At 62.5% G+C, this 57,062-nt stretch carries 50 protein-coding genes and 2 pseudogenes (1 of these 52 running past the window's edge); 35 read left to right on the top strand and 17 right to left on the bottom strand.

Annotated features, from left to right (window positions below; genetic code table 11):
• The 5 genes from CRP40_RS16140 to CRP40_RS16120 form a co-directional block, all read left to right on the top strand.
• Positions 1-744, top strand: partial view of a sugar ABC transporter permease gene (locus tag CRP40_RS16140; protein WP_027913788.1) — the 3' portion only. The gene continues 165 nt to the left of window position 1, outside the view; 744 of the gene's 909 nt are visible here — the last part of the coding sequence; its start codon lies beyond the left edge, outside the window; it ends in the stop codon at positions 742-744.
• Positions 737-1,582, top strand: a complete 846-nt coding sequence (locus CRP40_RS16135) for a carbohydrate ABC transporter permease (protein WP_023533435.1) — start codon at positions 737-739, stop codon at positions 1,580-1,582. The genes CRP40_RS16140 and CRP40_RS16135 overlap by 8 nt, the downstream gene beginning before the upstream one ends.
• 3 nt (positions 1,583-1,585) lie before the next feature.
• Positions 1,586-2,740: a sn-glycerol-3-phosphate ABC transporter ATP-binding protein UgpC gene (gene ugpC, locus CRP40_RS16130; RefSeq protein WP_027913789.1), complete on the top strand. Its 1,155-nt coding sequence runs from the start codon at positions 1,586-1,588 to the stop codon at positions 2,738-2,740.
• A 100-nt stretch (positions 2,741-2,840) separates the two neighbouring features.
• Positions 2,841-4,133 carry a carbohydrate porin gene (locus tag CRP40_RS16125; protein ID WP_225806717.1) on the top strand — a complete coding sequence of 431 codons (1,293 nt, stop codon included), beginning with the start codon at positions 2,841-2,843 and terminating at the stop codon, positions 4,131-4,133.
• Between the two features lie 116 nt (positions 4,134-4,249).
• Positions 4,250-5,104 (top strand): D-hexose-6-phosphate mutarotase, encoded by an 855-nt coding sequence (locus CRP40_RS16120; protein WP_023533397.1) that lies wholly within the window; start codon positions 4,250-4,252, stop codon positions 5,102-5,104.
• On the opposite strand, the gene hexR is transcribed toward CRP40_RS16120, so the two are convergent.
• A complete protein-coding gene (hexR, locus tag CRP40_RS16115; RefSeq protein ID WP_173645906.1) occupies positions 5,097-5,960 on the bottom strand; it encodes a DNA-binding transcriptional regulator HexR in 864 nt (287 codons plus the stop codon). The genes CRP40_RS16120 and hexR overlap by 8 nt on opposite strands.
• A 211-nt stretch (positions 5,961-6,171) precedes the next feature.
• On the opposite strand from hexR, the gene zwf reads away from it, so the two are divergent.
• The 3 genes from zwf to CRP40_RS16100 are packed head-to-tail and all read left to right on the top strand — an operon-like array spanning position 6,172 to position 9,051.
• Entirely contained in the window at positions 6,172-7,641 is a 1,470-nt protein-coding gene (gene zwf / locus CRP40_RS16110) for a glucose-6-phosphate dehydrogenase (RefSeq protein ID WP_027913791.1), read from the top strand.
• Positions 7,613-8,353 (top strand): 6-phosphogluconolactonase, encoded by a 741-nt coding sequence (pgl, locus tag CRP40_RS16105; protein ID WP_027913792.1) that lies wholly within the window; start codon positions 7,613-7,615, stop codon positions 8,351-8,353. The genes zwf and pgl overlap by 29 nt, the downstream gene beginning before the upstream one ends.
• Positions 8,354-8,370: 17 nt before the next feature.
• Positions 8,371-9,051: a bifunctional 4-hydroxy-2-oxoglutarate aldolase/2-dehydro-3-deoxy-phosphogluconate aldolase gene (locus CRP40_RS16100; RefSeq protein ID WP_023533406.1), complete on the top strand. Its 681-nt coding sequence runs from the start codon at positions 8,371-8,373 to the stop codon at positions 9,049-9,051.
• A 196-nt stretch (positions 9,052-9,247) separates the two neighbouring features.
• On the opposite strand, the gene leuA is transcribed toward CRP40_RS16100, so the two are convergent.
• From leuA to CRP40_RS16075, 4 genes are all read right to left on the bottom strand, one after another.
• Entirely contained in the window at positions 9,248-10,921 is a 1,674-nt protein-coding gene (gene leuA, locus CRP40_RS16095; RefSeq protein ID WP_023533308.1) for a 2-isopropylmalate synthase, read from the bottom strand.
• A gap of 406 nt (positions 10,922-11,327) precedes the next feature.
• Positions 11,328-12,155 carry a M23 family metallopeptidase gene (locus tag CRP40_RS16085; protein ID WP_027913793.1) on the bottom strand — a complete coding sequence of 276 codons (828 nt, stop codon included), beginning with the start codon at positions 12,153-12,155 and terminating at the stop codon, positions 11,328-11,330.
• Between the two features lie 3 nt (positions 12,156-12,158).
• Positions 12,159-13,538: an exodeoxyribonuclease VII large subunit gene (gene xseA / locus CRP40_RS16080; RefSeq protein ID WP_023533297.1), complete on the bottom strand. Its 1,380-nt coding sequence runs from the start codon at positions 13,536-13,538 to the stop codon at positions 12,159-12,161.
• A gap of 75 nt (positions 13,539-13,613) precedes the next feature.
• Entirely contained in the window at positions 13,614-14,522 is a 909-nt protein-coding gene (locus CRP40_RS16075) for a LysR substrate-binding domain-containing protein (protein WP_049695560.1), read from the bottom strand.
• A gap of 100 nt (positions 14,523-14,622) precedes the next feature.
• Between CRP40_RS16075 and CRP40_RS16070 the strand changes: the two genes are divergently transcribed.
• From CRP40_RS16070 to CRP40_RS16050, 5 genes and pseudogenes are all read left to right on the top strand, one after another.
• Complete coding sequence (locus tag CRP40_RS16070) at positions 14,623-15,390, top strand: sulfite exporter TauE/SafE family protein (RefSeq protein ID WP_027913794.1); 768 nt, start codon at positions 14,623-14,625, stop codon at positions 15,388-15,390.
• Between the two features lie 48 nt (positions 15,391-15,438).
• Positions 15,439-15,990, top strand: coding sequence for a hypothetical protein (locus CRP40_RS16065; RefSeq protein ID WP_027913795.1), 552 nt, complete (start codon positions 15,439-15,441; stop codon positions 15,988-15,990).
• A 135-nt stretch (positions 15,991-16,125) separates the two neighbouring features.
• Positions 16,126-17,595: an IMP dehydrogenase gene (gene guaB, locus CRP40_RS16060; protein WP_023533362.1), complete on the top strand. Its 1,470-nt coding sequence runs from the start codon at positions 16,126-16,128 to the stop codon at positions 17,593-17,595.
• A 110-nt stretch (positions 17,596-17,705) separates the two neighbouring features.
• A complete protein-coding gene (gene guaA / locus CRP40_RS16055) occupies positions 17,706-19,283 on the top strand; it encodes a glutamine-hydrolyzing GMP synthase (protein ID WP_023533313.1) in 1,578 nt (525 codons plus the stop codon).
• A gap of 215 nt (positions 19,284-19,498) precedes the next feature.
• A pseudogene (locus tag CRP40_RS16050) lies at positions 19,499-19,769 on the top strand (IS630 family transposase); the annotation flags it as partial.
• Between the two features lie 135 nt (positions 19,770-19,904).
• On the opposite strand, the gene CRP40_RS16045 reads toward CRP40_RS16050, so the two are convergent.
• Entirely contained in the window at positions 19,905-20,399 is a 495-nt protein-coding gene (locus CRP40_RS16045; RefSeq protein WP_027913797.1) for a hypothetical protein, read from the bottom strand.
• Between the two features lie 308 nt (positions 20,400-20,707).
• On the opposite strand from CRP40_RS16045, the pseudogene CRP40_RS16040 reads away from it, so the two are divergent.
• Together CRP40_RS16040 and CRP40_RS16035 are read left to right on the top strand one after the other, a co-directional pair.
• A pseudogene (locus CRP40_RS16040) lies at positions 20,708-20,806 on the top strand (IS5/IS1182 family transposase); the annotation flags it as partial.
• A gap of 215 nt (positions 20,807-21,021) precedes the next feature.
• Positions 21,022-21,306: a hypothetical protein gene (locus tag CRP40_RS16035; RefSeq protein WP_141400912.1), complete on the top strand. Its 285-nt coding sequence runs from the start codon at positions 21,022-21,024 to the stop codon at positions 21,304-21,306.
• A gap of 481 nt (positions 21,307-21,787) precedes the next feature.
• Here CRP40_RS16035 and CRP40_RS16030 read toward each other — a convergent pair whose 3' ends face one another.
• Both CRP40_RS16030 and CRP40_RS16025 read right to left on the bottom strand, forming a co-directional pair.
• Positions 21,788-23,788 carry a methyl-accepting chemotaxis protein gene (locus CRP40_RS16030; protein ID WP_027913800.1) on the bottom strand — a complete coding sequence of 667 codons (2,001 nt, stop codon included), beginning with the start codon at positions 23,786-23,788 and terminating at the stop codon, positions 21,788-21,790.
• A 174-nt stretch (positions 23,789-23,962) separates the two neighbouring features.
• Positions 23,963-25,192, bottom strand: a complete 1,230-nt coding sequence (locus CRP40_RS16025; protein WP_027913801.1) for an FAD-dependent oxidoreductase — start codon at positions 25,190-25,192, stop codon at positions 23,963-23,965.
• Between the two features lie 138 nt (positions 25,193-25,330).
• Between CRP40_RS16025 and CRP40_RS16020 the strand changes: the two genes are divergently transcribed.
• Positions 25,331-26,266 (top strand): LysR family transcriptional regulator, encoded by a 936-nt coding sequence (locus CRP40_RS16020; RefSeq protein ID WP_027913802.1) that lies wholly within the window; start codon positions 25,331-25,333, stop codon positions 26,264-26,266.
• A 56-nt stretch (positions 26,267-26,322) separates the two neighbouring features.
• Here the strand turns inward: CRP40_RS16020 and CRP40_RS16015 are convergent, their stop codons facing one another.
• On the bottom strand, positions 26,323-28,269 hold the full coding sequence (locus CRP40_RS16015) for an EAL domain-containing protein (protein ID WP_033694923.1): 1,947 nt from the start codon (positions 28,267-28,269) through the stop codon (positions 26,323-26,325).
• 188 nt (positions 28,270-28,457) lie between these two features.
• A complete protein-coding gene (locus CRP40_RS16010; RefSeq protein ID WP_027913804.1) occupies positions 28,458-29,405 on the bottom strand; it encodes an AraC family transcriptional regulator in 948 nt (315 codons plus the stop codon).
• 176 nt (positions 29,406-29,581) lie between these two features.
• Here CRP40_RS16010 and CRP40_RS16005 point away from each other — a divergent pair, with 176 nt between their 5' ends.
• The 6 genes from CRP40_RS16005 to tadA all read left to right on the top strand — a co-directional run bounded on the left by CRP40_RS16005 (position 29,582) and on the right by tadA (position 34,807).
• Positions 29,582-30,016 carry a hypothetical protein gene (locus CRP40_RS16005; protein WP_027913805.1) on the top strand — a complete coding sequence of 145 codons (435 nt, stop codon included), beginning with the start codon at positions 29,582-29,584 and terminating at the stop codon, positions 30,014-30,016.
• A 16-nt stretch (positions 30,017-30,032) separates the two neighbouring features.
• A complete protein-coding gene (locus tag CRP40_RS16000; RefSeq protein ID WP_027913806.1) occupies positions 30,033-30,692 on the top strand; it encodes a hypothetical protein in 660 nt (219 codons plus the stop codon).
• Positions 30,685-31,362 carry a hypothetical protein gene (locus CRP40_RS15995; RefSeq protein WP_027913807.1) on the top strand — a complete coding sequence of 226 codons (678 nt, stop codon included), beginning with the start codon at positions 30,685-30,687 and terminating at the stop codon, positions 31,360-31,362. Before CRP40_RS16000 ends, CRP40_RS15995 begins: the two co-directional genes overlap by 8 nt.
• Positions 31,359-32,843 (top strand): M48 family metallopeptidase, encoded by a 1,485-nt coding sequence (locus tag CRP40_RS15990; protein ID WP_033694924.1) that lies wholly within the window; start codon positions 31,359-31,361, stop codon positions 32,841-32,843. Before CRP40_RS15995 ends, CRP40_RS15990 begins: the two co-directional genes overlap by 4 nt.
• 102 nt (positions 32,844-32,945) lie before the next feature.
• Positions 32,946-34,328 (top strand): multicopper oxidase family protein, encoded by a 1,383-nt coding sequence (locus tag CRP40_RS15985; RefSeq protein ID WP_027913809.1) that lies wholly within the window; start codon positions 32,946-32,948, stop codon positions 34,326-34,328.
• Complete coding sequence (tadA, locus tag CRP40_RS15980; RefSeq protein WP_023533384.1) at positions 34,328-34,807, top strand: tRNA adenosine(34) deaminase TadA; 480 nt, start codon at positions 34,328-34,330, stop codon at positions 34,805-34,807. The genes CRP40_RS15985 and tadA overlap by 1 nt, the downstream gene beginning before the upstream one ends.
• A gap of 9 nt (positions 34,808-34,816) precedes the next feature.
• On the opposite strand, the gene mltF is transcribed toward tadA, so the two are convergent.
• The gene (gene mltF, locus CRP40_RS15975; RefSeq protein WP_027913810.1) at positions 34,817-36,274 is read right to left on the bottom strand and encodes a membrane-bound lytic murein transglycosylase MltF; all 1,458 of its coding nucleotides are present in this window, start codon (positions 36,272-36,274) and stop codon (positions 34,817-34,819) included.
• A gap of 354 nt (positions 36,275-36,628) precedes the next feature.
• Between mltF and purL the strand changes: the two genes are divergently transcribed.
• Together purL and CRP40_RS15965 are read left to right on the top strand one after the other, a co-directional pair.
• Positions 36,629-40,528 carry a phosphoribosylformylglycinamidine synthase gene (gene purL / locus CRP40_RS15970; RefSeq protein ID WP_027913811.1) on the top strand — a complete coding sequence of 1,300 codons (3,900 nt, stop codon included), beginning with the start codon at positions 36,629-36,631 and terminating at the stop codon, positions 40,526-40,528.
• Between the two features lie 3 nt (positions 40,529-40,531).
• Positions 40,532-40,843 carry an NGG1p interacting factor 3 protein, NIF3 gene (locus CRP40_RS15965; protein ID WP_027913812.1) on the top strand — a complete coding sequence of 104 codons (312 nt, stop codon included), beginning with the start codon at positions 40,532-40,534 and terminating at the stop codon, positions 40,841-40,843.
• Between the two features lie 1,021 nt (positions 40,844-41,864).
• Here the strand turns inward: CRP40_RS15965 and CRP40_RS15960 are convergent.
• The 3 genes from CRP40_RS15960 to CRP40_RS15950 all read right to left on the bottom strand — a co-directional run bounded on the left by CRP40_RS15960 (position 41,865) and on the right by CRP40_RS15950 (position 45,590).
• On the bottom strand, positions 41,865-43,949 hold the full coding sequence (locus CRP40_RS15960; RefSeq protein WP_050587299.1) for a PhoX family phosphatase: 2,085 nt from the start codon (positions 43,947-43,949) through the stop codon (positions 41,865-41,867).
• Positions 43,950-44,398: 449 nt separating this feature from the next.
• Positions 44,399-44,953: a L,D-transpeptidase family protein gene (locus tag CRP40_RS15955; RefSeq protein ID WP_023533642.1), complete on the bottom strand. Its 555-nt coding sequence runs from the start codon at positions 44,951-44,953 to the stop codon at positions 44,399-44,401.
• A gap of 82 nt (positions 44,954-45,035) precedes the next feature.
• Positions 45,036-45,590, bottom strand: coding sequence for an NUDIX hydrolase (locus tag CRP40_RS15950; RefSeq protein ID WP_027913813.1), 555 nt, complete (start codon positions 45,588-45,590; stop codon positions 45,036-45,038).
• Positions 45,591-45,704: 114 nt separating this feature from the next.
• Between CRP40_RS15950 and CRP40_RS15945 the strand changes: the two genes are divergently transcribed.
• The 5 genes from CRP40_RS15945 (at position 45,705) to purT (ending at position 48,862) form a co-directional block, all read left to right on the top strand.
• Complete coding sequence (locus tag CRP40_RS15945) at positions 45,705-46,361, top strand: CoA pyrophosphatase (protein ID WP_225806658.1); 657 nt, start codon at positions 45,705-45,707, stop codon at positions 46,359-46,361.
• Positions 46,358-46,882, top strand: coding sequence for a gamma carbonic anhydrase family protein (locus CRP40_RS15940; RefSeq protein ID WP_023533654.1), 525 nt, complete (start codon positions 46,358-46,360; stop codon positions 46,880-46,882). The genes CRP40_RS15945 and CRP40_RS15940 overlap by 4 nt, the downstream gene beginning before the upstream one ends.
• Entirely contained in the window at positions 46,875-47,069 is a 195-nt protein-coding gene (locus CRP40_RS15935; RefSeq protein ID WP_027913814.1) for a DUF1289 domain-containing protein, read from the top strand. The genes CRP40_RS15940 and CRP40_RS15935 overlap by 8 nt, the downstream gene beginning before the upstream one ends.
• A gap of 67 nt (positions 47,070-47,136) precedes the next feature.
• The gene (locus CRP40_RS15930; RefSeq protein WP_027913815.1) at positions 47,137-47,604 is read left to right on the top strand and encodes a VUT family protein; all 468 of its coding nucleotides are present in this window, start codon (positions 47,137-47,139) and stop codon (positions 47,602-47,604) included.
• Positions 47,605-47,680: 76 nt separating this feature from the next.
• A complete protein-coding gene (gene purT / locus CRP40_RS15925; protein ID WP_027913816.1) occupies positions 47,681-48,862 on the top strand; it encodes a formate-dependent phosphoribosylglycinamide formyltransferase in 1,182 nt (393 codons plus the stop codon).
• A 61-nt stretch (positions 48,863-48,923) separates the two neighbouring features.
• Here purT and CRP40_RS15920 read toward each other — a convergent pair whose 3' ends face one another.
• The 3 genes from CRP40_RS15920 to CRP40_RS15910 form a co-directional block, all read right to left on the bottom strand.
• On the bottom strand, positions 48,924-50,222 hold the full coding sequence (locus tag CRP40_RS15920; RefSeq protein WP_027913817.1) for an MFS transporter: 1,299 nt from the start codon (positions 50,220-50,222) through the stop codon (positions 48,924-48,926).
• A gap of 280 nt (positions 50,223-50,502) precedes the next feature.
• On the bottom strand, positions 50,503-51,702 hold the full coding sequence (locus tag CRP40_RS15915; protein ID WP_027913818.1) for a transporter associated domain-containing protein: 1,200 nt from the start codon (positions 51,700-51,702) through the stop codon (positions 50,503-50,505).
• Positions 51,703-51,711: 9 nt separating this feature from the next.
• Positions 51,712-52,521, bottom strand: a complete 810-nt coding sequence (locus CRP40_RS15910) for an inner membrane protein YpjD (RefSeq protein WP_027913819.1) — start codon at positions 52,519-52,521, stop codon at positions 51,712-51,714.
• A 251-nt stretch (positions 52,522-52,772) separates the two neighbouring features.
• Between CRP40_RS15910 and ffh the strand changes: the two genes are divergently transcribed.
• The 6 genes from ffh (at position 52,773) to CRP40_RS15880 (ending at position 56,843) form a co-directional block, all read left to right on the top strand.
• The gene (gene ffh, locus CRP40_RS15905) at positions 52,773-54,149 is read left to right on the top strand and encodes a signal recognition particle protein (protein WP_023533651.1); all 1,377 of its coding nucleotides are present in this window, start codon (positions 52,773-52,775) and stop codon (positions 54,147-54,149) included.
• 239 nt (positions 54,150-54,388) lie between these two features.
• Positions 54,389-54,640, top strand: a complete 252-nt coding sequence (gene rpsP, locus CRP40_RS15900; protein ID WP_023533649.1) for a 30S ribosomal protein S16 — start codon at positions 54,389-54,391, stop codon at positions 54,638-54,640.
• 5 nt (positions 54,641-54,645) lie between these two features.
• Positions 54,646-55,182: a ribosome maturation factor RimM gene (gene rimM, locus CRP40_RS15895; RefSeq protein WP_027913820.1), complete on the top strand. Its 537-nt coding sequence runs from the start codon at positions 54,646-54,648 to the stop codon at positions 55,180-55,182.
• Between the two features lie 3 nt (positions 55,183-55,185).
• Positions 55,186-55,938: a tRNA (guanosine(37)-N1)-methyltransferase TrmD gene (gene trmD, locus CRP40_RS15890; protein WP_023533658.1), complete on the top strand. Its 753-nt coding sequence runs from the start codon at positions 55,186-55,188 to the stop codon at positions 55,936-55,938.
• A gap of 41 nt (positions 55,939-55,979) precedes the next feature.
• Positions 55,980-56,330 (top strand): 50S ribosomal protein L19, encoded by a 351-nt coding sequence (rplS, locus tag CRP40_RS15885; protein WP_023533640.1) that lies wholly within the window; start codon positions 55,980-55,982, stop codon positions 56,328-56,330.
• A 93-nt stretch (positions 56,331-56,423) separates the two neighbouring features.
• Positions 56,424-56,843 (top strand): acyl-CoA thioesterase, encoded by a 420-nt coding sequence (locus CRP40_RS15880; RefSeq protein ID WP_027913821.1) that lies wholly within the window; start codon positions 56,424-56,426, stop codon positions 56,841-56,843.
• Positions 56,844-57,062: the final 219 nt, after the last annotated feature.

The following is a 57,062-nucleotide window of genomic DNA, read 5'->3' as shown; positions in this document are numbered from 1 at the left end:
ACCTACAAGTGGGCAGGGCTGGCGCAGTACGTGCGTTTGTTCGACAACGACCGCTGGTGGGTGGCGAGCAAGAACCTGCTGGTGTTCGGCGGGCTGTTCATTACCATCAGCCTGGCGATTGGCGTGCTGCTGGCGGTGCTGCTGGACCAGCGCATTCGCCGCGAGGGGTTCATCCGCACCATTTACCTGTATCCCATGGCCCTGTCGATGATCGTTACCGGCACGGCCTGGAAGTGGTTGCTCAACCCTGGCATGGGGCTGGACAAGCTGCTGCGCGACTGGGGCTGGGAGGGCTTTCGCCTGGACTGGCTGCTGGACCCGGAGCGGGTGGTGTACTGCCTGGTGATCGCGGCCGTGTGGCAGGCCTCGGGTTTCATCATGGCGATGTTCCTCGCCGGCCTGCGGGGCGTTGATCCCTCGATCATCCGCGCCGCCCAGATCGACGGTGCCAGCCTGCCGCGCATCTATTGGCGCGTGGTGCTGCCCAGCTTGCGCCCGGTGTTCTTCAGCTCGGTGATGATCCTCTCGCACATCGCCATCAAGAGCTTCGACCTGGTTGCTGCGATGACGGCAGGCGGGCCCGGCTACTCGTCCGACCTGCCGGCGATGTTCATGTATGCCTTCACCTTCAGCCGCGGGCAGATGGGCATGGGCTCGGCCAGTGCCATCCTCATGCTGGGGGCGATCCTGGCCATCCTGGTGCCTTACCTGTATTCAGAGTTGCGGAGCAAACGCCATGCATAGCCCTGTCGACAAACCCGCGCTCAGCCCCAGCCGGCTCGCCATCCATGCCGTGCTGCTGATCGCCGTGGTGCTGTACCTGGTGCCACTGGTGGTGATGCTGCTGACCAGTTTCAAAACCCCCGAGGACATCAGTACCGGCAACCTGCTCAGCTGGCCGACAGCGATCACGGCCATTGGCTGGGTCAAGGCCTGGGGCACGGTCAGCGGCTATTTCTGGAACTCGATTTTGATCACCGTGCCCGCGGTGCTGATTTCCACCACCATTGGTGCGCTCAATGGCTATGTGCTGTCGATGTGGCGCTTCCGTGGCTCGCAGCTGTTCTTCGGCCTGCTGTTGTTCGGCTGCTTCCTGCCGTTCCAGACGGTGCTGCTGCCGGCCTCGTTCACCCTGGGCAAGCTCGGGTTGGCCAGTACCACCACCGGCCTGGTGCTGGTACATGTGGTCTATGGCCTGGCCTTCACCACACTGTTCTTTCGCAACTTCTACGTCAGCATTCCCGATGCCCTGGTCAAGGCCGCACGGCTGGACGGGGCAGGGTTCTTCACCATCTTCAGGCGCATCATCCTGCCCATGTCAACGCCGATCATCATGGTCTGCCTGATCTGGCAGTTCACCCAGATCTGGAACGACTTCCTGTTCGGCGTGGTGTTCTCCAGTGGCGACTCGCAACCCATCACGGTGGCCTTGAACAACCTGGTCAATACCAGCACCGGGGCCAAGGAGTACAACGTCGACATGGCCGCCGCGATGATCGCCGGCCTGCCGACCCTGCTGGTGTACGTGGTGGCAGGCAAATATTTCGTGCGCGGGCTCACGGCCGGCGCGGTTAAGGGGTAAGTCATGGCAACGCTCGAACTTCGCAACGTGAACAAAACCTACGGTGCCGGGCTGCCGGATACCCTCAAGGACATCCAGCTGTCGATCAAGGACGGTGAGTTCCTGATCCTGGTCGGCCCTTCGGGCTGCGGCAAGTCGACCTTGATGAACTGCATCGCCGGGCTTGAGCAGATCACCGGTGGCGCCATCCTGATCGACCAGCAGGACGTCAGCGGCATGAGCCCCAAGGACCGTGACATCGCCATGGTGTTCCAGTCCTATGCGCTGTACCCGACCATGACCGTGCGCGAGAACATCGAATTTGGCCTGAAGATCCGCAAGATGCCCCAAGCCGCCATCGACGAGGAGGTGGCGCGGGTGGCCAAGCTGCTGCAGATCGAGCACCTGCTGGCGCGCAAGCCGGCGCAACTGTCTGGCGGTCAGCAGCAGCGCGTGGCCATGGGCAGGGCGCTGGCGCGCCGGCCGAAGATCTACCTGTTCGATGAACCGTTGTCCAACCTCGATGCCAAGTTACGGGTCGAGATGCGCACTGAAATGAAACTGATGCACCAGCGCCTGAAAACCACCACCGTCTACGTCACCCATGATCAGATCGAGGCCATGACCCTGGGTGACAAGGTAGCTGTCATGAAGGACGGCATCATCCAGCAGTTCGGTACGCCTCAGCAGATCTACAACGACCCGGCTAACCAGTTCGTCGCAAGCTTCATTGGCTCGCCGCCCATGAACTTCGTGCCGGCGCGGCTGGTTGCACAAGGCGGTCAGCTGCATGCGGTACTCGACAGTGGCCAGGCACGCTGCGAGCTGCCCCTGCCCGGCGCCGACCTGGGCCTGGAAGGGCGCGAAATCGTCTTGGGCATTCGTCCCGAGCAGATTGCCCTGGGCGCCGAGGGTGGCAACGGCGGGCCAAGCATTCGCGCCCAGGTACAGGTCACCGAGCCCACCGGCCCGGACATGCTGGTGTTCGTGACACTCAACCAGACCAAGGTGTGCTGCCGACTGGCCCCCGACGTGGCCTGCCAGGTAGGCGACACCCTGGCCCTGCAGTTCGACCCGGCGCGGGTGCTGCTGTTCGACGCCCAGAGCGGCGAGCGCCTGCAGGCAAACCGTATCGCCAGTACCGTCAAGGACAACATGGCTGCCCTCGGTGGCCGTTGAATCGTCTACACCATCAATAAGAAAAAGAGGACGCAACGCAATGGAACAGCGCAATCGTATTACCACCTGGGGCTCACTGGCGTTGCTTGCGCCGCTGGCGATGGCCGTCAGTACTGGCCTGCAGGCTGCCGAAGCTTTCTCCAGCGAGTCGAAATGGATGACCGGTGATTGGGGCGGCACCCGCACCGAGCTGCTGGAAAAAGGCTACGACTTCACCGTCGATTACGTTGGCGAAGTGGCCAGCAACCTCCACGGTGGCTACAACAACGACAAGACCGCCCGCTACAGCGACCAGTTCGCCTTGGGTGCGCACTTGGACCTGCAGAAGATCTTCGGCTGGCACGATGCCGAATTCAAACTGGCCATCACCGAGCGAAGCGGTCGCAACCTGTCCAACGACCGCATCAGCGACCCACGCGCCGGGCAGTTCAGCTCGGTGCAGGAAGTGTGGGGACGCGGCCAGACCTGGCGCTTGACCCAGATGTGGTTCAAACAGAAGTACTTCGACGGCGCGCTGGACGTGAAATTCGGCCGCTTTGGGCCGGGCGAGGACTTCAACAGTTTCCCTTGCGACTTCCAGAACCTGGCGTTCTGCGGCTCGCAAGTGGGTAACTGGGTGGGCGGTATCTGGTACAACTGGCCCGTCAGCCAATGGGCGACGCGCGTCAAGTACAACGTCACCCCCGAGTTCTATGTACAAGTCGGTGCCTACGAGCAGAACCCGTCCAACCTGGAAACCGGCAATGGCTTCAAGCTGAGCGGCAGCGGCACCAAGGGCGCGATCCTGCCGGTGGAAATGGTCTGGACGCCGAAGCTCAACGGCCTGCCCGGCGAATACCGCCTGGGCTATTACTACAGCACCGCCGATGCCGAAGATGTGTACAAAGACGTCAACGGCAACGCCCAAGGGCTCAGTGGTTCGGGCTTCAAGTCGCACTCTAGCAAGCACGGCTGGTGGGTGGTGGCGCAACAGCAGGTGACGGCCCAGGCGGGCGACGTCAACCGCGGGCTGAGCCTGTTCGCCAACTTCACGGTGCACGACAAGGCCACCAACGTGGTCGACAACTACCAGCAGGTGGGCATGGTCTACAAAGGCGCCTTCGATGCCCGGCCCAAGGATGATATCGGTTTCGGTATCGCCCGCATCCACGTCAATGACGATGTGCGCAAGCGTGCGCGCCAGCTCAACGACATGAGCGGCATCAACGACTACGACAACCCAGGCTTCGTCCCGCTGCAACGTACCGAGTACAACGCCGAGCTGTACTACGGCTTCCACGTCACCAACTGGCTGACCGTGCGGCCGAACCTTCAGTACATCAAGAGCCCCGGCGGCGTGGATGAAGTGGACAATGCGCTGGTGGCAGGCCTGAAGATTCAGTCGTCTTTCTAAGTGCATTTGTTGTAAATTTACGCCAATCCCGTTTGGCGCCCGGCAACCACTGACCTGCAGTGGTTGCCGTGGACAGGCCAAGACAGCGCTACCTCAAACAACAAGAGCCCTGCACCATGCCTGAGCATCCGCTCCATCGCTTCTTCGCCGCGCGGCGGCCCCGGCCGACGTTCGAATGGGAGCGCTACCAGCAGCGCGATGTGCTGATCATCGATCACCCCCTGTGCCAGGCGGCTTTCAGTCGCCAGGGGGCACAGTTGCTGCATTTCCAGCCCACAGGTGAACGGCCCTGGCTGTGGTGCGCAGAACAGTGGCCACAGGTGGGCGCCATTCGCGGCGGGGTGCCGGTCTGCTGGCCCTGGTACGGGCGCCATCCCAGTGAAGACCTGTGGCCTGCCCACGGTTGGGCCCGCCTGCTGGACTGGAAGCTGATGGACAGTCATGAGGATGAGCAGGGCGTGGTCCTCAAGTGGCGCCTGGAACTGTGCGACTGGCAGGTCGACCTGGAGGCGCGGCTGGGCAGCCGCATGGAGTTGAGCCTGAGCACCGAGCATCAGGACAGCGAGCCGTGCCAGTTGAGTCATGCCTTGCTGGCCTACTGGCGTATCAGTGACGTGTCGGAGGTAGCGCTGTCCGGGCTCGAGGACATCGAGGGGTACGACCACCTCAACCGTCAGGCATGCCGCCAGGACGGGGCGCTCAAGCCCAAGGGCGGCTGCCAGCGGGTCTATCCGGGCATTCCGCGCGTGCAACTGCATGACCCGGCCTGGCAGCGCCAGCTGTGCATCGACACCGGCGACAGCGACGACACGGTCGTATGGCACCCCGGCAGCCGGCCGCTATTGGGGGTTACCGGGCGCGAGTGCCAGCGTTTCGTGTGTGTGGAGGCGGCCAGCGGCAGCGACGACGGCCTGAGCCTGGCACCGGGGCAGCGCGCGCACTTGAGTCTGCAGGCGCACCGGCTCAGCTGAGTTCGTCGTCCTCGATGGGGTAGCGACTGGCGTTGAGGCTTTCCTTGATTTTGCGCAGGTGTGGCTGGAAATCCACGCCCCGGCGCAAGGTCATGCCGGTGGCCAGCACATCGAGTACGGTCAACTGGATGATGCGCGAGGTCATCGGCATATAGATGTCGGTGTCTTCGGGCAGGGGGATGTGAAGGCTAAGGCTGCAGGCGTTGGCCAGCGGCGACCCGGCCGCTGTCAGGCCCAGCACCGAGGCGCCGTTTTCCCTGGCCAGACGGGCTACTTCCACCAGCTCGCGAGTACGCCCAGTGTAGGAAATGATCACGAACAGGTCGCCAGTATGGGTCACCGAGGCCAGCATGCGTTGCATCAGTACGTCGGCATGCGCCGACACTGCCAGGTTGAAGCGGAAGAACTTGTGCTGGGCATCCAGCGCCACCGGCGCGGAGGCGCCCAGGCCGAAGAAGTGAATCTGCCGAGCCTGGATCATCATGTCGACTGCGCGGCTGACCTGCTGGGGATCCAGCTGCTGGCAGGCACTGTCGAGCGAGGCGATGGCGCTGGCGAAAATTTTCTGGGTATAGGCCGCCGGATCGTCATCGGCCTCCACCGCACGGCTGACGTAGGCAGCGCCGCTGGCCAGGCTTTGCGCCAGTTGCAGTTTCAGCTCCGGGTAACCGCTGACACCGAATGAGCGGCAGAAGCGGTTGACGGTCGGTTCGCTGACCTTGGCCGCCTGGGCCAGCGCCGCGATGCTGAAGCGTGTGGCTTGTTGCGGGTTGAGCAGGATGACTTCGGCGACTTTGCGTTCGGCCTTGTTCAGCTCGTCGAGGCGTCCCTGGATCTGTTCCAGGAGGTTTCTCACGCGGTCCATGGGGTGTCCTCGGGTCGGGAAGACAGCCAGCTGAGGGAGCAGCAGGCCTGTTTGCAGGGTCGTCTATCGTACTGGCGGCGCCGATTGCGCACCACTCGTCTGTCATACATCCGAATAATGTTATGGTTTTTACTACATTTTTCCTTGAAAACCCTAACTGAAAACGGTATTTCTAAATCAACTTTAGGAAAGAACCAACATCATGGCTGCAATCAGTGTCGAACCTTGCACATTTGCCCTGTTTGGCGCCCTGGGCGACCTGGCCCTGCGCAAGCTCTTCCCTGCGCTCTACCAGCTCGACCGCGCCGGGCTATTGCACGCCCAGACGCGCCTGCTGGCGCTGGCGCGTGAGGCTGGCAGCGCCCAGGATCACCTGAACAGCATCGAAGCCCACTTGCGCAAACATGTGCCCGAGGCCGACATCGAGGCTCCGGCGCTCGAGCGCTTCCTGGCAAGGCTCGATTACCAGCACCTGGATTTTCTGCAGCCAGAAGGCTATCAGGCCCTGGCCGCGCAAGTGCCTGACGGGCATCCCCTGATCGCCTACTTCGCCACGGCCGCCGTTGTGTATGGTGCCATCAGCGAAAACCTGGACAAGGCGGGCCTGAGCGAGCGCACCCGTGTGGTACTGGAGAAGCCGATCGGTCACGACCTTGAGTCCTCACGCCGGGTCAATGATGCCGTGGCGCGGTTCTTTCCCGAAAGCCGCGTTTATCGCATCGACCACTACCTGGGCAAGGAAACGGTACAGAACCTGATCGCCTTGCGCTTCGCCAACAGCCTGTTCGAAACCCAATGGAACCAGAACTCCATCTCCCACGTGGAAATCACGGTGGCGGAGAAGGTGGGGATCGAGGGTCGCTGGGGCTACTTCGACAAGGCCGGGCAGTTGCGCGACATGATCCAGAACCACCTGTTGCAGTTGCTGTGCCTGATTGCCATGGACCCGCCGAGCGAGCTGTCGGCCGACGCCATTCGCGACGAGAAGGTCAAGGTGCTCAAGGCGCTGGCGCCAATCACCGGAGACGGGTTGAGCACGCGGGTGGTGCGCGGGCAGTACATTGCCGGCTACAGCGATGGCAAGCCGGTGCCGGGTTACCTTGAAGAAGACAACGCCAACAGCCAGAGCGACACCGAGACCTTCGTCGCTCTGCGCGCCGACATTCGCAACTGGCGCTGGTCGGGCGTGCCGTTCTACCTGCGCACCGGCAAGCGCATGCCGCAAAAGCTGTCGCAGATCGTCATCCACTTCAAGGAAACGCCGCACTACATCTTTGCCCCGGAACAGCGTTTGCAAGTAGGCAACAAGTTGATCATTCGCCTGCAGCCGGACGAAGGTATCTCCCTGCGCGTGATGACCAAGGAGCAAGGGCTGGATAAAGGTATGCAACTGCGCAGTGGCCCGCTGCAACTGAATTTTTCCGACGCCTGGCGTAGCGCGCGGATTCCGGATGCCTATGAACGCTTGCTGCTTGAAGTGATGCGGGGTAACCAGAACCTGTTCGTGCGCAAGGACGAAATCGAGTACGCCTGGAAGTGGTGTGACCAGCTGATTGCCGGCTGGCGCAACACAGGCGACGCCCCCAAGCCCTATGCTGCGGGCAGCTGGGGGCCGATGAGCTCGATTGCTTTGATCACCCGCGATGGGAGGGCCTGGTATGGCGACATCTGAAACATTGTCCGACTTGCAGTTTCCGACGAGCACCAAGGTGCATCAACTGCCCGACGCAAGCACCCTGGCTGACACATTGGCCAAGGATGTGAGTGACCGCCTGCGGGCGGCCATCGACGCTAACGGCCAGGCCTGCGTCGTGCTGTCTGGTGGACGCAGCCCGGTGCCTTTTCTCGAGCAACTGGCCAAGCAGGACATGGACTGGAGCAAGGTGACGGTTAGCCTTGCCGATGAGCGCTGGGTGCCGGTGGAGCACGCCGACAGCAATGCCGGCCTGTTGGCCCGGCACCTGCTCACAGGGCAGGCCGCCCAAGCGCGCTTCATTGGCTTGTACCAGCAAGCGCCTTCGCTGGAAGAAGCTGCAGAGCAGGCCGATCGCGCCCTGGCCGATCTGCCGCCCATCGACGTGCTGGTACTGGGTATGGGTGACGATGGCCATACGGCCTCGCTGTTCCCAGCCAGTCCCAACTTGGCCGAGGGCCTTGATCCAAACAATCCCCGCCGTTGCCTACCGCTAATGGCGCCAACCGTTCCCCATCAGCGTCTTTCCATGACCCGATCGCTGCTGGCCACGGCAGGGTTCACCGCATTGTCCGTGCAAGGGCCAGGCAAACTCGCTACCCTGCGCGCCGCGCTGGCGGATGGCGACCTCGCCGAAATGCCCATTCGCGCTTTTCTTCACGCACCCCTGGACATCTACTGGTGCCCATGAGCCAAGGATCCACAGCAATGATCACCCTCGAACGTCCACAGCCCAAGCTCTCGATGGCCGACAAGGCCGCGCGGGTCGACGCCATCTGCGAAGCGGCGCGCATCCTGCCGGTGATCACCATCGCCCGCGAACAGGACATCCTGCCACTGGCCGATGCCCTGGCAGCCGGCGGTATCCGCACGCTGGAAGTGACCCTGCGTTCACAGCATGGCCTGAAGGCCATCGAAGTGCTGCGTGAGCAGCGCCCCGAACTGTGTGTAGGCGCCGGGACGGTGCTCGATCGCGCCATGTTTGCAGCCGTCGAGGCCGCTGGCGCCCAGTTCGTCGTCACGCCCGGCATTACCCAGGATGTGCTCCAAGCAGGTGTGGAGAGCGAAATCCCATTGCTGCCGGGTATCAGCACCCCGTCCGAAATCATGATGGGCTACGCGCTGGGCTACCGCCGTTTCAAGCTGTTCCCCGCCGAAATCAGCGGTGGCGTGGCGGCGATCAAAGCCTTTGCAGGCCCGTTTGGCGATATCCGTTTCTGCCCCACCGGCGGCGTCAACCCGGCCAACGTGCGCAATTACATGGCTTTGGCCAATGTGATGTGTGTAGGCGGCACCTGGATGCTCGACAGCAGCTGGATCAAGAATGGCGACTGGGCTCGCATCGAGGCCTGCAGTGCCGAGGCCATGGCGCTGGTGGACGGTCACTGAATTTCGTTGTGTGCTTTACGGCTTTTTGGGCGCTTGGTCGGCGCCCATTTTTTTGCCTGCCGTTTGCCGCTTGCGGGTGGTGAGCGCGTAGACGGTAGAGGTAAGTGTGCCTTTAGAACGTTGGGGCCGCAAAGCGGCCCCAACAATCCCGAGTCAACAACATCGGCTAAAGAGGCCGCTTTCTCCCTGACAGCACTCAGGCCGCCTTGGCCTCTTGCTGGCTCAGCGAGCGGTTCAGCGCGCTGAACAGGGCCTTGAAGCTGGCTGTGGTGATGTTTTCATCGATACCCACACCGTGCACAGGACGCCCGCCGGCTACACGCAGCTCGATGTAGGCCGCTGCCTTGGCGTTGGTGCCGGCGCCGATGGCATGTTCGTTGTAGTCCATGATTTCGACGGCAACCGGCAGGCCGGCAACCAGGGCTTCCAGAGCGCCATTGCCCTTGCCGCGCCAGTGCAGCGTGGTCTCGCCTTCGCCAGCGACTTCCACTTCCACGGCACTGTGGCCGTTTTCTTCCTGCAGGCGATGGCTGACCAGCGCGTATGGCGCATTGGCTTGCAAGTATTCCTTGTGCAGCAAGCTGTAGATCTGCTGCGCCGTCATTTCCAGGCCCAGGCGGTCGGTTTCGCCCTGCACAACCTGGCTGAACTCGATTTGCATGCGGCGCGGCAGGCTGATGCCGTATTCCTGCTCGAGCAGGTAGGTGATGCCGCCTTTGCCGGACTGGCTGTTGACGCGAATCACGGCCTCGTAGCTACGGCCGATATCGGCCGGGTCGATCGGCAGGTACGGAACTTCCCACAACTCGCCTTCCTGCTGCTTGGCCAGGCCCTTGCGAATGGCATCCTGGTGCGAGCCGGAGAAGGCTGTGTGCACCAGGTCGCCTACGTACGGGTGGCGCGGGTGTACCGGCAGCTGGTTGCATTCTTCGACGACCTTGCGCACACCGTCGATATCGGAGAAATCCAGGCCCGGATCGATGCCCTGGGTGTACAGGTTCAAGGCCAGCGTCACCAGGTCGACGTTGCCGGTACGCTCACCATTGCCGAACAGGCAGCCCTCGGCACGGTCGGCGCCGGCCATCAGGCCCAGCTCGGTCGCGGCGATGCCGGTTCCCCGGTCGTTGTGGCAGTGCAGGCTGATGATCACGCTGTCACGGCGGTTGATGTGGCGGCAGAACCATTCGATCTGGTCGGCGTACACGTTGGGCGTGGCGACTTCGACGGTAGCCGGCAGGTTGAGGATGATCTTGTGTTCGGGCGTGGGGTTCCACACCTCGATGACCGCATCGCACACTTCCTTGGCAAATTCCATCTCGGTAGCGCTGAAGGTTTCAGGCGAGTACTGGAATGTCCAGTGCGTGTCCGGCTGCTGTGCGGCGTATTTGACGAACAGCTTGGCCGCGTTTACCGCGATGTCCTTCACGCCCTGCTTGTCCTGGTTGAAGACGATGCGGCGGAAAGCCGGGCAGGTGGCGTTGTACAGGTGAACGATGGCCTTCTTGGCGCCGCGCAGGGACTCGAAGGTACGGGCAATCAGGTCTTCACGCGCCTGGGTCAGCACCTGGATGGTGGTGTCCTCTGGAATATGACCGTCTTCGATCAAGGTGCGGACGAAGTCGAAGTCGGTTTGCGAGGCCGAAGGGAAGGAGGCTTCGATTTCCTTCACGCCCACTTGCACCAAGGTCTTCCAGAACCGCAGCTTCTTCTCCGCATCCATCGGCTCGATCAGCGACTGGTTACCGTCCCGCAGGTCCGAGCTGCACCAGATGGGCGCCTCGGTGATGGTCTTGGACGGCCAGGTACGGTCGGGCAGGTCGATGGTGGGGAAGGCGCGGTATTTCTTCGAAGGGTCTTTGAGCATGGTCATGGAAGCAATCCTTTTATGTGCGGCCGAGATCGGGCCTGCCGAGCAGTAACGAGGTGGGGGCGAGGCGACGCGATTCAGCCTGGTAGTCGAGCGCTGACCAGGCAGAGGCTGCGATGTTGTCGGAGCAAGATGAGGGTGCTGAAGGTTTTCATGGCCTCAACCCTAACCAGTGGGCTGAGGGTTGGCAAGCGTTGAAAAAAAATTGAGAGAAATGCTCAAAAAAAGCGCTATTGCGAGATTTTCTTGTGGCTAGCATTTGAATGCTTTGCATCTGTTGCGCAGTATTTTTCTTTGGCGCAATGGTGTGTCAACCGTTCAGAAGGGCTTCAGATCTGCGTTGGCCCGGCAATCGCCGCCCGTTTCGTCGAGCGGCTCAAGGGTCTATCGACGCAGAGTCAGCCCGGCCTCAGGGCTGAAAGGCACCGATGAAGATCGCCGGGTCAACACGCGCATCGTTCAGGCTGACGTTCCAGTGCATGTGCGGCCCGGTCGCGCGCCCCGTTGAGCCAACGCGCCCGACCACATCGCCACGACGCAGCTGCTGCCCGTTCTGCACGTCGATCCTGGACATATGGCAGAACATGCTGATGAAGCCCTGCCCGTGGTCGACGAACACCGTGCGGCCATTGAAAAAATAATCGCCTACCAGAATCACCTTGCCATTGGCTGGCGTCTTGATCGGCGTACCCGCTGGTACAGCGAAATCCAGGCCCGCATGGGGGTTGCGCTCTTCACCATTGAAGAACCGGCGCACGCCGAACTTGCTCGACAGCGGCCCATTGACCGGCTTGTCGAGGATCAGGTTGCTTGGCAATGCCGGGCTGAAGCTGCGGTAGGCCTTGATCTGCTCGGCCAGTTCGCGATCGATGCGCTTGAGGTCGGCCGGATTGGGGTTGACCTGGCGGGTGTTCTTCAAGGTGATGCGCTGTTCGGGGTACTGCTTGTGGCCCACGGTGAAGGGCAGGCTTCGGCTGCCTTGCTGCACCACCGCCTGCCCAGGCTTCTGGGTCAGGGGGATACCGACGATGGCCAACCAGTTGTCCTGTTCCTTGACCACCAGCACCGGCTTGCCATCGAAGCGTGCGCTGGGGGCACTGGCTGCCGGCCCCAGGTCGACCACTGCAACGCCGCCGGGCACCGGCTTGTTCAGCGTGCGGGTGATGTAGCTGGCCTGGGCTGTGGCGCTCAGGACGGTGAAGGCGAGGGCGAGCAGTGACGCGAGCAAGCGGGGCATGGGTCAATCCAGAAGTGAGAGCGTGACCGGAGTCAGGTGGTTATCTTCGACCCGCACCTGCAGCTCGCCTTCGTTGAGGCGTGCGGTGAGGCGCTGGCCGTTGCGCGTCTGTTCGGCGCTGCGGATGGCCTGGCCTTGTTCGTCGAGCAGAATGCTGTAGCCGCGCGCCAGCGTCGCCAGGGGGCTGACGATCTGCAGGGTCTGTAGCTGGGCCTGGAAGCGCTGGCGCCGGTCCTTGAGCACGTCGCGCATGGCCCGTGGCAGTCGCTCGGCCAGGCTGTCCAGGCGCTGGCCCAGCAGGGCCAGGGTGCGCCCGGGATGTTGCGCAGCCAGGCGCGTCTCCAGGCGCACCAGGCGCTCGCGGCGCTGATTGAGGTTGTGCAGGAAGGCACGGCGCAGGCGCATGTCCAGGTCATCAAGGCGCTGAGCCTGCTGACGCAGGCGTTCGCCCGGATGGCGCAAGCGGCGAATCAGCGACTCCAGGCGCAGGCGATCATGCACCAACCGGTTCTGCATGCGCAGGGTCAGGCGCCGTTGCAGGCCGTCCAGGCGATGCTGCAACCCGCTGCTGTCGGGGGCAAGCAGCTCGGCCGCAGCAGACGGGGTAGGGGCACGCACGTCGGCCACGAAATCGCTGATCGACACGTCGGTTTCATGGCCCACGGCGCTCACGATCGGCGTCTTGCACGCGGCCACGGCGCGCGCCACGGCTTCCTCGTTGAAGCACCACAGGTCCTCCAGCGAACCGCCGCCGCGGGCCAGGATCAATGCGTCGAAACCGCGGCTGTCGGCCAGGCGAATGGCGCGCACGATCTGGGCGATGGCTTCGCGGCCCTGCACGGCGGTGGGGATCAGGTTCAACTCCACCTGGGGCGCGCGACGGGCGAACACACTGATGATGTCGCGGATCACGGCCCCGGTGGGGGAGGTGATGATGCCGATACGCTGGGGATGCGCAGGCAGCGCGCGCTTGCTGTCGGTGCTGAACAAGCCCTCGGCGCCAAGCTTTTCCTTGAGCGCCTCGAAAGCCAGGCGCAGCGCACCATCGCCAGCAGGCTCCACCGTATCGAGGATCAGCTGATAGTCGCCACGGCCTTCGAACAGGGACACCTTGCCGCGCACCCGTACCGCCAGGCCATCACGCAGTGCCTGGCGCACCCGCGTGGCGCTCTGCCGGAAGAGGGCGCAGCGCACCTGGGCACCGCTGTCCTTGAGGGTGAAGTACATGTGACCGGAGGCCGGCCGGGCCAGGTTGGAAATCTCGCCCTCCACCCACACGCTGCGGAAAACGTCTTCCAGCAGCACCCGGGCGCGGCCATTGAGTTGGCTGACGGTGAGCACATCACGGTCAAGGCCGAGGCGTTCGAAAGGGTCTTTGATCATGGGAAGGCACTATAAAGGATGAGGGGGCCGGGTGTCGTGCCCGGTCGATCAGGAACTGACCTGGATCGCGGGTGCCTACCCTGGCGTACCGATTGCCGAAGCTGCGCAGGTCATGTGCTCGATGAACTGGCTAACCAGCGGCCCGGCATCGCGACGGTGAGCGATGGCGACGGTGCTGACGCAGCCGGGGTCCGTCAGCGGGATGAACCGCAGCGCAGGAGGGGCGATGTCCTGCATGCAGCGTGGCAGCAAAGCCACCCCGAACCCCGCCTGGATCAGCTGCAACTGCGTGGTCTTGCGCGACACCACCCGCGCAGGCTGGGGAAAGAACCCCGCCGCCATGCACAGCTCGGCAGACAGATAGCTCAGGCCACCGCGTTGGTGGTGGGGAATGGAGATGAACGGCTGGCTCGAAAGCTCCGCCAAGGCGATGCAATCGCGCGCTGCCAGCTCATGGGTAGGGGCAAGCGCCAGCAGCAGGGGCTCTTCGAACAGCGGCTCGACGCACAACCCATCGTGCTGACGCAGCACCGGCAGTCTCAGCAGCCCGATGTCCAGGCGACCTTCGGCCAGGGCTGCAAGCTGCCCTTCGGAGGACAGCTGGGCGATCTCCATGCTCACGCCTGGGTTGGTCCGCAAGTACTCACCCAAGTGCTCAAGCAACCGACCGGTCAGCGGCACCGTGCTGGAGTGGCTGATGTTCAGGCTGCCGCGCAGGCCCTGGCCAACGGCTCGGGCCAGCTCGCCAGCCTTGTCCAGGTCCAGCAGCAGGTTGCGCGCACGCGGCAGGAACGCCCGGCCCGCATCGGTCAGGCGAGGCAACCTGGCCGTGCGTTCGAACAACGCCGTGTCCAGCTGCAGTTCAAGCTCGCGCACCTGGCGGCTGAGGGCGGACTGGGCGACATACAGCCGTTCGGCCGCAGCACTGAAGCTGCCACATTCGGCAATTTCCACGAAGTAACGTAACTGACGGGTCGAGATCATGAGCGATGCCATTTCGAGATGGATCAAGGCGAGATTGCATATTAGCCGGCATGACACGGGTTTGGTTATGGTGCGCTGAACCTTCAAGGACAATGCGCCGATGCTTGCTGACTTCGCCATAGCACTACCGTTCTCGGGGCTTGACTGGCTACCCATCGTGCTGGGTATCGCGGCGGCCTATGTGGTGTTCGGCATCGCCGGCTTCGGCACGGCGTTGGTGGCAGGCCCGGTGCTGATCCATTTCATGCCGCTGTCGCAGATCATTCCCTTGCTGGTGTTGCTCGATTTCGTGGCGGCGTTCGGCAACCTGCTGCCCTCGCGGCGCGATGTGGTACGGGGCGAATTGCTGCGCCTGCTGCCGTTCATGGCGCTGGGGTGCACCCTGGGCGTTGTGTTCCTGCTGCAGCTCAAATCGGACCTGCTGATGCTGCTGATGGGGCTGTTCATCACCGCCTACGCGTTCTATAGCCTGGCGCTGAAGGTACGCCCGGCCTCGCTTGCCGGGTGGTGGGCGGCACCAATGGGCACCGTGGGCGGGCTGTTCGGGGCCTTGTTCGGCAGTGGCGGCTTTCTCTACGCCCTTTACCTGAGCGCTCGCCTGCCCGACAAGGCGCAGGTGCGCGCCACCCAGAGCGCGTTGATCAGTTGCAGCACCCTGGTGCGCCTGACGCTGTTCCTGGTCGCCGGTGTCTACGCCGATCGACAACTGCTGCTGATGGCGGCCTGCCTGTTGCCGGTGATGGTCATCGGCCTGTGGGCTGGGCGCAGGCTCGCGCACAGGCTGTCACGCGAGGTCTTCGTGCGGCTGGTCACCTGGTTGGTGCTGGCCAGCGGCCTGGCGCTCATCGCTCGCTATGTGAGCGCTTGAGCAGGGGGTAGAATTGGCCGACTACCCGATCCAAGGCTTGTCCCGCTCATGAATACCCAAAGCATCATCGTTCCCAGGCAGTCCACCGTCCCGGTGCACGAGGCCCGCGCCCGCGCCATCCTGCGCTGGCTGGTCCGCGAAAAGGTCGTGGAAGAGCAGCTGACCACCTGCGGGCGTACCGGCAACCGCATGGCCCATGCCCTTGGGCCAGGTGCTCGCAAGGTGGCGCTGCACCCCGACAAACTGCCCTTCGGTGCGCCGGTCAACGGCCTTGAGGTGATGCTCAAGCGCTGCATCTATACGCCCACCGAAGGCTTCAAGGAAGAGGCAGGCTGCCCGCAGTGCCGGCGGGAAGTGGGCGAGCCGTTGTTCGACAGCCTGGAAGAGTGGATGCCTGGGGTCAGCGACAACTTCACGTGCCCGCTGTGCGGGTTCGAAGACGACATCAATGGCTTTCTGTTCCTGCAACCCTGTGCCTTTTCCAACCTGGGCTTCATCTTCAACAACTGGGGCGATGCCGGGTTCACCCAGGCGTTCATCGACAGCTTCGCCGATTGGCTGGACCAACCGGTGGCGGTGGTGCAGGTCCGGCTCGCCTGACGAGCGGCCGGGCAGGGCGGTAGCGCGCAGGGCAGCAACGGCCACTTGTAACTTCAGGCTTGATTTACATTGAGTGGCACGGCACGCATGAGTATAATGGCGCGCTTCCATTTTTCCCGCCCGGGAGCCCCCGCGATGTTGCGTATCAGCCAAGAAGCCCTGACCTTCGACGATATTCTCCTTGTACCTGGTTATTCCGAGGTACTGCCCAATGAAGTCAGTCTCAAGACCCGTTTGACCCGTGGCATCGAGCTGAACATCCCGCTGGTCTCCGCTGCCATGGACACCGTCACCGAAGCGCGCCTGGCCATCGCCATGGCCCAGGAAGGCGGTATCGGCATCATCCACAAGAACATGACCATCGAGCAGCAGGCCGGCGAAGTGCGCAAGGTCAAGAAGTTCGAGGCTGGCGTGGTCAAGGACCCGATCACCATCGAGGCCGACGCCACCGTGCGTGACCTGTTCGACCTGACGCGCCTGAACAACATTTCCGGCGTGCCTGTGCTGGAAAACGGTGACCTGGTCGGTATCGTGACCTCCCGCGACGTGCGCTTCGAAAGCCGCCTGGACGCCAGGGTCCGCGAAGTGATGACGCCCAAGGAACGCCTGGTCACCGTCCGCGAGGGCGCGGACAAGAACGAGGTGCGCGAGCTGCTGCACAAGCACCGCCTCGAGAAAGTGCTGATCGTCGACGAGCACTTCAGCCTCAAGGGCATGATGACCGTCAAGGACATCGAGAAGGCCAAGGCCTATCCATTGGCCAGCAAGGACGACCAGGGTCGTCTGCGCGTTGGCGCTGCTGTCGGCACCGGCAAGGACACCGGCGAGCGTGTTGCCGCCCTGGTCGCCGCTGGCGTGGACGTGGTCGTGGTCGACACCGCTCACGGGCACTCCAAGGGCGTGATCGAGCGCGTGCGCTGGGTCAAGCAAACCTACCCGCAGGTGCAGGTGATCGGCGGCAACATCGCCACCGGCGCGGCTGCCAAGGCCCTGGCCGAAGCCGGCGCGGACGCGGTCAAGGTCGGTATCGGCCCTGGCTCGATCTGCACCACCCGTATCGTGGCCGGTGTCGGCGTGCCGCAGATCAGCGCCATCGCCAACGTCGCCGCTGCGCTTGAAGGCACCGGTGTGCCATTGATCGCCGACGGCGGCATCCGCTTCTCCGGTGACCTGTCCAAGGCCATCGTCGCCGGTGCCAGCTGCGTGATGATGGGTTCGATGTTCGCCGGTACCGAAGAAGCGCCGGGCGAAGTCGAACTGTTCCAGGGCCGCTCCTACAAGGCCTACCGTGGCATGGGTTCGCTGGGCGCCATGGCGCAGTCGCAAGGCTCCTCCGACCGTTACTTCCAGGACTCCTCGGCCGGTGCCGAGAAGCTGGTCCCCGAAGGTATCGAAGGCCGCGTGCCGTACAAGGGCGCACTGGCCGCGATCATTCACCAGCTGATGGGCGGCCTGCGTTCGTCCATGGGCTACACCGGCAGTGCCACCATCGAAGAGATGCGCACCAAGCCGGAATTCGTACGCATCACGGGCGCCGGCATGGCCGAGTCCCACGTTCACGACGTGCAGATCACCAAGGAAGCCCCCAACTACCGGGTTGGCTGATTGCTCAGCGGTAAGCTCCAGACGGTGGCTGCGTTCGCGCAGCCACTGCGTTTTCCCCGATCAACTTGCAGCTTGCAGCTTCAAGCTCGCAGCTGAATCAGAGATTCCCCATGGCCCTCGATATTCACGCTCACCGGATCCTCATCCTCGATTTCGGCTCCCAGTACACCCAGCTGATCGCCCGCCGCGTGCGCGAGATCGGCGTGTACTGCGAACTGCACCCGTTCGACATGGACGATGAAGCGATCCGCGAATTCAACCCGCGCGGCATCATCCTCGCCGGTGGCCCCGAGTCGGTTCACGAAGCCAACAGCCCCCGTGCACCCCAGGCCGTGTTCGACCTGAACGTGCCTGTGCTGGGCATCTGCTACGGCATGCAGACCATGTCCGAACAGATGGGCGGCAAGGTCGAAGGGTCCGACCTGCGTGAGTTCGGTTATGCCCGCGTGGACGTGGTCGGCAAGAGCCGCCTGCTCGACGGCATCGAGGACCATATCGACGCCGACGGCGTACTGGGCCTGGACGTGTGGATGAGCCACGGTGACAAGGTCACCCAGCTGCCGACCGGTTTCCACGTACTGGCCAGCACCCCGAGCTGCCCGATCGCCGGCATGTTCGACGACACACGCGGCTACTACGGCGTGCAGTTCCACCCGGAAGTGACCCACACCAAGCAGGGCGGTCGCATCCTGTCCCGTTTCGTGCAGGACATCTGCGGCTGTGAAGCCCTGTGGACCCCGTCCAACATTGTCGAGGACGCCATCGCCCAGGTGCGTGAGCAAGTGGGGTCGGCCAACGTCCTGCTCGGCCTGTCCGGCGGCGTGGACAGTTCGGTGGTCGCGGCCCTGCTGCACCGCGCCATCGGCGACCAGCTGACCTGCGTCTTCGTCGACAACGGCCTGCTGCGCCTGCACGAGGGTGACCAGGTGATGGCCATGTTCAAGGAGAACATGGGCGTCAAGGTGATCCGTGCCGACGCTGAACAGCAGTTCCTCGACAACCTGGCCGGCGAAGCCGACCCGGAGAAGAAGCGCAAGATCATCGGCCGCACCTTCATCGACATCTTCGATGCCGAGGCCAGCAAGCTGCCCAACATCCAGTTCCTCGCCCAGGGCACCATCTACCCGGACGTGATCGAATCGGCTGGCGCCAAGAGTGGCAAGGCCCACGTGATCAAGTCCCACCACAACGTCGGTGGCCTGCCGGAGGAAATGAACCTCAAGCTGGTCGAACCACTGCGTGAGCTGTTCAAGGATGAAGTGCGCAAGATCGGCCTGGAACTCGGCCTGCCCTACGACATGGTCTACCGCCACCCATTCCCAGGCCCGGGCCTGGGTGTGCGCATCCTGGGTGAAGTGAAGAAAGAATACGCCGACATTCTGCGTCGCGCGGACCATATCTTCATCGAAGAGCTGCGCAAGGCTGATTGGTACCACAAGACCAGCCAGGCCTTCGTGGTGTTCCAGCCAGTGAAATCGGTTGGTGTGGTCGGTGACGGCCGTCGCTACGCCTGGGTCGTCGCCCTGCGCGCCGTCGAGACCGTGGACTTCATGACCGCGCGTTGGGCTCATCTGCCTTACGAACTGCTGGAAACCGTGAGCGGCCGTATCATCAACGAGATCGACGGTATCTCGCGGGTGACCTACGACGTGTCGAGCAAGCCGCCGGCGACGATTGAGTGGGAGTGATCCTGCGTCCGGTATAGCCCGGCACGATCTAGCAAAAAATGCCCTGAAGCCCGCGTAATTGCGGGCTTTTGGCTTTTTGCGTTTGGCAAATTCGGATAGAGTTCTGCATCGCCAAGCACGGTGTTTGTGTGACATGGTACGGGGTATTGACTGCATCTAATGCCATGCATGACGCTCAATACCATGTCGTTTGCCTCAGTATTGACACTGTATCGAAAGTCAGGGCCTGGCTCGCGGCGCGTCCGCGCTACAACATGCACTTCACACCGACTCCGGCCTCGTGCCTGAATGGGGTCGAGCGCTTTTTCTCAACGCTGAGCGAGAAATGGATCAAGCGGCAGGCACAGGTTAGCGTCAAGATCTAGAAGCATCGATTGAGCACTACTTGGAAACGTCAACCAGACTCCGAAACCATTCCGGTGGCATGAGAAGGCTGGTGACAGCCTCCTCTCAGTCGCTCGTGCAGCAAGCGCGCTGGGCAAATGATGTTTCCATGATACTTATGAAGCACCACACGAGTGCCCCGAACGGGTAGTTCGTTATCTGTTTGAATAAATAGCCCAATGATTCAGAGGCTTTTAGATTAACGAACTACCCGGGCGGAACACGGGTCTTTGCTATTTAGTCCTTGATATTCCAATGGCCAATATTCGTCTTGTCATCCATGAACCTCAAGACCCCCCCCTCAATACTCAATGGCCTACCCGTCCCAGGCTCTCTTTGCCAGATCTCGTAATAATCGCCCTTGTCGACGAACGTCACGGGGTCGAACTTTTTACTGTAGGGCCTCACCCATCCTTTTGTGCTATCGATGTACTGACCCTTCAAGTGCTCGCAGGCAACCTTAAGGTAACCACCCCAGTTACCGTCTTTTTCCCAGCTGTCTACAACTTCAACCCATAACGTAGACCTTAATTTGCCTTCGGTGTGATCTGTGCGAAAGGCGCGTCCATATCTGTCCTTATTGTAGATTGCACCCGCCGTCGTCTTGGCTACATCGCCACCGTCAAGACCGATACCTAGCCCATCATCATCGGTGAACCTCACAATGGCTTTAGAGTTATTCTCGTCATAGCCAAAGTAAAGTTTAAAGGCAGACTCTCTTCGCTTTCCCATAAGACACCTCTATCCTGTTGATGAATGTTACAGCTGTGGAAAAAGACAGTATTTTCATGCCCCAGCGTCATTGTTAATGACGCAGAAGACAAAATCGAAACTCATTGAAAAATAGACGCGTGCAGCCTGTCTAGGTTTTCAAGTCTGTCTTTCGTCGTACCTAACGTAATGCGCCCTTATAGATTTTCATACTGGCAAAAATATCAGGTGATAACCGCCGTGTTAGCGTAATGGCCGCGGCGAGGGAGTCTTCGGTCAAGTCCTCCAGTGTGATGACGCCTGACCGCCTGCCCGCCTGACCCGAGCCGCCCATGATCCAGTTTGCACGCCTGACGTTGAGCGTCCCGATACCTGAAGGCATCACGAACATGACCTTCCGGCACCTGCTGGAGTAGCATCAACTGGCCTGAGCGAGGCTCGCGGTCATAACGGTTATCTTCAAGAAAAAGGCCTGTCGCTACGCCCCGAATGAAAGTGCTGATGCGTGATGGAGTCGTCGTTTGGCTGGCGGCACGCCGGTTGAACCCAGGCAAATTCAACGGGTCGCTCGTGTAGCAAGAGCGCTGGGTAATTGATGTTTCCATGGTACTTATAAAACACCCCACTCGCTGCGCAGGTGAAGGTGCATATTGACCCGAAGAAGGTGATGTTCGCATGGCTGCGGAACGATGGTCTGACATGTCAGGGGGCTGAGTTCATCGAGCGCTATAGCCTGAACGTTGCGCCGCCAGAAGCGCAGATCTTATCTAGTGCAAGCGTGCTGGAGTGGAACCGCGTCAACGAGATCAAGCATCTGGCCATCCACTTCGATCTGGATGTCCTGGATCCGACTGAGTGTCGCTCGGTCTTCTTCGGCGACCCTAACTCGGCCTGCAACCCTTACGAGGCTTCCCTGCAGGGAAAATGAGCGTCGCCCAAGGCGTGCGATTGATCAACGGTGTATCCAAGGCGACTGATGTGGTTGGTTTGGGTATCACCGAGCACCTGCCGTGAGACGCCATCACGCTCAAGGGTAGATTGGCTGAGATCCCGATCCTGAAGTAGGTCTCTAGAAAAGAAAGAGCCAGCTTCTGCTGGCTCATTCAAGCCAGTATGGGTTCCCAACTCAGGCGCCATGAATCACCCTTGATCTCATAGCCACTACCATGCATTTGCTCGACTGGCCGAGATTGGCTATTGAGACGACGCAGGCGAAAGGCTGTTTTTGGAATAGCGTGGGCGTGATCCACGCCATTTAGCAACAGCGTGTTGGCCACCGAGCTATAGCGCTGAAGCGCTCTCGGCTCCCTTACAGGAGGCCGGAAGGGACGGGGCCGCTTAGCGGCCCCATTTGCATTGGATAACAGCCTTTCACTCAATGCTTGGCTGCCAAGCCCAAGCCCCAAGTCCTAACGACCGCCGCGACTCAACCCACCCAGCCGCGCCGAAATCGACTGCATCCCCTTGCCCAACTCCCTGAGCGTACTCGCATCCCGGGCGCCTTCTTCACTGGCCGCATGGATCCGTACCGCCAGCTCGTTGATTTCCTGCGTCACGTGGCTCTGCTCCTGGGCGGCGACGGCGATCTGCTGGGCGCGCTGGACGATGTCGTCGAAACTACCCACGGTGGTGCCCAGGGTCGTGGCCACGCCCACGGCCTGCTGCACCGACTCGCGAGTGCGCTGCGCACCGTGCTGCATGGTGGTGACCGCAGCGTACGATGCCTCGCGTAGATGGGTGATCATTTCCTGGATTTCGTTGGCAGACGTTTGTGTACGGCCGGCAAGCGTGCGCACCTCATCGGCTACCACCGCAAAGCCGCGGCCTTGTTCGCCAGCGCGGGCGGCCTCGATGGCAGCGTTGAGCGCCAACAGGTTGGTCTGCTGGGAGATCGACTTGATCACCTCCAGCACGCCGCCTACGCGCTCGATGTCTTCGCCCAGTTGGGTGATCGCGGTGGCCGCGCCCGAGATGTCGGTCGCCAGGCCTTCGATGGATTCACCGTTGCGACTGACTTGGTCCTGACTCTTCTGCGCCTCGACCAATGAGCTGCGAGCCGTGTCCGAGCAGTCCGTGGTGTTGCGCGCGACCTCATTGGCGCTGGCCGACATTTCGGTGATGGCGGTGGCGAGCAGGGTGTTGTCCACGCGTTGCGCCTCTGCCCGATCGGCCAGGCCAGTGGACAGTTGCGCCAGCTCGTTGGCTTGTTCTTCCAGTGACACCGACTCCTCGGCTATGTGGCGCAGCATGGCCTGCAGAGAGCCGGCGTACTGGTTGACGGCCGTGCGCAAAGCGCCCAGCTCATCATTGCGCACAACGTCTAGCTGAGCACCCGCCTGGCCGCCTTGACCCAGGCTTTCGATTTGCGCCGTGGTTTCGTCGATCTGGGTGAGCAGCCGCTTGCCCGCCAGCCATGCCAGCCCCAGCAAAATGGCCAGTAAGGGCAGCAGGAACAGCAGGATCTGGCCGGTGAGCTTGTTCGCCAGGCCGACAACACGAGCTTCGGGGGTGACCAAGCCAATGCGCCAGCCAGTGCCTTCCATGGTAGTCAGGGTGACGTAGGCCGGCCCATCGAGGCGCGCATCGTTATCCAGATAAAGGGTGGTGGTGCCAGCCGGCTTGCTCGCCAGGCTATCGGCCACTGGCTTGAACCACGGTTGTTCCTGGCTCAGGCCAGCAAGGGTCGGCAAGCCCTTGGCGCTCTTTGCATCGGGGAAGAACAGCAGGTTACCTGAGGCGTCGACCGCAAAGGCGTAGCCACCGGTGACATTGCCGTTGGCCTTGAGGAAGGCCGCAAGGCCGTCGAGCTTCAGGTCAATGGTGGCGACGCCGGCGAACGCGCCTTGGGCGTGATAGGGCACGCTGCACGTCGTCATGGCGACGCCACTGACCGGGTCCTGGTACCCATCCGACCAGACACAGCGGCCCAAGGGCGCGGCTTTGGCGCCGATGTACCAGGACTCAGCCTGATACGGCGCGGTTTGCGCAGCGTTGTACTCGTCCGAGTAATCCAACCCATTGCTGGCGTTGCGTGCCCAGAAGAAACTGCGGCGTTCGGTGCCGGCAACGAAGCTGTTGGGTTCTGGCCACAGCCCGCCGCCTGCAATGGCGGTATCGCCTTGGCTGTCGATCACGTTGGGCAAGTTGGCCTTGATCAGGTTCTCGTCGCGGGGCAGGGTCTCGGCCAGGTGCGCCATCGCAGCCGCGGTGCCCTCGATGCGGTTCACCTGCATGGCCAGCTGGCGGGTGATGGCGCTGGCCGACTGTTCCGCCGCCTCGGTGCCAGCTGCAACCAGTTCAGGCTTGCCGCCCAGGGTCATGACGCTATAGATCGCCAATGCGGTGAGTGCCAGCAACGTCAGGATTCCCAGGGTCATGCGCCCGGAGATGCGATTGGGAAGTAGCGACATGCTGAAGCTCCACAAAATTTAGGTTGGCTTTCATTGATTACGGCAGCCAAGCCCGATAGTTGAGGTGCTACATCATGTTTCGTATGAGCGGACGACCGGTGGCGGCAAAAAGGCTATGAGTCGAGGGGGAATCAGCCAAAGCCGAGCACACCTTCTGATACCCATGAAGCATCGTCATCCTCTCAAACGATAAACGCTGTCCCGGCCGTCTTCAGGCAACGGCGTATCAAGCACCCCTCCCGCCATCGGTAAACCCTGCGCCCATCCCGCGGCCAACACCTGCACGTCCCGCGCTGGGTCGCACGCCCTGACCCTCTCATCGCGCAACCGACACGTCTGGGCATCCGTTGCGAACAAGGCGCGGGCAAAGCCCCGGCCCTGTTCCGAAAGCCGTGCGGTTTTGGGGGCGCGGATCGTTGTAAATACCTCAAACGCCTCGGTGGGCTCGTTGCCGGCAACGGCCAGGCAGCGAGCCAGGTGCCAGGCGTCTTCCAGGGCCTGGCAGGCGCCTTGGCCGGAGGTGGGCAATGGCGCATGCGCAGCGTCGCCGATCAACAGCACGTTCGCGCGGCTCCACGTGTGCAGCGGTTCCAAGTCGTGGACCGCAATTCGCCGGACGGCCTGGATGGGGGTTGCCCGGATGATGCGTGAAACGGGCTCGGGCCATTGGGTGAATTTATGCTCGACCTGCGCCCGGTCATCGGCTTGGCCAGCCCCTTCGTTGGACGAGCATGCTTGCGCGGCGGCCCAATACACCAGGTCAGGTCGAACCGCCACCGCACCGAAGCGCTGCCCCGTTCCCCAGTAATCCTGGATCGACACATCGTCCACCAGTGCGCGCGACCCTTGGGCCACGCCGATCCAGTTCACGAACCCTTGATAGCGCGGGGTGTTGTTGCCCGCGACGAACTTGCGTGTCACCGATGCCATGCGCCCGTCCGCACCGATCAGCACGTCTGGGCGGATGCGTGTGCCGTTGCCGAAGCGGGCCACGGCCTGGCCCTGGGCATCCAGGTCGATGGCAACTGCCTGGCAGCCGAATTCGACTGCGATCCCCGCCCGCCTTGCATGTGCGAGCAACACGTCCTGCAAATCCCGGCGCAGCACCGTTACGGTGGGGTAGCCCATGGTTCGGTCCAGCAGTTCGATATCCAGGCCTCCCAACGCATTGCCGGCTGCATCGTACCGGCGCATGGCAAGGGGCCTGCCGCCGACGGCCTGGATAGCGTGCAACACGCCGAGCTGCTCCAGCACAAAGCTGGCGTTGGGCCAGAGCGTCACGCCGGCCCCTCCGGCTGCCGGTACACTGCGGCGCTCAAAGACCCGTGGGTTGAAGCCCTGCTTGCGCAACGCCAGCGCCGCGCTCAGCCCTGCAATGCCTGCACCCACTATCGCTATGTCCACGTTCCAGCCCTCCTTGTTCATTCACTGCCCCGCGCCAGGTCATTGAGCGCTGGGGGCAAAGGGCAATCGTAGATTTCCCCGTTTCAGATCACTAGCGTGCAAAAATGGGACGTTTTCATACCTCAGGTGGGATAGTCAGTGCGCAATGAGCTCGATCTGAATGCGGTCCGTGTTTATACAGCGGTGGTGGATGAGCAGAGTTTCGTCGGCGCCTCGCGTGTGCTGGCCATGCCGTCTTCGAATGTCAGTCGCCATGTGGCTTCGCTGGAGCGACAGCTCGGCACGCGCCTGCTCGAGCGCAGCACCCGTCATCTGCGCATGACCGAAGCGGGGCGGCTGTTATACGCACGAGCCAAGCCCTTGCTCGACGCTTTGCGCAGCACCCAGGAAGCACTCGGTGCTGTACAGCGCGAGCTGCGAGGTCCATTGAAGCTGTGTATGCCGGGTGAGGCTCCCAGGCTGCTGGCGCCCATCCTGGCCGAATTTTGCAGCCTGCACCCTGGCATCGAGCTTGAGTGCGATACCCGGGTGACTGGGCTGCAAGTGCTGCGTGAGGACGTGGACCTGTGCATCCTCTTTCACCGTGGCCGCCAGGAAGACAGCGAGTTCATCACCTGCGAGCTGGCCTGCTTGCCGAGCATCGTGGTCGCTGCCCCGTCTCTGCTGGCCCGTACAGGTATCCCGCAGCACGTTCGAGCGCTGAAGTCGCTGCCTTGCATCACCACGCTCAGCGCGCTCGGCGGGCAACCCTGGCAGTTTCAAGGTGCCAAGGGCGAAATCGTCAAGGTACCGGTGCGCAGCCGTTACCGCGTCAACAGCGGTGAGCTGGCCGTGGCGGGCGCGCGGCAGGGGATAGGGTTTGCGATTGTGGCGGCTTATCCCTGCCAGGACGATCTGGCGGCTGGCCGGTTGCAGGAAGTGGTACTGGATCTGTGCCCGGCGCCTTTGCAGTTGCTGGCGGCGTATAGCCACCGCCATTCAGTGACGGCGCGGGTGCGCGCCCTGCTGGCGTTCATTCGGGAGCGGTTGGAGGCGATGCACAGCTTGCCAGGCGGTTCTGCCGGCGCAGGTTGATCACGGCGTAAAGCGCGCTCACACCGGCAGGCTGTCACGGCCGAAAAAGCGGCCTGTCAGATCGCCTTCACCTTGACCCATTGCTCGGCCTCAAGCCACGCCCCGATCTCGTTGGGGCGCATCGGCCTGGAGAACAGGTAGCCTTGTGCCCAGGTGCAGCCCAGGGTCTTCAGGGTGTTGAGTTCTGCCGCAGTCTCCACGCCTTCGACGATGCACTCCAGTTGCATGTCCTGACACAGGGCAATCAGCGACTTGACGATTTTCAAGCTGGCCGGGTTGAGCTGGATGCCGGTGACGAAGGTGCGGTCCACCTTCAGCTTGGTCAGCGACAACGCATGGATCTGGCTGAGGCTGGAGTAGCCGGTGCCAAAGTCGTCCAGGGAAATGCCGCAGCCCAATTCACGCAGGCGGCTGATGGCGCGCTGGGCTTGTGGCAGGTCCTGGATGGCTGCGGTTTCGGTGATTTCCAGGTCCAGGTACGCAGGGTCGAACCGGCTGCTCCTGATCAACGCCACGATCTGCTGGGCGGCCTCTTCCGAGCCACAGTCATGGGTAGACAGGTTGAAAGACAGGCGCATGCCTGCAGGCCAACTGGCGGCCGTGTCCAGTGCCTTGGTCAGCAGGGGCAGCGTGAGGCGATTGACCATGCCGATGCGCTCGGCGATCGGGATGAAATCACTGGGTGGCACATTACCCAGTTCCGGGCTTTCCCAGCGCGCCAGTGCCTCGAACGCAACGGTTCGCTCGCTGCGGATATCCACGATGGGTTGGAACACCATGTGAAACTCGCGATCAAGGTCCGCCCTGCGCAGGGCCTGCTCGGTCAGCCCTTGTCGATTGAGTTGCTGACGATGGGCAGTGCTGAACAGGCACGCCGTGCCAGGGCGATGACGCTTGCTCTGGTACAGCGCGTAGTCGGCATATTCGTACACTTGCGTGGCTGACGATGCCTGATCCGGAAAGGTGGCGATGCCCAGCGACGCACTGATCTGAATGGGGATGTCCACCAGTACGAATGGCTCGCGCATGCGCGTGCAGACCTTCTCGCCAAAGGCGCGTAGCTGCTCGTCATCCAGGGCCTGGGTAGTGATCAGGCCGAACTCGTCGCCCCCCAGCCGGCTCAGGTGCACGCTGTCGTCGAGCAACTCGTTGAGGCGCTGACCGACCTGATACAGCAGCCGGTCGCCCACACTGTGGCCATACAGGTCGTTGACTGGCTTGAAACCATCCAGGTCAATCAGCCCGACGGCCAGGCGGGCGCCCTGGTCACCAGCTTGGGTCAACAGCGTGTCGAGCCGGGAGAAGAACTGCCGGCGATTGGCAAGCCCGGTCAGGCTGTCCACGTTGGCCAGCTGCAGGTTTTCCTCGCTGAGCCTGGCCGTTTGCGCCTGCATGTTCACCAGCCGGGTGAAGTCGGTGTATTGCGCCTTGAGGATGACCAGCATGGCGATCGATACCAGCAGCACATCGAGCGCGGTGGCAATGAACGTGATGATGGAGGTGGAGGCGAAAAACACCACGAACGCTGTGTTGACCACAGCGGTAGTGGCCAAGGCCGCTGGCAACAGGTGCATCATGCAGAAAATGCAGCCGATCACGGTGATGGCCATGTAGAAGGCGACATGCGCCCGGGTGTAGCTGTCGCCATAGGGAAACAGCGCCAGCGACCAGGCCGTGAAGGCCACGGCAACGAAGGGTGCGAGCGTGTTGGTGCGTTTGAGTGCCGTGACCATCTGGGCCGGGCTGCGCACGCGCCTGCGGGTACGTACCCACTCTATCCCTCGGACCAGGCCGAACACCGTCATGATCATCGGGCAGTACACCACCAGCCAGCGCGGCGCCACCGTGAAGTGGGTGCCCGCCAGCATCAGCGTGTTGATCAGCAGGATGAAGTACATCATGGGCAGCTGGCGCGACAGCGCGATGTATTGCGCCTTGACCAGGTCGGGGTTGTCCTTGGGTACGGACATCAAAGCTCGCAGGCCGAGTAGTGTTTTTTTCATCAGGCGACGCTCTGAAAGTACAACCAGGTGACAAACCGAACGGATTGCCCTTTTTCAGCTTGAAACGAGCAGGGCGGGACGCTGCTCTCACGGACCGTATCGGCCGATCCTCTGGTTGCTGCAATCGTTCAGACTGGTGGCACTTTGATTTCGTTCCCGCCTGCCAACGCCGCGGTGAGTAGCGCCGGTTATTCCGTGCCGGGGGTGTGGCCGAAATAGGCCTTGTAGGCATGGCAGAAGTTCGCCGGGTTGGCATAGCCGATGTGATAGGCGATCTGCGAGATTTGCCATTTGCGTTCCAGTACCAGGAGGCGTGCAAGCTCCAGGCGCTGTTGGCGAATGTACTGCAGGATCGAACAGCCAAACTGCTGGCTGAAGGCCCGGCGCAGGGTGGTCTCGCTCACTTTCAGCTGTTTGGCCAGGGCGGCGACGGACGGCGGGGCAGTGGGGCTGGTGTCCAGCAGCCGACGCGTTTCCAGTGCCAGGTCGCGGCGGCCACGGTCTTGCTGCAGCTCAGGTGTCGGGGCCTGGCTCGACAGATGGCTGGCCAGCTCCAGCACGATCCCCAGGCTCAGGCTTTCGTAGTGCAGGCGGCGCAAGCTCCCGCTGTAGGGCGAGCGATAAAGCTGCTGGAACAGGCGGCTCAGCGAGGGGGACTGGGGCAACTGGTCGAACTGCATGCCATCGGCCAGCAGGGCCAGCAGTGGGTGGAACTGGGGATCGTCCTGAGCCAGTTCGCGCAATGCGTCACCGGCAATGCGCACGCCGGCCATGCGCGCATGGCTGTCGACCGGCAACTGGTCCTGGGCTTCGAGGCTCTCGCTCAGGCCAAGCACGTGCAGCCGACCGGTGTCGTACTGGTTCAGCCTGCCGTCGACCTTGTGCTGCCAGGCGCCGTCGAACACTTGCACGATGCACAGGCTCTCTGGCAGCACCTTGTCGATGCGCAGGGGCTCCGGAAAGTGCAGGTGGCAGTCGAAGTACTGCAAGCCTTGGCGCACGGTCTGTGCCCGATAGTGCCCCGTGGCACTGCCCATCACATGAGCGGCACGCGTATCCAGCACGCCTGCCTGGGCCAGGGAGCCAGGGCTGTCGAAACAGAAGGCGGTATCCAGGTAGGGGGTTAGCGATTGCATGCAGGCTCGGTTTCTCGGTGGGGGCAGCGTCGACCGGAAATGGTAACGCGCGCACATTTTCGACAATAGTCGTTGTGACCAACCGGCTGTTTGTTGTGATGAACGGGCAACTGGGTTGGCAGCCTGGCTATTGAGTCCTTCAATACGCGTTTTGTTGCAGATCAGGAAACAAAATCATGTTCGCTTATCGGAAATGGGCTGCCTTGCTGGTTGCCGCGCTCACCCTGTGTATCGGTCAAGCCCAGGCCGAGGACCGCCCGGACGTGGCCAAGAACGTCGTCGCCTACCTGGGCACCGAAGGGGCCAAGGTGTGGACGCTGCGTATTGGCGATCGCGCGGCCAACGAGGCGCTGGTGCAGGTGGAAGGCGTCGATCACGACTGGGATATGCGCATCCAGAAAATGCACGTCGAGAAAACCGCCAAGGATACCCGCTACTGGACCGACGTCGACGGCAAGAAATTCGTCGTGCTGATCATCCAGGGCATGTGGGGGGGCGAGCTGTACCTGCCCGGCGAGGCGCAGCCGCGCCAGGTCGGTTACTCGGAAGGTTTGTCGCATCAGGGCAACGCCGAGGCGTTCCTGACCGATTACCTGGCCGCCAAGAAATAATCGAGGGGCATCGATCATGAGCGAACATACCGATCCATTGGCCGACCTGTCCGGCTCGCTGGGCAATGAGTACGACCAGTCGCGCACGGCCCAGCGCGAGCGCGTGGTCGCCGAGCTTCGGCAAGTGATCGAGCGCGTGCCGGAGCAGAGCGAATTCACCAACTCTCGCCGTTACCGCGTGTGGGGGCCTGTATGGCTGGTCGGTGCCCTGATTCTGTTCGGAATCGGCATCAGCATGCAGCGCACCGGGCCGATCGTGGCCACCGCCTTCATCGTGCTCATCGCCGCTGTTGTGACCTGGCAGCACCGCAACGCCGGTACCCAGGTGTTCATGCGCCTGACACGCCGTCAACTGTTCGTCGACACGTTGGACGCGCCAGTGGACCTGGCCCAAGTGCAGGACATCTCGGTCAAGGATGAAGGGCTGGTGATGATGCAGACGCTGGAGATGAGCAGCGATGCTGCACTGCCTACCCACCGAGTGGCGAGGCTGCAGTTCTTCGGTAACCAGGCCATGGTCCTGAAAAAGCCGCGCCCCCAGATCCGTATCATGTCGGCTGGGCTGGCGCAGAACGGACGCAAGCTGTCCAACGAAGAAGTGCTGGCCGTGCTGACGGCCTACTGCGATGCCGCCCACGCTCAGCGTCAGCTCGAGCTGCTGCAGGCCAATGGATAACTCCGGCGCCAATGACGACCTGGCCTACCTGCAGGTCCATGCCGTCGGGCCCGATGAGTCGTTCGAGCTGCGCGAGCACTCGCTGGGCAAGGCACTTGCGTGTGCAATCATCGGGCTGGTGGCACTTGGGCTCGGTGGCTGGCTCGCGAGCTTGCCGATGGTCTTCGGCCCGCAGACCTCCACCGCGGTGGTGGTGTTGCTATGGGCATTCGGTGCAGGGCTGGCCGGCATCGGGCTGGTGGCCCTGGTTTGCGCCTGGGCGCTGTATCAGCGCCATGGGCAGTGCGCACTGGCGGTGACCCGTGACACGGTCGGCTTCGCCAACGCCTTGGCCCCAGTACCATGGGAAGCGTTCGAGGGCTTCGATGTCGAACAACGGCGGCTGAGTACGCACCTGGTGTTCAGCCTTGCCGCGTTCGGTGCTGCACCTGTGCTCAAGGCCTCGAGTTTCAAAGCGCTGGCAGCCCCTGATGCCCAGCTGATTGCCGGTGGCCTGCGGCTCAAGGTGTGGGCCTGTAACTTCACCCTGACCGGGCGCAGGCTCACGCTGGCAGAACTGGTGGACGTGCTTTACCCCTACCTGCAGGCAGCACAGGCCAGGCGTACCTTGGCACAGTTGTTCCCGGCCGTGGCTCGCCAGGGTGATGCCCTGCGGCGGGCTGGGCCATGAGCAACGGGGCCATACGGCTGCTCAGGCGCCTGGGCTGGGGCTTGGCCCTGCTGCTGTTGCCGCTGCTGGTACTGGGGTGGAGCCAGGTGCAACTCTGGCGCCTCGAGGTGGCACAGGCGCAGGCTCAGGTGATGCGCCAGTGGCTGGATACGCCAAGCGACACGCTCTTGCAGGCCCTGCCCAAGGCCGAGCGTAACCCATACCTGCCCCAGGCAGACCGACGTGAGCGGTTTCAGCGTGAAGTGGACCGCTATGAGGCGGGCCTTGGCGGGCAGTCTCTGCGCAAGGTCCTGGCAGTCACGAGCGGCCTGCTGGCGGTTCTGGCCCTGCTCACTGCGGCCGGGGCGTGGCTCAGGCTCAGACTGGACGCCTGGCGGGCGCTGCGCTCATCTGAGTTCCTGCAGCAGCACATGACCCAGCGTTGGCGTGCCCTGGGCAAGTGGCTGGTACTGCATCTGGGCTTGCTGGCTGCCGCATTGAGCCTTGCCTTGCTGTACGAGCTGAGCGTTGCGACCAGCCGGGTGGCCGAGGGTGGGTTGACGGTGCTGTTCATCGTGTTGCCGCTGGCTTCGTGCGTGCTGGTCTGCCTGCAACTGGCCAGGCGGTTGCATCGACGCTGGCCGCTCGTGCTCGATCAAGGCACGTCCTTTCTGGGCAGAGCGCTTGATCGGGACAGTGCACCGGGGGTATGGCGCTGGGTCGAGGGCCTGGCGGCGCAGCTTCAGGCACCGGTCCCCGACAACATCGTGGTTGGCCTCGATCAGGGCTTTTTCGTCACCAGCGTGCCGATTCTGCTTCAGCCTGCAGGCTTGCCGCTGGCGGGGCGCACGCTGTACTTGCCGCTGCCTTACCTGGGTATGCTCAGCCAGGCAGAAGCGGGTGCGGTCATTGGACACGAGCTGGGCCATTTCCGGCATCAGGACACCGAACGCGCCAGCCAGACCAACGCACAGTTCAGCATGATGCGTGCTCATTTCTCGGCGCTGGTCGGCCATGACGAGCCCGCGCCCTGGACGCAACGCCCGACGCTGTGGATGGCCTGGCAGTTCCTGCATCATTTTCAGCGTGCGGTGCTGCACTGGGGGCGGTCGCAAGAGCTGCTGGCGGACCAGGCAGGCGCTGCAGTCGGCGGACAACGGCTGTTTGCGCAGACCTTGCTGCGCATCATTGCGCTGCAGCCTGCGGTCGATACGGTGCTGGCGACGTGCGGTGGACAAGGTATCGATCGAGCCCTGCCTGGCTACCTTGAGCATCACCCGCTGCAGGTGGGCGACGAGGTGCTGGGTGCCGCCATGGCGCACCCCTTCGACACTCACCCTGCAGCCGCTTCCCGCCTGCAGGCGTTGGGTGTTGCGCCCGACCCGGCGCTGCTGTTCGCCGCTACCCGGGCACCGGGCGTCGAGGAGCGCCACTGGTTCGGCCGACTGTGCACGGGGCGCGCGCTCAAGCCGATTGAGCGCGCCCAGGACACATCGGATTGATCCTTCACTTAATCTTTCCCATTCGCAGGTGTATCGTATTCGCCCTTCCTCATCAGCGCCTGCTGGTGAACTGTTTGTGCCGAACACGAGGTACCCGCTGCGATGTCCTTCACCCGTCGACAAATGCTCAAGGGCCTGACCGGCCTGGTTGTGGTTGGCCTGGGCGCGGGGGGCGCCGCGCGGTACTGGCTGGGCAAGGTCGAAGATGACAATGCCGGCCATGACTACGAGCTGATCGCAGCGCCCCTTGACGTCGAACTGGTCCCTGGACACACGACTCAAGCCTGGGCGTTCGGGCCCAGTGCCCCTGGGACCGAGCTGCGCGTGCGGCAGGGTACCTGGCTGCGCGTGCGCTTCATCAACCACCTGCCGATCGAGACCACCATCCACTGGCATGGCATCCGCTTGCCGCTGGAAATGGATGGCGTGCCGTATGTGTCGCAATTGCCAGTCAAGCCAGGGGAGTATTTCGACTACAAGTTCCGGGTGCCCGATGCCGGCAGCTACTGGTACCACCCCCATGTCAGCAGCTCCGAAGAGCTGGGCCGGGGCCTGGTGGGCCCGCTGATCGTCGAGGAGCGCGAACCTACCGGTTTCAAGCATGAGCGCACGCTCAACCTCAAGACCTGGCATGTGGACGAGCAGGGGGGCTGGATGCCGTTCAGCGTCCCGCGCGAGGCGGCGCGCAATGGGACGGCAGGGCGGCTGATCACCATCAACGGCCAAGCCGATGCCGTGACCGAGCTGCCGGCAGGGCAGGTGGCGCGCGTGCGCCTGCTGAATCTGGACAACACCTGGACGTACCGCATCAACCTCAAGGGCAACTGCGAAGCGCGGATCTACGCGCTCGATGGCAACCCCGTCACCCCCCGGCCATTGGAGGATGACTACTGGCTGGGGCCTGGCATGCGCATTTGCCTGGCGATCCGCATTCCCGAGGCCGGCGAAGAGATCTCCCTTCGCGATGGCTTCGTGCGCCTGGGCACCCTGCGCGCGGTGGCCAACCCGGATGCGCCCAGCGACTGGCCAGCGGCGCTGCCGCCCAACCCCATCGCCGAGCCGGACCTGGAAAACGCCGAAAAGCTCAACTTCAACTTCGAGTGGGCAGGCAAGGTGTCGGTCGGCACCGACCAGGGCAAGCCGCCGAGCCTGTGGCAGATCAACGGTCAGGCCTGGGACATCACCGACAAGACCTGCGCCGATCGCCCGATCGCGACGCTGACCAAGGGCAAGAGCTACATTTTCGAATTGAAGAACATGACCCAGTACCAGCACCCCATCCACTTGCACGGCATGAGCTTCAAGGTGATTGGTTCCAACCGGCATGACATCAAGGAGCCGTGGTTCACCGACACCTACCTGCTGGGCAAGAACGAGCGCGCCCAGGTTGCGCTGGTCGCCGATAACCCGGGCACCTGGATGTTCCACTGCCACGTCATCGACCACATGGAAACCGGCCTGATGGCCGCGATCGCGGTGGTCTGATGCGACCGCAGATCATCGACCGCAGCCATGACCAGACCTACATGCGCATGGCGTTGGCGTTGGCCGCCGAGGGCGCCCAGCTGGGCGAGGTGCCGGTGGGCGCTGTGCTGGTGCAGGACGGCCAGGTCATCGGCCAGGGCTTCAACCGCCCGATCACCGACAGCGACCCCAGCGCCCATGCCGAGATGGTGGCGATCCGCGCCGCCGCGCGGGCGGTCGGCAACTACCGCCTGCCGGGTAGCACGCTGTACGTGACCTTGGAGCCGTGCAGCATGTGCGCCGGCTTGATCGTGCATTCGCGGGTGATGCGCGTGGTCTTCGGCGCACTGGAGCCCAAGGCGGGGATCGTGCAAAGCCAGGGCCAGTTCTTCGGGCAAGGCTTCCTGAACCACCGTGTGCTGGTGGAGGGGGGCGTGATGGCCGAAGCGTGCGGGCAAGTGCTCAGTGACTTCTTCAAGGCTCGCCGGGCCAAGCCGTGACGGGACCGGCTACAACGGTGCTGATTGCTCTGCCGGTTTAGCCTTGTTCACACCCGGTACATGCAGGTCGCCCTCGGCCACCTGGCCTTCGAGCTGAGGCTGGGTAACCCAGGTGAGAATGTCGTAGTAGCGGCGGATGTTGGCGACGAAGTGCACCGGTTCGCCGCCCCGCGCATAGCCGTACTTGGTCTGGCGGTACCATTGCTTCTGCGCCAGGCGCGGTAGCATCTTCTTCACATCCAGCCACTTGTTGGGGTTGAGCTTTTCGCGCTTGGCCAGGGTGCGCGCATCTTCCAGGTGGCCGCTGCCGACGTTGTAGGCGGCCAGCGCGAACCAGGTGCGGTCGGGCTCCTGGATGCTGTCGTCCAGCTCGGCCTTGATCTTCATGAAGTACTTGGCGCCACCCTTGATGCTCTGCTTGGGGTCCAGGCGGTTGGAAACCCCCATGGCCTGGGCGGTGCGCTGGGTCAGCATCATCAAGCCACGCACGCCGGTCTTGGAGGTGACCTCCGGCTGCCACATGGATTCCTGGTAGCCGATGGCGGCCAACAGGCGCCAGTCCACCTGCTCGACCTTGGCATAGCTCTTGAAATGCTTTTCGTACTTGGGCAAACGTTGCTGCAGGTGCTGGGCGAAGGTGTAGGCGCCCACATAGCCCAGTACGTCGACATGCCCGTAATAGCGGTCCTTCAGGCGCTGCAGGGTGCCATTCTTCTGGGACTTGTCGAGGAATTCGTTCACCTCGTTCAACAGGCTGTTGTCCTCGCCTGCGGCGACGGCCCAGCGCTGGTCACGAGACTCGCCCAGGTCGAAGGCCACGCGCACATTAGGGAAGTACACCTGGTTCATGGCCAGTTCGTTGGAGTCGACCAGGGTAAGGTCGATCTGCCCTTCGTCGACCATGCGCAGCAGGTCGACCACCTCCACGGCATCGGACTCTTCGTATTGCAGGCCCGGGTACTGTTTTTTCAGCTCGGCCAGCTGATCGGCATGGCTGCTGCCCTTGAGCACCATGATTTTCTTGCCGACCAAGCCTTGGGCGCTGGTCGGGCGCGAGCGGCCATTGCGGTAGATGACCTGAGGCGTCACCTCAAGGTAGGGGTGAGAAAACTTCGCCTGGACCTGGCGCTGTTCGCTGCTGACAAGGCCGGCGGCTGCCAGCACCGGGCCGGACGGCTTGCCAAGGTCGTCGAACAGTTCGTCGAGGTTGTCGGCGGTCTCGATTTCCAGCTTCACGCCCAGGTCATCGGCAAAATGCTTGACCAGTTCGTACTCGAAGCCGGTCTCACCGTTGCGATCCTGGAAATAGGTGGCCGGGCTGTTGCGGGTGATCACGCGCAGCACACCGTCCTCCTTCACGCGCTCGAGGGTACTGGGTTTTTCAACGCAGCCACCAAGCAGCAGAAAGAGTCCGGTTGCGAAAAGCCATCTGGCGCAACGCTGGCGCAAAGCAGTGTGGGTGAACATAGGTTGCAGTATACGCAAAGGACTGGCCGTGCCATATCTCGACAACGGCGAGCTTGTCTGATAGCGCTTACTGGGGTTTGTCACTCGTGCGCACCGTCCAGCGCTGCGTTCATGGTCTGGTACAGGGTGCAGGCCCTGCATCAGAGCGATCGCCCCCCCTTTTGCCAGCCCGGGCAGGCGCTGCCGATGAGCTGCCAACACGGCCCCTGACAAGTGGTAGAACCCCCGCAAATTTTGACCCGCCGGTCCGGTTCCGCCGCCCGGCAGCCATGCGCTACAGCGGGTGCCGCAAGCCAACGAATTAGGCTAGAATGCACGGCCTCCAAGCACACCCCTTCTGAGGCTGTCCCGACGATGTTGATCCTGCGCGGCGCTCCTGCCCTTTCTGCCTTTCGCCACGGTAAGTTACTCGAGCAACTGAGCCAGAAAGTCCCCGCTGTTACTGGTTTGTATGCCGAATTTGCCCACTTCGCCGATACCGACGGCGAGCTGACCGCCGACCAGCAGCAGGTGCTGGGCCGTCTGCTCAAGTACGGCCCGAGCGTACCGGTGCAGGAGCCCGCCGGTCGCCTGTTCCTGGTCGTACCGCGCCTGGGCACCATTTCGCCCTGGGCCAGCAAGGCCAGCGACATCGCCCACAACTGCGGCCTGCAGTCGATCCAGCGCCTGGAGCGCGGCATTGCGTACTACGTTGCCGGTGACCTCAGCGACGCCGAGGCCGAGCAGGTGTCGGCGCAGTTGCACGACCGCATGACCCAGCGCGTGCTGGGCCAGCTTGAGCAGGCCGCCGACATGTTCAGCCACGCCCAGCCAAGGCCCATGACGTCAGTGGACATCCTCGCCGGTGGCCGCGACGCTCTGGCCCAGGCCAACATCGACCTCGGCCTGGCATTGGCCGAGGACGAGGTGGACTACCTGGTCACCGCGTTCCAGGGCCTCAAGCGCAACCCCAACGACATCGAACTGATGATGTTCGCCCAGGCCAACTCCGAGCACTGTCGCCACAAGATCTTCAACGCCAGTTGGGACATCGACGGCCAGGCGCAGGACAAGAGCCTGTTCGGCATGATCAAGAACACCTACCAGATGCACAGCGAAGGTGTGCTGTCGGCGTACAAGGACAACGCTTCGGTCATCGTCGGCAACGTTGCTGGTCGTTTCTACCCGAACCCTGAAACCCGCCAGTATGGTGCGGTGCAGGAGCCGGTACACATTCTGATGAAGGTGGAAACCCACAACCACCCGACCGCCATCGCTCCCTTCTCCGGGGCATCGACCGGTTCTGGCGGCGAAATCCGTGACGAAGGTGCCACCGGCCGTGGCGCCAAGCCCAAGGCCGGCCTCACCGGCTTCACCGTGTCCAACCTGCGCATCCCAGGCTTCGAGCAGCCCTGGGAGCAGGACTACGGCAAGCCTGGCCGCATCGTCGACGCCCTCGACATCATGGTCGAAGGCCCGCTGGGCGGCGCTGCCTTCAACAACGAGTTCGGGCGTCCGGCCCTGACCGGCTACTTCCGTACCTTCGAGCAGTCCATCAACACCCCGCACGGCGAAGAAGTGCGCGGTTACCACAAGCCGATCATGCTGGCCGGCGGCATGGGCAACATCCGCGAAGATCACGTGCAGAAGGGCGAGATCACCGTCGGTGCCAAGCTGATCGTGTTGGGCGGTCCGGCCATGCTGATCGGCCTGGGTGGCGGCGCCGCTTCGTCGGTGGCCACCGGCGCCAGCTCGGCCGACCTCGACTTCGCCTCGGTGCAGCGCGAAAACCCCGAGATGGAGCGCCGTTGCCAGGAGGTCATCGACCGTTGCTGGCAGTTGGGTGAACACAACCCCATCGCCTTCATCCACGACGTGGGGGCGGGCGGTATCTCCAATGCGTTCCCTGAACTGGTGAACGACGGCGGTCGCGGTGGCCGCTTCGAGCTGCGCAACGTGCCCAATGACGAGCCGGGCATGGCCCCGCACGAAATCTGGAGCAACGAATCCCAGGAACGCTATGTACTGGCAGTCAGCGCCGAGGACTTCGAGCGCTTCCAGGCCATCTGCGAGCGCGAGCGCTGCCCGTTCGCAGTCGTCGGCGAGGCGACTGCCGAGCCGCACCTGACTGTGACCGACAGCCACTTTGGCAACACGCCGGTCGACATGCCGCTGGACGTGCTGCTCGGCAAACCGCCGCGCATGCACCGCTCGGTCAGCCGCGAAGCCGAGTTGGGCGACGACTTCGATCCGAGCACCCTGGACCTGGACAGCGCTGCGCAGCGCGTGCTGAACCACCCGGCCGTTGCCAGCAAGAGCTTCCTGATCACCATTGGCGACCGCACCATCACCGGCCTTGTGGCGCGCGACCAGATGGTCGGCCCCTGGCAGGTGCCGGTGGCTGACTGTGCCGTCACCGCCACCAGCTTCGACGTGTACACCGGTGAAGCCATGGCCATGGGCGAGCGTACCCCGCTGGCCCTGCTCGATGCCCCGGCTTCCGGGCGCATGGCCATCGGCGAGGTCCTGACCAACATGGCCGGCGCGCGCATCGACAAACTGTCCGACATCAAGCTGTCGGCCAACTGGATGTCGGCAGCCGGCCACCCGGGCGAAGACGCCCGCTTGTACGACACCGTCAAGGCTGTGGGCATGGAGCTGTGCCCAGAGCTGGGCCTGACGATTCCGGTCGGCAAAGACTCCATGTCGATGAAAACCAAGTGGAGCGAGGACGGCGTGGACAAGAGCGTGACCTCGCCGATGTCGCTGATCGTCAGCGGCTTTGCGCCGGTTACCGACATCCGCGGCACCCTGACCCCGCAATTGCGCATGGACAAGGGCGAGACGGACCTGATCCTGATCGACCTGGGCCGTGGCAAGAACCGCATGGGCGCGTCGATCCTGGCGCAGACCTACGGCAAGCTCGGTGCCCAGGCGCCGGATGTGGACGATGCCGAAGACCTCAAGGCGTTCTTCGCCGTCATCCAAGGCCTGAATGCCGACGGCCACCTGCTGGCCTACCATGACCGCTCCGACGGCGGCCTCTTCGCCACCGTGCTGGAAATGGCCTTCGCGGGTCACTGCGGTCTGGACTTGCACCTCGATCCGCTGACCGACAGCAAGGCCGACATCCCGGCCATCCTGTTCAACGAAGAGCTGGGCGCGGTCATTCAGGTGCGTCAGGACGCTACCCCGGACGTACTGGTCCAGTTCAGCGCCGCTGGCTTGGGTGAGCAGTGCGTGGCGGTGATCGGCAAGCCGGTCAACAACGCCGAAGTCTCCATCAGTCTGAACGGCGAAGTGCTGTTCGATGATGATCGCCGCATGCTTCAGCGCCAGTGGGCTGAGACCAGCTACCAGATCCAGCGTCTGCGCGACAACGCCGATTGCGCCGATCAGGAATTCGACCTGCTGCTCGAAGAAGACAACCCAGGGCTGTCGGTCAAGTTGGGCTTTGATGTCAACGACGACATCGCCGCGCCCTACATCAAGAAAGGCGTGCGCCCGCAAGTGGCCATCCTGCGTGAGCAGGGCGTCAACGGCCAGGTCGAAATGGCGGCTGCCTTCGACCGTGCCGGTTTCGCGGCCATCGACGTGCACATGAGCGACATCCTTGCTGGTCGCGTGGACTTCGAGGCCTTCAAGGGCCTGGTCGCCTGTGGCGGCTTCTCCTACGGCGACGTGTTGGGTGCAGGCGAGGGCTGGGCCAAGTCGGCCCTGTTCAACAGCCGTGCGCGTGATGCCTTCCAGGCGTTCTTCGAGCGTAACGACAGCTTCGCCCTGGGGGTGTGCAACGGTTGCCAGATGATGTCCAACCTGCACGAGCTGATTCCGGGCACCGAGTACTGGCCGCACTTCGTGCGTAACCGCTCCGAGCAGTTCGAGGCGCGGGTGGCCATGGTCGAGGTACAGAAGTCCAACTCGATCTTCCTGCAGGGCATGGCCGGCTCGCGCATGCCGATCGCCATCGCCCACGGCGAGGGCCATGCCGAGTTCGCCAGTGAAGAGGCCTTGCTGGAGGCCGATGTGTCCGGTTGCGTGGCGCTGCGTTACGTGGACAACCACGGCAAGGTCACCGAGGCCTACCCGGCCAACCCCAACGGCTCGCCACGCGGTATCACGGGGCTCACCAGCCGCGACGGCCGCGTGACCATCATGATGCCGCACCCGGAGCGTGTGTTCCGTGCCGTGCAGAACTCGTGGCGCCCGGATGAGTGGCAGGAAGATGCGGCGCTGATGCGTATGTTCCGCAATGCGCGGGTGTGGGTGAACTAAGGCGTGTACAAGCTCGCCTTCTTCGTCCCTGCCAGCCATGTGGAGGTGGTCAAGGCTGCTGTGTTCGCCGCAGGTGGTGGGCACATGGGTGATTATGACCACTGTGCTTGGCAGACCTTGGGCCAGGGCCAGTTTCGTCCATTGGACGGCAGTTCGCCGTTTCTTGGGCGGGCGGGTCAGGTCGAGGTGGTGGAGGAGTGGAGGGTAGAGCTTGTGGTGGGCGATGACCTGATTCGTCAGGTTGTTGCTGCGCTCAAGCAGAGTCATCCGTATGAGACGCCGGCCTATGAGGTTTATCGGTTGGTGGACTTTTAATGCTCGTCGTGGTGGGTGAGGGGTGAGTTAGCCTCTTACAGGTTGGGTCGGGAGTTTTGATGGGTTTCGATATCCTGCCTGATGATGTGGAAGTTCTAAGTTCTAAGTTCTAAGTTCTAAGTTCGGAGTTGTATGCTTAGAACTTGAATGCTTAGGTGTGGGTGTTGATAAAGTGTTTAGTCCATTTGCGATGGCGACGCTTAATCACCTTTTCGCCCTTACGGCGAGTCACTTTTTGTCAAACGCGACAAAAAGTAACCAAAAAACGCTGCGCTCCATTCATACGGCCCCTACGCTGCGCTTCGGGGTTCCCTCACTCCGGTCTTGCTCCCGGGAGGACCGCGCTGTAGGCCCCATCCTGGGGCCCAGCGCTTGACAGGCATCCATGCCTGTCACCTCCCTCCGCAAGCCCTGCGCTCGGCCTTCTGAAGTCGCGAAGATCAAAAGCAAGATCAAGATCAAGATCGAGCGCCGCACATAGTTATACATGTCCTGTAGGAGCGGCCTTGCGCCGCGATGGACCGCTCTCACATGGATATCGAGTAATATTTAAATGATGCACGCGCATTAAATAACTACATTAAGTTTACAGCCTGCTGTTGCTGTTGCTTCTAAGCGCACGGTAGTTCAGGCGCCGCAGATCGCGACTTCAGGAGGCCGAGCGCAGGGCTTGCGGAGGGAGGTGACGGGCATGGATGCCCGTCAAGCGCTGGGCCCCAGGATGGGGCCTGCAGCGCGGTCCTCCCGGGAGCAAGCCCGGAGCGAGGGAACCCCGGAGCGTAGCGTAGGGGCCGGATGATAGGAGCAGGCGGTTTTTGCTTACTTTTTGACAAGACAAAAAGTGAGCCGCCGTAAGGGCGGAAAGGTGACTGTGCGCCACCCCCGCCACTGAATATCTAATCGATACAAGCGCCCCCGCCAAAATTCCTATCTCACATAAAACATGAAACATAAAACATAAAACATAAAACATAAAACATGGACTATAGAATCTGGAGCTTGAAACTTAAGATTGAATAACCTACGTAGTCCCCCAGAACCCAATCAAACCGTCCCAATCTCCCCCCCCATCCTCCCGCTGAATCACCACCGTGGAAGACCGCGGCCTAACCCGCTTCCCCCCAACAGCCCCCTCGGTAGCATCCTCCGAAACTGGCCAATTCCCCGGATGCTGAATATTGACAAACAACGTCCTGTTATCCGGCGTAAACGCAATCCCTGTCACCTCACACCCGTTGGGCCCCACGAAAAACCGCCGCAACCCCCCTTGGTTCTGCCCATTGACCGGCACCTGCCGCCCAGCCGCATCCACCAGCAGACCTGGAATCACCGCCAACAGCTGGTCGTTGGTGTAGTCACTGACCGTCGACTCACTGTTGTCCGTCTCGAACCACAGCACCCCGCGACTATCGAATCGCATCCCGTCAGGGCTGGCGAACTGGTTGAGTTCCGTCAGTCCAGAACGGTTGATCTCGGCCCCACCGCCCGCATTGGCGCCAAACACGAAGATGTCCCAGGTCAAGCGCAGGTGATCGTCGCTGTCATGCCAGCGAATGATATGGCCATGACGGTTGGGCCCGCGTGGATTGACCGCATCGACCTTGTCCGGCGTGCGCGTACTGTTATTGGTCAGTGTGAGATACACATCGCCGTTGAGCGGATTGACAGTGGTCCACTCCGGCCGATCCATCGGCGTAGCGCCCACGGCGTCGGCAGCGCCACGGGTATTGAGCAAGATGCCCGGCAGGTCACCAAAGCGTGCACCCAGCGTGCCACCCTCGGTGGTAGGGGTAAGCACGTCCAGCGGTAACCATACCCCCGTGCCATCGGCCTCGAAGCGAGCCACGTACAGCGTGCCGTGGTCGAGGTACTTGGCCCCTGTGGTCAGGCGGTTGGCAGCCTGAGCGTCGGCGGGGTCCCACGGTGCCTGCGACACCCACTTGTAAAGGTACTCGTTGTTCGAATCGTCACCCATGTACCAGACCAGAGGCTTGCCAGCGACTGGCACGCCCGGTGCACAGCCTTCGTGACGAAAGCGACCCAGCGCCGTGTGCTTGGTGGCCAGGGTGGTGCGGTCATACGGGTCGATTTCGACGATGTAGCCGTAAGTGCTGGCTTCGTTGCGGTAATCCTCCAGTGCACTGGTACCTTTGGCCGTTACATCGAATCTGGCAAACTCGCCAGCGTCTTCACCGCTATCACCCGCGGCGCTTTCCCACTGGTACTGGCTGCTGGAGGTGGCCACGCCCAAGCGGCGCTGATCCTCCGGGCACGTACCGCGGTTGACGAAAATGCCTGGCCAGTTCTCTTCGCAGGTGAGGTAGGTGCCCCAAGGCGTGTAGCCATTGCCACAGTTGTTGTTGGTGCCACGGCAGTGGGTGCCGGCAGTGGAGTATGGGGTCTTGACATGAGCGGTGCCGCGCAGCGGGCCGCTGATGTGCATGGGCGAGGCGGTGGTGAAACGCCGGTTCAGTGGATCGTTCTCCACCACCTGCCAGTGGCCATGCACGTTGCGCAGGCGTACCACGCCAGCGCCATGTGCGTTGATTTCCTTGCGAACTTCTTCTGCCGGCCGCTTGCCGTTAGCTGCCCTGGTGGGGCCGGCCGGGTGCAAAGCTGCAGGGTCGATGTACTCGAAGTTAATGGCCAACAGGCCATCAACCGAGCTGCCATCGATGGGGAAGAAATGCATGCCGTCATGGTGCATGCCCATGGCGTTGGCCTGGTCGACAGCGGTATTGCTGCCGTCAGGCTTCCAGGGCGCGGCTTTCCGGTTGAGTGGTGTTCCCCAGGGGGCCAGGACGCGTGCACGATAGCCCTTGGCAATGGTGCACGCATCGGTGCGTGACCCGGGGATCGAGTCGAAGCCCAGCGTCAGCCCTGACCTGGCAGCGTTACCGCTGGCCGACACACCAGGGCCGGCAGGCCTGCGAATCTCAGCCCCATTGACACAACCGCCCAAGCCGGTGCCGGCGATCAAGGTGACGGCGGCGGCCAGACCGCCGCGCATCACACTGCGTCGGCTCAGGTAAATGTCCATGACAGTGGCCATGGCCGTGTTGGTGCCGGGGTTGCGGTCCAGGTTGTCACCGGTATCACGACTCATCACATGTCCTTGGGTTGCAGAATTGATCCAGACCGCACTCTAGTGGGCAATTGTGATATTTCGTTTGCAGAACCATGAACGGACGTTACAACCCTGTGGTGTATCTGGCAGGAGCCTCGGAGAAGGGCGCCCTCGCAAGGTTGCTAAGTGGCGCCTGGCGCCCAGGCTCGATGCCCACTGCTCAGAGCGGTTATGCCTACTGGTGCGGATCAGCCCAGGATCCACCGCGTTTCAGCCCTGGGCAGCCTTCGGTGGTGACCTAGAGCAGCGCGTTGATCTGGGCAACGCCCATGCACGGCATGCGATGCGGTACGGGCTTCGTACCCGATTGCGTGGATGCTTTAAGCCGCTGCATTCACTTGGATGCCGTCCCGTGCCTAAGACACTGTCAGGCAGGTTCCAGCAAATAGGTGGGGTCTTTCCTGCAAAAACAGATGAATTGCGCTAAATCAGGGCCGAATCTCGATCATCGTGCCATCGCGCACCAGGCTCCAGACTTCTTGCATGTCGCGGTTACGCATGGCGATACAGCCGTCTGTCCAGTCCAGCGTATGGAAATACCACTCGGGGTATTCGTCATTGATCGGCGTGCCGTGGATCATGATCATGCTGCCGGCCTTCACGCCTGCCTGGCTGGCCCGGGCCGCATCGCTGACGTTGGGGTAGTCGATGTGCATGGCCAGGTTGAAGCGCTCGCTCTGCTTGCGCCAGTCCAGCCAGTAGAAGCCTTCCGGGGTTTTCTTGTCGCCTTCGCGCTGCTTGGGGCCCTTCGGTTGCTTGCCCAGGGAAATGCGGTACGTCTTGATTGGCTCGCCGCGGCTGATCAGTTGCAGGCGACGCTCGGACTTGATGACCAGTACCTTGTCGACCTGAGGCTGCACGGCCGGTTGCGCAGGCGAGCCCGTCTGCACCGCCGAGACCGGTTTGCGGATGATGGTTTCGGTGTAGGCCGCCTGGGACATCGAGGCAACGCCAAGGCAGAGGAGGGCAAGCAACCAGCGCATGTAGCAATATCCTGAAGGCTCTGTGCCGGGCTTCGCGAAAGGCCCGCGGCGGTAATCATCACCGTGCGGCATTTCGTAAACCCTAACGGGGTGTGGGCGACACGTTCATCGGCGGCAGGTATTCATGGCCTATGGGGAACTGCTGCTCGATTCGGTCGCGATAGTAGCATTCTAATGTCCGCGCCACGGTCCGGAAAGCCAGGGCATCCCAGGGGATCTCATGCTCCTCGAACAGCCTTACTTCCAGGCTCTCGACCCCGACGGCAAACTCAAGGTCCGCCAGCTCGGCGCGAAAGAAGACATGCACCTGGTTGATGTGCGGCAAATCGAACAGCTGGTACAGCGTCATCGAGCCTACACGCGCGCAGGCTTCTTCGACGGTCTCGCGACGGGCGGCCTGGTCGAGCGTCTCACCGTTTTCCATGAAGCCGGCTGGCAATGTCCAGAAACCACGGCGCGGCTCGATGGCGCGGCGGCACAGCAGCACTCGGCTGCCATGGGTAGGCAGTACACCGGCCACCACGTTGGGGTTCTGGTAGTGGATGGTGTGGCACGCGGGGCAGACGTACCGCAACCGTGTGTCGCCCTGGGGGATCTGCTCGATGACCGGCTGACCGCACGCACTGCAGAAATTCATGGAGGCTTCCTTTTGTCGTGGCCTATCTTGGCGCGGCGGGTCGGTCGCCGCAAGCAGCAGGGGTTGGGTGGCTGACGGCTTTCGTGCATCATGCAGGGCAGGCCTTGGATACGAGTGAGCGCGATGCTGGACGAGCTACTTCGCCGAATGAGCAACCACCAACCTGCAACCCTGGAATCGGATCGGCGGTTCCCGGAAGCGGCGGTACTCTTGCCCATTACCCGCAGCGAAGTACCTGAGCTCGTGCTGACCCTGCGTGCCAAGGGGCTTTCGACCCACGGTGGCGAAGTCGCATTCCCGGGTGGCCGGCGCGATCCCGAAGACCCGGACTTGGTCTTCACCGCCCTGCGCGAGGCTGAAGAAGAAATTGGCCTGCCGCCGGGGTTGGTAGAGGTGCTTGGCCCGCTCAGCCCCCTGATATCTCTGCATGGCCTCAAGGTAACGCCGTACGTCGGCGTCATTCCCGACTTCGTCGAATACCGCCCCAACGATGCCGAGATCGCGGCGGTGTTCACTGTTCCGCTGGAGTTCTTTCGCCAGGACCCACGTGACCATACCCACCGCATCGATTACCAGGGCCGCAGCTGGTATGTGCCCAGTTACCGCTACGGCGAATACAAGATCTGGGGGCTGTCGGCAATCATGATCGTCGAACTGGTCAACCTGTTGTTCGACGCCGGAATCTCCCTGCACCATCCCCCTGTACGTCCTACCGACAAACGAGCAGGGCCCACCCTGCCATCTGCACCCCAGCCTGAGGAGCAACCATGAAATATCGCCTGGGCGACCTGCGGGTCGAGACTCATCCCACCAGCTGGGCTGCGCCCAACGCCACGCTCATCGGCAATGTCCGTCTCCAGGCCCATGCCAGCGTCTGGTTCGGCGCTGTGCTGCGTGGCGACAACGAGCTGATCGACATCGGTGAAGGTAGCAACGTGCAGGACGGCACCGTGATGCATACCGACATGGGCTCGCCCCTGACCCTGGGCAAAGGTGTGACCGTTGGGCATAACGCCATGCTTCATGGCTGCACGGTGGGCGACTACAGCCTGATTGGCATCAACGCCGTCGTGCTCAATGGTGCGCGTATTGGCAAGCACTGCATCATCGGCGCCAATGCCCTGATTGCCGAGGGCAAGGAAATTCCCGATGGCTCTCTGGTCATGGGCTCGCCCGGCAAGGTGGTGCGCGAGCTGACCGAGCAACAGAAACGCATGCTCGAGGCCAGCGCAGCGCACTATGTCCATAACGCCCAGCGCTACGCAAAGGAACTGGTGCCCGACGATGAGTGAGGTGAGCGAGCGCCCCGTAGCGTCCCCCTGCGCCAATATCTGTGCCCTGGATGAGCAGGATATCTGTACCGGCTGCCAGCGCAGCGTTGCAGAGATCGGCCAGTGGGGCCGGATGAGCAACGACGAGCGGCGTGGGGTGCTCAGGCGCTGCCACGAGCGCGCTACCGAAGCCGGGCTGGTGCTCTAGCGGTCCTGCGGTTGCCTCCCAGGGCGGGCGACGGTAATCTGTGCCGCTTGCCCAAAGACTACCCGCCATGCTCTTTCTGATTGCCTATATCAGCAGTGTCGTGCTGATCAACTACGCCTTCTCCAGCGCCCCGCACCTGGACGTCATCTGGTCCGCCTGGGGTGGCCTGGTCTTCATCCTGCGCGACATGGTGCAGACCCGTTTCGGGCATGGGGCACTGGTGGCCATGCTGGCGGCCCTGGTGCTGTCCTACGTCACCTCCGAACCCGCTATCGCCCTGGCCAGCGCCACGGCGTTCTTCGTCTCCGAGCTGATCGACTGGCTGGTCTTCAGCATCACCCGACGCCCGCTGCGCGACCGGCTGTGGTTGAGCTCGGCCTTGAGCATCCCGGTCGATACGTTCATCTTCTTCGGCATGATCGGTGCGCTCACACCCATGGTCATCGGTACCGCCATGGCGTCGAAGTTCGCCGGCGTCACGGCCGTCTGGCTGGCCATGGCATTTCGCGCCCGACGGGCTGCCGTGGCGGGCTGATGGTGTAGAATAGCGGTCCTTTTTCAGCGGGTGGTGCCGAGTCAGGCGCGGCCCCGGATGCCTTCGAGGACCTGAAATGACCCGTATCGGAACCCCCCTGTCGCCGACCGCGACCCGTGTACTGCTCTGTGGCTGTGGCGAGTTGGGTAAGGAAGTGGTGATCGAGCTCCAGCGCCTGGGTGTGGAAGTGATCGCCGTCGACCGTTACGCCGACGCGCCGGCCATGCAGGTGGCCCACCGCAGCCACGTGGTCAACATGCTCGATGGGGTGGCGCTGCGCGCTGTCATCGAGGCCGAGAAGCCGCATTACATCGTGCCGGAAATCGAAGCCATCGCCACCGCCACGCTGGTGGAGCTGGAAAACGAAGGCTTCAACGTGGTGCCCACTGCACGCGCCACGCAACTGACCATGAACCGTGAAGGCATTCGTCGTCTGGCTGCCGAAGAACTGGACCTGCCCACCTCGCCCTACCACTTTGCCGACACCTACGAAGACTATGCGGTGGCTGTCGCCGATGTCGGCTACCCCTGCGTGGTCAAGCCTGTGATGAGCTCGTCCGGCAAGGGGCAGAGCCTTCTGCGCAGCGATGCCGACCTGCAGAGCGCCTGGGCCTACGCACAGGAAGGTGGGCGCGCCGGCAAGGGGCGGGTGATCGTCGAAGGTTTCATCGATTTCGATTACGAGATCACCCTGCTGACCGTGCGTCATGTCGGGGGCACCACCTTCCTCGAACCGGTTGGGCACCGTCAGGAAAAAGGCGACTACCAGGAGTCCTGGCAGCCGCAGGCCATGACCCCCAAGGCGCTGGCCGAGTCGCAGCGGGTTGCCAAGGCGGTCACCGATGCCCTGGGCGGGCGAGGGCTGTTCGGTGTCGAGCTGTTCGTCAAGGGCGATCAGGTCTGGTTCAGCGAGGTGTCGCCACGCCCGCACGACACCGGCCTCGTCACCCTGATCTCCCAGGACCTGTCGCAGTTTGCCCTGCATGCCCGCGCCATTCTCGGGTTGCCGATTCCGGTGGTGCGCCAATTCGGTCCTAGTGCTTCGGCTGTCATCCTGCCGCAGGGGCACTCACAGCAGACCGCCTTCGCCAATCTTGGCGCTGCGCTGAGCGAACCGGATACCGCGATCCGCCTGTTTGGCAAGCCTGAGATCAGCGGCACTCGTCGCATGGGTGTTTGCCTGGCCCGTGACGAATCCATCGAAGCAGCGCGCGCCAAGGCGACCCGTGCGGCCCAGGCCGTGCAAGTAGAGTTCTGATAGGCCGTTGGGGCCGCTCAGGCGGCCCCAACGCTCCTGCTATGAGGCCACCCTGAGCGTCCTAGAGCTCGGTATTGCGCGTCTCCTTCAGGCACAGCACGGCAATCAAGCTGATCACGGCCGCCGCTGAAACATACCCGCCCACCCAACTCAGGCCGCCCATGCTCACCAGCTTCTGAGCGAAGAACGGCGCTGCCGACGCGCCCACGATACCGCCCAGGTTATAGGCTGCCGAAGCGCCGGTATAACGCACATGGGTCGGGAACAGCTCTGGCAGCAAGGCGCCCATCGGCGCGAAGGTCACGCCCATCAGGAACAACTCGATGGCCAGGAACAGCGCCACGCCCGTGGTCGAACCCGAGGTCAGCAGCGGTTCCATGGTAAAGCCCGAAGCCACGGCCAGCAGGCCGCCGACGATCAGCACAGGCTTGCGTCCGTAGCGATCGCTGAGCCAGGCCGACAGCGGCGTCGCCAAGGCCATGAACACCACCGCAAAGCACAACAGCCCCAGGAACGTTTCACGGCTGTAGCCCAGCGTGCTTACGCCGTAGCTCAAGGAAAAGACGGTGGAGATGTAGAACAGTGCGTAGCACACCACCATGGCGGCGGCACCGAGCAAGGTTGGGCGCCAGTGCTTGGCGAACAGGTCCACTACCGGCAGCTTCACGCGCTCCTGGCGGGCCACCGCCTTGGCGAACACCGGGCTTTCCTCGAGCTTCAGGCGCACATATAGCCCCACTAGGACCAGGGCGGCGCTGAGCAGAAACGGTATGCGCCAGCCCCACTCGCGGAACTGTTCGTCGCTAAGCGTCAGTGCCAACGTGAGGAACAGGCCATTGGCTGCCAGAAACCCGATCGAAGGGCCTAGTTGTGGGAACATCCCGAACCACGCCCGTTTACCGTGCGGTGCATTTTCGGTGGCCAGCAGTGCCGCACCGCCCCATTCGCCGCCCAGCCCCAGCCCCTGGCCAAAGCGCAACAGGCAAAGGATGATCGGTGCCCACACACCAATGCTGTCATACCCCGGCAAAACGCCGATGGCGGTGGTGGAAACGCCCATCAACAGCAGTGAGGCAACCAGGGTAGACTTGCGTCCGATACGGTCGCCGAAGTGACCGAACAGTGCTGAGCCCAGTGGCCTGGCCAGAAAGGCGATGCCAAAGGTCAGGAAGGCCGCCAGCATCTGGGCAGTGCCGGACCCGGACGGGAAGAACACCGGCCCGATGACCAATGCGGCTGCCGTGGCGTAGACATAAAAATCGTAGAACTCGATGGCGGTGCCGATGAAGCTGGCAGTGGCAACCCGCGCGGGCGAGTTGACCGGCGCGGCAGGTGCGCCGGCGTAGGTGCTGGTTGTCATTCAAAGGTCCCTGGCAGTCTGGGGCAACGCCATGGTGCTCTGCCAGCCTGCAACGGACACACCGATTGCAGCCGGCTGAACAGCGGTTCGCATGGCGCTGGCGCGATTGTTGTTGTGTTCGCCTGGCTGACGATAGCCCAAGGGGATAGGGGCGGGCGGACACTGCTCAGGATGGTGAAGCAGGGCCGCAGGGCGTTTCAGCGAAGCGGACTGACCGTGGAGCGCCGAGTGCGGGTAGCAGGCGGGACGGCAGGGCTGGGTAAGCGTTGCCCGAGTATAGCTATCGGGTTGCCGTCCATACCAGTACCTTGCTGGCGCAATTGTCTTCGGTTTCAAGGATTTCCAGGCGATAGCGGCCGATTTTCAGGCACACCGCACTCTCCGGGATGCTTTCCAAGGCTTCGGTCACAAGGCCGTTGAGGGTCTTTGGTCCGCCATCGCACGGCAGGTGCCAACCCAAGCTGCGGTTGATCTCCCGCAGCGAGGCCGTGCCGTCGATGACATAGGTACCGTCAGGCTGCTTGTGGACATGGGGATTGCCCAGGCTCTGGTCATCTTCGAACTCGCCGACGATTTCCTCGAGAATGTCTTCCAGGGTGACGATACCCAGTACTTCACCGTACTCATCCACCACCACGCCCAGGCGCCGCTGCTGCTTGTGGAAATTGAGCAACTGCAGGTTCAAGGGTGTGCTTTCGGGCACAAAATAGGGCTCGTAGCACGCCTGGCGCAGTGCTTCGAGGGTCAGCTCGGCCTGCGGCAACAAGTGGCTGATCAGCTTGGTGTTGAGGATGGCTTCAACCTGGTTGATGTCGTTGTGATACACCGGCAAACGGGTGTGACGGCTGACGATCAGTTGCTCGATGATGCGCGCGATCGGCTCGTCGAGGTTGATGCCATCGACCTCGTTGCGCGGCACCAGAATGTCGTTGACGGTGATCTTGTCCAGCGACTGGATGCCGTCGAGCAAGCCTCGCCGTGGTGTTTCCGGGTGCTCGTCGTCCTCGAAGGCGTCGGCTTGCTCGGGGTGCAGGGCGACTGCGGCGGGCTGCTTGCGCAGCGGGCGCAGCAGCAGCTTGGCGCAGCCGTCGAGTACACCGGCCAGCGGTTGCAGCAGTACCAGTAGCGGCTTGAGCAAGGCGCCCAGGCTGACGAAGACGTGCGGGTTGCGTCTGGCCAGGCGACGCGGCAGGTACTCGGCGAACACCAACAGAACGGCAGCGGCAGCAAGGCCTGCCTGCCACAGGCCATTGTCACCGCCTTGGCGCAGCCCGATCAGGCAGGCCAGCGCCAGCATCAGCCATTTGCCCAGGCTGGCGCCCAGGACCAGGGCAGGGCCCGAGAGCTTGGATGGGTTGTCATTCTCGCCGCCCGACACCATCGTGTGCAGGCGTGCGGCCTCGATGGCGGTGAGCAGTGCAGACCACAGCAGGGCGATTGCCGAGGTGCCGAGAAGAGGTGCGTACGGCAGGATGTTCATGTAAGGCCGTCAGATGTGCAGGATGAATTCGCGAACCAGCTTGCTGCCGAAATAGGCCAGCATCAGCAGGCAGAAGCCTGCCAGGGTCCAGCGGATGGCCTTGTGGCCCCGCCAGCCCAGGCGGGTACGCCCCCACAACAATACGCTGAACACGACCCAGGCCACGCAGGCCAGCAACGTCTTGTGCACCAGGTGCTGGGCGAACAGGTTGTCAAGGAACAACCAGCCGGACACCAGCGACAGGGACAGCAGGCACCAGCCTGCCCAGAGAAAGCCGAACAGCAGGCTTTCCATGGTTTGCAGTGGCGGGAAGTTTCGAATCAGGCCTGAGGGGTGCTTGTGCTTGAGTTGATGGTCCTGGACCAGCAACAGCAACGACTGGAACACGGCGATGGTGAACAGCCCGTAGGCCAGAATCGACAAGAGGATATGGGCAAGAATGCCCGGTTCCTCATCGATCAGCGGCACGGTCCCCGGCGGCGCGAATTGGGCCAGCAGCGCAGTGACCGCACCGAGCGGGAACAACAGCACCAGCAGGTTCTCCACCGGGATGCGCAGGCATGCCAGCAAGGTCAGGGCGATGACGGCCACGGCGATCAGGCTGGCGGCACTGAAGAAATCCAGGCTCAGGCCAAGCGGGGTGATCAGCTGGAAGAACAGCGCACCGCCCTGGGCGATCACGGCAATGGTGCCCAACAGACCGGGTAGCCGTTTGTCGATCTTGCGGCCCTTGGCCAGGGATGAGCCCTGGTAGATGGCCGCGACGATGTAGAGCGCAGCGGCAATCAGGTTGGGGATGAGGCTGGGAGAGGAGACCATAAGTCCTGGTGGGCGAGCCTTAAAGAGACGGAGTTTGGCATAAACCGCGCCGCTCTAGGAAGACTGACGGGCGCGCAAGGCGGAGGCGGCGCAGGCACGGGGCAAACCCACGTCGCGACTGGCGAGTGCCACTGAAGGTGTGCGCGGTCGCTTCACTTCGCTATAATCGCCGCCTTGCTGTGCCTGGCGGGTGTGCATTTCCCCGCGGGCGCCTGACAACCTCGGCTTTTACTGGGCCAGAAAGGATCATCATGTTCGAAAACCTGACCGACCGCCTGTCACAGACGCTGCGCCATGTCACCGGCAAGGCCAAGCTGACCGAAGACAACATCAAGGACACGCTGCGCGAAGTGCGCATGGCCCTGCTCGAGGCCGACGTTGCCCTGCCGGTGGTGAAGGATTTCGTCAACAGCGTGAAGGAGCGTGCCGTCGGCACAGAAGTATCGCGCAGCCTCACCCCAGGCCAGGCATTCGTCAAGATCGTCCAGGCCGAACTCGAAAGCCTGATGGGGGCGGCCAACGAGGACCTGGCGCTCAATGCCGCCCCGCCTGCCGTGGTGCTGATGGCCGGCCTGCAAGGTGCGGGCAAGACCACCACCGCCGGCAAGCTGGCGCGCTTCCTTAAAGAGCGCAAGAAAAAGAGCGTGATGGTGGTGTCTGCCGACGTCTATCGTCCCGCGGCTATCAAGCAGCTCGAGACCCTGGCCAACGACATCGGCGTCACCTTCTTCCCGTCCGACATCAGCCAGAAGCCGGTCGCCATCGCCGAAGCCGCCATTCGCGAAGCCAAGCTCAAGTTCATCGATGTGGTCATCGTCGATACCGCAGGCCGTCTGCACATCGACGCCGACATGATGGACGAGATCAAGGCCCTGCACGCCGCGGTCAAGCCCATCGAAACGTTGTTCGTGGTCGATGCCATGACCGGCCAGGACGCCGCCAACACCGCCAAGGCGTTCGGGGAAGCCTTGCCGTTGACCGGCGTGGTGCTGACCAAGGTCGATGGTGATGCGCGTGGTGGTGCGGCGCTGTCGGTGCGCGCCATCACCGGCAAGCCGATCAAGTTCATCGGCATGGGCGAGAAGAGCGAAGCGCTCGAGCCGTTCCACCCCGACCGGGTGGCCTCGCGCATCCTGGGCATGGGCGACGTGCTCAGCCTGATCGAGCAGGCCGAGCAGACCATCGACAAGGCCAAGGCCGACAAGCTGGCCAAGAAACTGAAGAAGGGCAAGGGCTTCGACCTTGAAGACTTCCGTGACCAGCTTCAGCAGATGAAGAACATGGGCGGCCTGGGCGGGCTGATGGACAAGCTGCCGAGCATCGGCGGCGTCAACCTGTCGCAGATGGGCAATGCCCAGGGCGCTGCCGAGAAGCAGTTCAAGCAGATGGAGGCGATCATCAACTCCATGACGCCGGCCGAGCGCCGCGATCCCGACCTGATCAGCGGCTCGCGCAAGCGCCGCATTGCCCTAGGCTCCGGTACCCAGGTGCAGGACATCGGCCGGCTGATCAAGCAGCACAAGCAGATGCAGAAGATGATGAAGAAGTTCTCCAGCAAAGGCGGCATGGCCAAGATGATGCGAGGGCTCGGCGGCATGCTGCCGGGCGGCGGCATGCCCAAGCTGTGAAGTTTTCGGGGCAGGCCGTCTTCGTGCCGGCCCCTCACCCCGCGCAAGCGGGACAACGGTCGCGATTTTCGCGGCTTACGCAGCAAGTCTGGACGGTCGGGCAAGCTTCGACCGAAAAAGTCATTTGCAAATGTCCGTGTATTCCTTGAGAATATGCGGCCTTTTGGGCACCCGTGTGCCTATTTGGCATTCAGATTTGCAGTACCAACTGCAGCACCGACTATAGGAACGATGTTCACATGGTAACCATTCGTCTGGCCCGTGGCGGCTCGAAAAAGCGCCCTTTCTACCACCTGACCGTGACCAACTCGCGTAACGCCCGTGACGGCCGTTTCGTTGAGCGCGTAGGTTTCTTCAACCCGATCGCTGCTGGCGCCGAAGTCAAGCTGTCGGTCAACCAAGAGCGCGTCACCTACTGGCTGAGCCAGGGCGCACAGCCGTCTGAGCGTGTTGCTCAGCTGCTGAAGGACGCTGCCAAGGCTGCCGCCTGAGCAATATGAACGCGACGCCAGAAAAGGCTGACGACCTCATCGTCGTTGGCAAGATTTTTTCGGTTCACGGCGTTCGCGGCGAGGTGAAGGTGTATTCCTTTACCGATCCGATTGAAAACCTGTTGGATTATCCAAGCTGGACGCTTCGGCACGAAGGCAAGGTAAAGCAGGTCGAGCTGGTCAGCGGTCGTGGCTCCCAAAAGGGCCTGGTCGTGAAACTGAAAGGTCTCGAGGATCGTGACGAAGCCCGTCTTCTGAGCGGTTACGAAATCTGCATTGCGCGGAGCCTTTTGCCCAACCTGGCCGCCGATGAGTACTACTGGTACCAGTTGGTAGGTCTGAAGGTCATCAACCAGGACGAACACCTGTTCGGCAAGGTCGATCATCTGTTGGAGACCGGTGCGAACGATGTAATGGTGGTCAAGCCGTGTGCAGGCAGCCTGGATGATCGCGAGCGTTTGTTGCCCTATACGGCGCAATGCGTGCTCGATATCGACCTGGATGCAGGCGTGATGCGGGTTGAGTGGGACGCGGACTTCTAATCGATGGGTAACCTTCGCGTAGACGTCATCACGTTGTTCCCCGAGATGTTTTCGGCCATCACGGAGTACGGCATTACCAGCCGCGCGGTGAAACAGGGGTTGCTTCAGGTAACGTGCTGGAACCCGCGGGACTACACCACAGATCGTCACCATACGGTAGATGATCGGCCGTTTGGCGGTGGTCCTGGCATGGTGATGAAAATCAAGCCTCTGGAAGATGCCCTGGTCAACGCCAGGCAGGCAACCGGAGCTGCGGCGAAGGTGATCTACCTCTCGCCACAAGGCCGCAAGCTGACTCAGCAGGCGGTCAAAGGCCTGGCCGAACAGGAATCATTGATCCTGATCGCCGGTCGTTATGAAGGCATCGACGAGCGTTTCATTGAAGCTCATGTCGATGAGGAGTGGTCGATTGGCGACTATGTGCTTTCCGGTGGCGAGCTGCCGGCCATGGTACTGATCGATGCGGTTACACGGCTGCTGCCCGGAGCTTTAGGGCATGTGGACTCGGCGGAGGAAGACTCTTTCACCGATGGTCTGCTTGATTGCCCGCACTACACCCGACCTGAGGTGTATGCGGATCAGCGTGTTCCCGACGTGTTGCTTAGTGGCAACCATGCACACATCCGGCGTTGGAGAATGAAGCAGTCCCTTGGTAGGACCTTCGAACGACGCGCCGATCTTCTGGAAAGTCGCTCGCTTTCTGGAGAAGAGAAGAAGCTGCTCGAGGAATACCTCCACGAGCGGGACGATAGTTAAACGTATCGATGGTGGATCACGATCCATCTTAGGAGCACAGCATGACCAACAAGATCATCCAGCAGCTCGAAGCCGAGCAGATGAGCAAGGAAATCCCGACCTTCGCACCCGGCGACACCGTTGTCGTTCAAGTTAAAGTGAAGGAAGGTGAGCGTTCCCGTCTGCAGGCGTTCGAAGGCGTCGTTATCGCCAAGCGCAACCGTGGTCTGAACAGCGCCTTCACCGTGCGCAAGATCTCCAGCGGCGTTGGTGTAGAGCGTACCTTCCAGACCTTCAGCCCACAGATCGACAGCCTGGCCGTGAAACGTCGTGGTGACGTGCGTAAAGCCAAGCTGTACTACCTGCGCGATCTGTCCGGCAAAGCCGCTCGCATCAAGGAAAAACTGTCCTGAGTACAGTTTGCCCGGCGGCCCAGGTCGCCTAGCGAGAAAGAAGCAGCCTTCGGGCTGCTTTTTTGCGTTTTGAACTTCGTACAGGTGACAGCCATGACCACCCGAGACCAGGAAATTCAGCGCCGCACCGAGCTTTCGGTCACCCGCGTGACCAAGGCGGTGTTCCCCAACACCACCAACCATCACAACACCTTGTTCGGTGGCACGGCCCTGGCGTGGATGGACGAAGTGTCCTTCATCGCGGCCACGCGTTTCTGCCGCTTGCCGTTGGTGACTGTTTCCACCGATCGCATCGACTTCAAGCACCCGATCCCGGCGGGCTCAATCGTCGAGCTGGTGGGTACGGTGATCAAGGTAGGCAATACCAGCTTGCAGGTGCAGGTGGATGTCTTCGTCGAAAACATGTACCTCGATGGCCGGGAGCGGGCGATTCACGGCGTCTTCAGTTTCGTTGCCATCGACGAAGACAAACGTCCGGTACCGGTGCTGCAGGAAATATCAAAACCCGCATAGGCAAGGCGTCGCCGGAGCGCCGCTCCCGCACGAAATTCGACAGGCTTCTTGCCAGTGCCAGTGCCAGTGCCAGTGCCAGTGCCAGTGCCGTTGCTTTAGCTTTTGCTTCTAAGCGCGCGGTAGCCCAGGCGCCGCAGATCGCGACTTCAGGAGGCCGAGCGCAGGGCTTGCGGAGGGAGGTGACAGGCATGGATGCCTGTCAAGCGCTGGGCCCCAGGA

This window comes from Pseudomonas sp. URMO17WK12:I9, assembly GCF_900230165.1.
Classification (GTDB): Bacteria; Pseudomonadota; Gammaproteobacteria; order Pseudomonadales; family Pseudomonadaceae; genus Aquipseudomonas; species Aquipseudomonas fulva.
This window is presented reverse-complemented; position numbering and strand designations above follow the sequence as displayed.

Bases quoted from the DNA above. Each gene is read 5' to 3' on its own strand.
- CRP40_RS16135 (WP_023533435.1), top strand. From the start codon at position 737: ATGCATAGCCCTGTCGACAAACCCGCGCTCAGCCCCAGCCGGCTCGCC.
- ugpC (WP_027913789.1), top strand. From the start codon at position 1,586: ATGGCAACGCTCGAACTTCGCAACGTGAACAAAACCTACGGTGCCGGG.
- CRP40_RS16125 (WP_225806717.1), top strand. From the start codon at position 2,841: ATGGCCGTCAGTACTGGCCTGCAGGCTGCCGAAGCTTTCTCCAGCGAG.
- CRP40_RS16120 (WP_023533397.1), top strand. From the start codon at position 4,250: ATGCCTGAGCATCCGCTCCATCGCTTCTTCGCCGCGCGGCGGCCCCGG.
- zwf (WP_027913791.1), top strand. From the start codon at position 6,172: ATGGCTGCAATCAGTGTCGAACCTTGCACATTTGCCCTGTTTGGCGCC.
- pgl (WP_027913792.1), top strand. From the start codon at position 7,613: ATGGGAGGGCCTGGTATGGCGACATCTGAAACATTGTCCGACTTGCAG.
- CRP40_RS16100 (WP_023533406.1), top strand. From the start codon at position 8,371: ATGATCACCCTCGAACGTCCACAGCCCAAGCTCTCGATGGCCGACAAG.
- leuA (WP_023533308.1), bottom strand. From the start codon at position 10,921: ATGACCATGCTCAAAGACCCTTCGAAGAAATACCGCGCCTTCCCCACC.
- CRP40_RS16085 (WP_027913793.1), bottom strand. From the start codon at position 12,155: ATGCCCCGCTTGCTCGCGTCACTGCTCGCCCTCGCCTTCACCGTCCTG.
- xseA (WP_023533297.1), bottom strand. From the start codon at position 13,538: ATGATCAAAGACCCTTTCGAACGCCTCGGCCTTGACCGTGATGTGCTC.
- CRP40_RS16075 (WP_049695560.1), bottom strand. From the start codon at position 14,522: ATGATCTCGACCCGTCAGTTACGTTACTTCGTGGAAATTGCCGAATGT.
- CRP40_RS16070 (WP_027913794.1), top strand. From the start codon at position 14,623: ATGCTTGCTGACTTCGCCATAGCACTACCGTTCTCGGGGCTTGACTGG.
- CRP40_RS16065 (WP_027913795.1), top strand. From the start codon at position 15,439: ATGAATACCCAAAGCATCATCGTTCCCAGGCAGTCCACCGTCCCGGTG.
- guaB (WP_023533362.1), top strand. From the start codon at position 16,126: ATGTTGCGTATCAGCCAAGAAGCCCTGACCTTCGACGATATTCTCCTT.
- guaA (WP_023533313.1), top strand. From the start codon at position 17,706: ATGGCCCTCGATATTCACGCTCACCGGATCCTCATCCTCGATTTCGGC.
- CRP40_RS16045 (WP_027913797.1), bottom strand. From the start codon at position 20,399: ATGGGAAAGCGAAGAGAGTCTGCCTTTAAACTTTACTTTGGCTATGAC.
- CRP40_RS16030 (WP_027913800.1), bottom strand. From the start codon at position 23,788: ATGTCGCTACTTCCCAATCGCATCTCCGGGCGCATGACCCTGGGAATC.
- CRP40_RS16015 (WP_033694923.1), bottom strand. From the start codon at position 28,269: ATGAAAAAAACACTACTCGGCCTGCGAGCTTTGATGTCCGTACCCAAG.
- CRP40_RS16010 (WP_027913804.1), bottom strand. From the start codon at position 29,405: ATGCAATCGCTAACCCCCTACCTGGATACCGCCTTCTGTTTCGACAGC.
- CRP40_RS16005 (WP_027913805.1), top strand. From the start codon at position 29,582: ATGTTCGCTTATCGGAAATGGGCTGCCTTGCTGGTTGCCGCGCTCACC.
- CRP40_RS16000 (WP_027913806.1), top strand. From the start codon at position 30,033: ATGAGCGAACATACCGATCCATTGGCCGACCTGTCCGGCTCGCTGGGC.
- CRP40_RS15995 (WP_027913807.1), top strand. From the start codon at position 30,685: ATGGATAACTCCGGCGCCAATGACGACCTGGCCTACCTGCAGGTCCAT.
- CRP40_RS15990 (WP_033694924.1), top strand. From the start codon at position 31,359: ATGAGCAACGGGGCCATACGGCTGCTCAGGCGCCTGGGCTGGGGCTTG.
- CRP40_RS15985 (WP_027913809.1), top strand. From the start codon at position 32,946: ATGTCCTTCACCCGTCGACAAATGCTCAAGGGCCTGACCGGCCTGGTT.
- tadA (WP_023533384.1), top strand. From the start codon at position 34,328: ATGCGACCGCAGATCATCGACCGCAGCCATGACCAGACCTACATGCGC.
- mltF (WP_027913810.1), bottom strand. From the start codon at position 36,274: ATGTTCACCCACACTGCTTTGCGCCAGCGTTGCGCCAGATGGCTTTTC.
- purL (WP_027913811.1), top strand. From the start codon at position 36,629: ATGTTGATCCTGCGCGGCGCTCCTGCCCTTTCTGCCTTTCGCCACGGT.
- CRP40_RS15960 (WP_050587299.1), bottom strand. From the start codon at position 43,949: ATGAGTCGTGATACCGGTGACAACCTGGACCGCAACCCCGGCACCAAC.
- CRP40_RS15955 (WP_023533642.1), bottom strand. From the start codon at position 44,953: ATGCGCTGGTTGCTTGCCCTCCTCTGCCTTGGCGTTGCCTCGATGTCC.
- CRP40_RS15950 (WP_027913813.1), bottom strand. From the start codon at position 45,590: ATGAATTTCTGCAGTGCGTGCGGTCAGCCGGTCATCGAGCAGATCCCC.
- CRP40_RS15940 (WP_023533654.1), top strand. From the start codon at position 46,358: ATGAAATATCGCCTGGGCGACCTGCGGGTCGAGACTCATCCCACCAGC.
- CRP40_RS15935 (WP_027913814.1), top strand. From the start codon at position 46,875: ATGAGTGAGGTGAGCGAGCGCCCCGTAGCGTCCCCCTGCGCCAATATC.
- CRP40_RS15930 (WP_027913815.1), top strand. From the start codon at position 47,137: ATGCTCTTTCTGATTGCCTATATCAGCAGTGTCGTGCTGATCAACTAC.
- purT (WP_027913816.1), top strand. From the start codon at position 47,681: ATGACCCGTATCGGAACCCCCCTGTCGCCGACCGCGACCCGTGTACTG.
- CRP40_RS15920 (WP_027913817.1), bottom strand. From the start codon at position 50,222: ATGACAACCAGCACCTACGCCGGCGCACCTGCCGCGCCGGTCAACTCG.
- CRP40_RS15915 (WP_027913818.1), bottom strand. From the start codon at position 51,702: ATGAACATCCTGCCGTACGCACCTCTTCTCGGCACCTCGGCAATCGCC.
- CRP40_RS15910 (WP_027913819.1), bottom strand. From the start codon at position 52,521: ATGGTCTCCTCTCCCAGCCTCATCCCCAACCTGATTGCCGCTGCGCTC.
- ffh (WP_023533651.1), top strand. From the start codon at position 52,773: ATGTTCGAAAACCTGACCGACCGCCTGTCACAGACGCTGCGCCATGTC.
- rpsP (WP_023533649.1), top strand. From the start codon at position 54,389: ATGGTAACCATTCGTCTGGCCCGTGGCGGCTCGAAAAAGCGCCCTTTC.
- rimM (WP_027913820.1), top strand. From the start codon at position 54,646: ATGAACGCGACGCCAGAAAAGGCTGACGACCTCATCGTCGTTGGCAAG.
- trmD (WP_023533658.1), top strand. From the start codon at position 55,186: ATGGGTAACCTTCGCGTAGACGTCATCACGTTGTTCCCCGAGATGTTT.
- rplS (WP_023533640.1), top strand. From the start codon at position 55,980: ATGACCAACAAGATCATCCAGCAGCTCGAAGCCGAGCAGATGAGCAAG.
- CRP40_RS15880 (WP_027913821.1), top strand. From the start codon at position 56,424: ATGACCACCCGAGACCAGGAAATTCAGCGCCGCACCGAGCTTTCGGTC.